The organism is Gottfriedia solisilvae (genome assembly GCF_002128405.1).
Classification (GTDB): Bacteria; Bacillota; Bacilli; order Bacillales; family Bacillaceae_G; genus Gottfriedia; species Gottfriedia solisilvae.
In genome coordinates this window covers 460,839-518,509 of the sequence record NZ_NETJ01000003.1, presented here as the reverse complement: position 1 = coordinate 518,509, position 57,671 = coordinate 460,839, and the positions used below count along the sequence as shown (strand labels likewise).

The window sequence follows — 57,671 nt, the reverse complement described above, 5'->3', positions numbered from 1 at the left end:
GATTCTTAGAAACTTTAAAATTATACGATGCAGGAAACTGTGTTTGATCTCTGAATGGAATCGTTAGACCAGCTCCATCTGATAATCCATATAAATGTAATTTAGTATTTTCATATGAAGCCACTGACAATGCAAATGGGCTCACACCCGGCGAACCAACTGTTCCAATATCAGGATCTTCTGCAAATGGCCTTAAAGATGGGACAGAAAGAGTATTCTTTGTACTGTAGGCTGAATTTCCTGCTGCTACGACAACAAGTGTTCCTTGTTCAGTTGCAACTCGGATCGCTTTTTGAATCGGATCATATTCTTCATCTACATAGCCTGCATCAACACCTAAGCTCATGTTGATAACATCCGCACCCATTGTGACAGCATGTTCGATTCCAGCAATAATATCATCTTCATAGGCTCCGCTAGCATTATCTGAAAATACCTTTTCAGCTATAAGCTGAACACCTGGTGCAATTCCGGCCACTCCACCTTTCGTTTCGTCACCATTTGCGCCAATTGTTCCAGCCACATGTGTACCATGTGAGCTACCTTTTGGTCCAGGAATGACATTCGTATCGTTGTCTGCCCAGTCATAGCCTGTTGGGACTTTATCTGTATACCAAACTTCATTAACATCCGTCTGTGCCATTTTTTGATTCATTTTATCTTGAGTCCATTTTTCTTTCGCTTTAGCTTCATCAGATAATTTCATATCTTTGTGCGTATAATCAATCCCAGAATCTATTACCCCTACTACTAATCCTTCTCCTTTATAACCATATTGCTCCCATACTTTTTGAGCTTGTACTAAATCTTTACTTGCTGCCATATTTTCCTTATAAGTTCTGGCAACAGAAACATGTGTAACCCCTGGGATCGACTGAATTTCTTTTAAATTTTGATATTCTGTTTCTACACTGAATCCGTTAAATCCCTCAAAATATCGATGTTTCAATTTCATTACAGCATTCGATTTAGAATTTTTTTCTTTTGTCATCTGCTCAATGACTTTGTCTTGCTTTTCTTTAAATAGAGTTCTTTTATTTTGTGGTGTATCCTCGTTTTCTGTTGGCTGCTCCACTTCTACAATTAAGCGAACTAGTTCATCTGGTTTATATTCTTTAGTTAGAGCATCATTTTTTACATCTTTATAAATTGAGTCTTCTTGATTGATTTCCTCATTATGTCTGGCTAATAATGGTGCTCCCTGCTCTACGACCTCATCCGTTGAATCTGTTTGGAATGATATGTCATTGTTTTCGGCAAAAACTGTTAAAGATGTAAAAATCAAAGATGTTAAAGCTGCAGTGGACATTACTTTAAACGCTTTTAATTTCCCATTTTTCATTAACAACTCTCCTAATTTAATTTTGTATTTATTTAAATCCACTTTGTATCAATATAGTTCAATAGAAAAAGCAAATAGAGATTTACTATTTTCATATTTTTGTGGTCAAATATAAATACTATTCAAATTGTATATCTCCTATTAATGAACGTGTATTGGGGGAATCACCCTTAATCTCCATTAGTTCATTCGGCATGTTTTTTATCTATTATTTAATAGAAATATAAAATGAATATAAGAAATATGTTTTTTTCTGGAAAGTTATTAATCTTTTTGTCAGATTTTGCTAAAGACTTACAAAAGAAAATTAGGAAAAATCAAACTAAATTCTTTAATAGTTAACTATTTTTTCTAAAACATTGCCGAGGAATCAGTGGAAAAGACCTAGCATATTGCGATGAAAGTATCAAAAATACTATATAAAAAACTATGAACTTAGTATAGAAGTCCAATATAAATAAAGGATCTGTTTATATGAAGATGATTACATTGGAGGATTAACGTAAAATTTACCGAGTTTTACTTTTTCATCGAATTATTTTATAGACAACAAAAAACACTTCGTACATTCTAAAATTTAGAATGTACGAAGTGTTTCGGTCAAAACTTGATTGCAACTCTCCATGCAATTTGATCTGACAAAATATTGTGCCAACGCTGTTGTGGTAAAGTATGATCCCAACTGGTCTTGAACCATCGACCCCTACCCTGTCAAAGTAGAGCGCTAGTATTTTATAGTTATTTAGTATCTCCTAAAGTACTGATATTAAAGCATTTGGTGATTTTTGGTATCTACTAATTATTTTTAAAAATTCCTGATTTGTTACTTTTTCGTTACTTTTCTTAAATGATATTTTAAACATAATATGAAAAAGCTAACAAAAAAATTAGCTTTTTCGTATTAGAAATAACTCCTTGAATATATACAAAAGGGAATGAAAACATGGCTAAAATTTCAGCAGAGGATCTACTTCAGGCAATTGGTGACCCTTCATTTGAGGAAAACGTCGCTAAGCTCATTATTAAAAATCCGGAATTAGAACAAAGTCTAGATTTAGCAATAATGAGAATAAAATCCAAAATGCCTTTATTTAAAAATCCTAAATTTGAAAAATCATTAAGCGATTCTATGGGTTCCGCTTTTAATCGCCGAAAAACATGAATTAAGGAATAAAATTGTGCTTTTAATGAATGAAAAGTCAGGATCAAAGATATTTGATATTGATGAATCATTCGAGTGTAAAGAAAGCCCAAATGACGATAGTTCTACTTGTATAAAAGATGATAAATCTTCTTATTTTTCACTTATTCATTTTCGGATTGGTAATAATGTCCCTTGCCCTCTGTGTGAAAAGTGGACAAACTACTCCAAATATGCAAAACATGCCAGAGAAAAGCACGAGGGGAAAACAACCAAAGAAATACTTGATCAAAAAGAAAACCTCAATATAATGTATGAAATGTACCAAAAAGAAAAGCAAAAAGAGTAACAAATGGTTTAGCATTAACCCTAATTCAATATTTTATGAATTACAGGATATGCTTATGAACATACTCACTCCTTATATCAGAGAAGATTTGGATAATTACTGTTATCCGCAGATTTCATATGATTTTTTTCATCTTTTGATTTTAATAAAATGCCACTTACTATTTTCGCATTTTAAATCGCACATAAAATAGCAACTGCCTATTTTTTAGTCAGTTGCTATTTAGTACGGTAATTATATTTGCGATTTATACCTATATATCAGCATAAAACCTATTAAATCGATGAAAAAGCAGAGCGAATTCATACTATAGCATGCGTTGGTTCAATTATAATTCATATCCATTCCTCATCCAAAAGCCCATATATTACATGATCTACATAATGGTCATATAACCATTATGCTTGTCTGATTATACCTTCCTGTTTAAAACCTAAGCGTTCTTTCAAGATATTAATAGCTGATGATGAACCTATAATTGCAGATCTCATGGAATAAAAAAAGCCAACATCAATAGAGGTTGACTAAAGTAGTGGTAAATAGTGTTGTAAATTTTCACAATACAAATATTAATCATTATCTTCTATATAGGAATGTTTGCTTTTAGTAAGTTTCTGTAAATCTCCTCTATAAAATGTATCTTTAAGTTCCTTCATTTTAAATGGAATAAAAGGTGACAAATAGGGAACACCTACTGATTTTAGACTCGCCATATAAATTATTAGAATTGTTGTAGCAATGATTAAACCGTTAAACCCAAAAAAATTAGCAATAATTAAAAAGATTGGTCTTAAAGTAGCATCAGCTCCAATTAGTCCTCTGTTAGCTACTATGAAACTAGAAAGAGTTGTTATCCCTATAATTATTAGACTGACTGGGTGGATTAATTTTGCAGTAACCGCCGTTTGGCCAATTACTATTGTTCCAATTAAAGATACCAAAATTACCGCACTTTTCGGAAGACGAAACGAAACATCTATTAACATTTTTATCAAAAATAACAGAATAAAAATTTCCCAAAAGGTTGGTAATAGTTCATCCTTGGAAATGATTGCTTTTGAAATTTTGTTTGGCAAATCTTCTTTATGAAAATTTGCTATCGCAACATAAACGCCAGGCAGATATACACCTAATATAAAGGCGACCAATCGCATTATTCGGTTAGTAAACCTGCCGGGTGATATGTGATATTCATCAGGTGCCTGAATAAAATCAATAAATAAAGCAGGGGCTATGATGGCGAAGGGGTACCCATCAACAATAATTGCCACTCTTGCTTCAAATAAGGAAGATACCACTCCATCAATTCGTTCTGAATGTCTTACTCGAGAAAAAAAAGACCTTGGTTTTCCTTCTAATACATCTTCCAATACTCTTTCACTAAGGACATACTTAATAGCAAGACTTTTTATCCTCTTTTTAACTTCTTTTAATATCCCTTTATCAACAATATCTTCTATATATAATATAGAAACAGATGTTGGTGAAGTAGTGCCAATTTCAAATGTTTCTACACAAAAATCGGGAGTTTTTAATGAACTTCTTATTAAATTAATATTAGTTTTCATTTTTTCCGTTAATCCAATTTGTGGACCTCTTACTGAACGTTCGCCTATTGATTCTTCAATACTTCTTTCCGCCCACTTAGGAGATGGGATAATTATGCCTATTTGATAACCATTAATCAGTAAAACTGTACTACCTTGCGTGATTGCATCGGTCAATTCTTTATACTGAGTAGTAGTTTTCACATCTGCCGAATCAATTATTCTTTCAATTATTTGATCAATTAGTGATTCCTTAAAACCAACAGTCTTGAATTCTTCCAATAAAGGCTTGACCACATATTCCTGAATATGATCTAAATCAATAATTCCGTCCAAATACACAAGATTTATTTCGACAGATCCTTTGAAGCCTACCTTTATGTTTCTTATGATAAGGTCAGATGTATCGTGAAAAGTATTCTTTATATTTATAATATTTTCTTTAAGCCATTTTTGAATTTCTATGGTAGTCATCCTTCTTCCTCCCTTAAAGTTAGTATTAGAGAATCTCAAAATACTATACTTATTTACGTAACCAGCACCTTTCGAAAAAGAAAAAGGCCGCTATTTTTGCAGCCAGTTCTTTAATGAAAGCACTCAGTTACATTAAGAAGGTTTTATCAATTATTATGCTTTATTATAATTTTTAACACAGTTTCAATTGAAAATACTGGTTCTTATTCAACCATATTGTCATTTCTTTAATAACTAAAGCTAGTAATCCAAATACTCGACTTAGATATATAACCTGTATCTAAGTTCAGTATAAGTATTAGATACAGGTTATTTTTTGCTATCTTATTTTACTCGTTCTCTTTACTGCAGTTTTCTTTATTCAAAGTGTTAAATACTTATAAATGAACCTTTTTAATTTAATGGAATTGAGGCTTTCTTGACTATTGATTGACAACTACAGGAATAATTGTATAAAATCCTTCATATTCAGCCATAACGATAGCAGCACCTTCAGATACAGCAACAACTTCATTTTCTGTTGTTGTATCTGCAACATCACGATTCGATAATCTATAAGTTGCTTCTGAAGTAATATCTTTTATTGTTCCATCACTATAGATTGCATTAATTTTTATTTTTGTTTTCTTACCTGCTGAGCTAACAATATAATCCGGAGTTGCAAAAATCCCTAAAACTTGGGTCGCATGTTTAACGACTACTTCGACATTAATTTCTCTTGTAATTCCCATGTAAGAAGCCGTTATCGTTGTTTTTCCTGGTGACTGGGCAACGATTCGTCCAGAATCTGTAATTGTTGCTACTGATTTATCAGCTACCGACCATTCTGCATTTTCTGTGACTTCAAAGACATCACGCGGACCATAAACAGCATCTAGAGACACTATCAATGACTCATTTGGTTCTAAAACCACATCTGTATTACTTAGTATCAATGCATATGGTTTAATATTTCTTACCCAAACTGCATCGTTCAATCCATTATGATATCGGAAGTATACATATGCTTCACCAGGACCAACTGGTGTAATTTTCCCATTTTCATCAACGGTTGCTACACTTTCATCAGTAGACTCCCATTTTCCATCTGTATCAACTTCAACTACATTATTGTCTGTATATTCCGCAAAGGCAATTACATCAACTGGTTCATCACCTGTCTGCATTAATAACATGCCTTCACTTAAATCAATACCCAATAAATCACCATAACCACTCTTTTCATTTACAGTAACTGGAATTTCAATATCAGGAAGACCCTCAATTTTACCAATAACAGTCGTACTTCCTTTTGACTTACCAGTTATTTTCCCTTCCTCAATCACAGCAATAGATGGTTTCTTTGAAGTCCATTGAATGTTTTTCGTGATTTCTCTTTGAGAACCGTCATTATATTGAGCTGAAATTCGTAAAGGAAATAACTTATCTTTTTGAACTACAACATCAAATTTGTTGAATAGTAATGATTCCATTTTTAAATCCTGTTCTGGTGTAGAAGTTTCAGGAAGAATCGTAACATTTAAAATTTCAATATTCGTACCGTGATTGATCAATACTTGAGTAGTTCCAGGTGCGATTGCCGTTAGCACACCATTCTCTACTGTTACAATATTAGGGTTTAAAGAGGTGCTTCTACCCTTTAACGTAACATCTTCAGTCGTTCCATCCTGATACTCTGCTTTAATTGTATACGGATGTGTACGTTCATTTAACGTAAATGAAATATCCGATTCATTCGGTTCAAGATCAACCATTCGTTTTAGACCATCTTTAGAAGGAGTTTCTGTTACTTCAATCGTAAATCTTTCCGTATACCCCGCACTCCAAACACTAACTTTCGCTGTGCCTGTCCCAACGGCTGTTAGAAGTCCATTATTATTAATCGTAACTACACTTGAATTATCTGACTTATAAATTGCATAAGGTGTGTCATCCACTACATTGCCATCTGTGTAAGTCACTTCAACTTTTAATTGCTTCTGTTCATTTACCATCATATTTTCCACATTTGGTGTGACTGAAATTGACTTAGCAATCGGAGGCTGGGCAGGACCATATTTATCTGAAACCGTTACAGGTATCTGCACCATTTTGCCATTATATATCGCAGTAAGTATGGTTTTTCCTTTCGATGCTCCGTAAATTTTATTAAGATCAACATAGGCTGGAAAAAATGGATTAGATGAAATCCATTCAACAGAATCAGTTACATCTTTTATCGATCCATCGCTGTATACTGCCTTAATTGAAACTTCCTTTTCATAACCTAATCCTAAAAAATAATGATACGATGAAGCAGTAAGACCGACTACTCTAGGTTTCGTTAATTTATTCGTAACAATCACTTCAATCTCAACTGGAGAATGAACGTCAGTTCGATAAGATGCAATCAGTTTTGTTTTACCAATCTTTCCTCTTGCATTGACTATACCTTCTTCTGTTACAGATGCAAGGCTAGTATCTTCAATTGTCCACTTCGCCTCGTTTGTCACATCTTTTGAATTCCCATCATTAAATACTTCATTCAACACAGCCCCAACTGATTCGTTAGGTAAAATCTCTAAAATCGGGGTGTCTGTAACTAGATTCGTTGGCTTAACAACATTCACTAGTATTGTACCTACCATTTTATCGTACCTAAAATAAATATAAGCTTCCCCAACCCCAACAGGAGTAATCTCCCCGCTACTATTAACAACTGCAACATTAGAATTTGATGTACTCCATTTGCCAATACTTGTTACATCTTTAGTATCAAAATTGCTTTTAGTATAAGCTTCAACCTGGACTGGTTTATCAGTTTGTTCTAATCTTAACTGACCTGGAGAAAGTACTAAACCTTTTTCTTCCATTACTTTTTCTTTTACAGAAACAAAGAACAATATCTCTGGAAAAGTCGAGTATTTTACGTATAACGCAACATCTCCTGGTGATATACCAGTAATTACACCATCTGAGACATTAGCAATTGAAGTAACTCTCGATCTCCATATTGCTGATTTCGTCACATCTTTAACTGAACCGTCACTGTACAATGCTTTCAATTGAATTGACTTTTTTTCACCTTCATCTAAATAGGTAGTATTGTAAGCTGAAAGCATTAATGAAACAATTTTCGGTGAATGCGGTTTTTCACTTTGAATTGCCCCACTTGATGAAACAGTTACATCAATGGTAGTCACAGCTGCACCAATTTTAAATTGTACATTTGTTGATCCAGTAGAAACTGCTTTTAAGACCCCATCATATACAGTTACTACTTTCTCATCTTGTGAAATCCATTGACCTTTTTTTGTTACATCTTTACTTGTACCATCCTTAAATTCTGCTTCAACTTTTACCTTCTTTTCTTCAGACAGCTTAAAAGTTACAGTTGATTCACTTGGTTTAAGTTTTACAATTTGATTATTTAGTAACTTATTCGCTGATTCACCGTTTGTTTTAATTGATGCAAATGTCAAATTGCTAAACAGTGATAAGAATAAACTAAAAATAATTGTCATTGTTGTGATACGATTAATGTCCTTTTTTTTCATTTATTTCCCTCCTTTTTTTATATTAATTCAACTGTTTAAACAGTAGATTAATATCAAATCAAAGTCCTTCATGTTAAAACACATTTTAAGAAACTTACTATCTCTTAAATTGTCTATCACTCACTTAATGATAAGAGTACACATAAACCTTATCAATACTGGATTTCCGAACATAATGATTGATGATTTTGATGAAGAAGAGAACGTTAGCAACCTGTGCATTCTCCGCGCAAAAAATCCCTAGCAATATATTAAATCAAGATTTTTTTATCATGATTCCATGATTCTATTTTGCATAAAATTCTGCCATAAATGATGGAAATATTATTAAGTCAAATGTCAAATATCATAAAAAATGAGGATAAACTAGTATAGGAACTTTTTATTTAACATTTGCTCAATTGTTCAAAAATCAGAAAAATCAATACCCCTTATAGGTATTAAATTATTGAGGAGTTGTTCAAAATTACACCAATGGAGGAATCACAATGAAAATCGCAATTATGCTTTTTGATGGAATCACGGCATTGGATGCAATTTGTCCATACGAAGTATTTTCTTCTTCACTGAAATGTGAAGTGAAGTTTGTCGCTTAAGAAAAAGGATTAATTAAACTGGACTCAAATATGGGATATTTACATGCTGATTATAGTTTTTCTGAAGTTACTTCAGCTGAGATTCTTGTTGTACCTGTATGCTGTCCACCAAATTATAAAACTCCCATGAATGATGAATAAACGTTAAATTGGATTCGCCATATGCATAAAACTACAAAATGGACTACGTCGGTTTGCAACGGTTCTCTAATATTGAGCGCAGCAGCTTTATTAAATGGAACCATAGCAACTTGCCATTGGGGATCCTTCGATCTACTTAAATCACTTGGTGCAATTCCAACTGATGTGAGAGTGGTTCATCAAGGCAAAATTGTTACTGCAGCCGGTGTCTCTTCAGGTATTGATATGGTACTTCATCTATTAGCATGGGAATTAGGTGAAGATATAAGGAAAAGCTTCCAACTGATTTTGGAAAACGATCCTCAGCCACCGTATGACGCGGGCTCACCAAAGAAAGCGCCTTCATTGTTAGTTGTACAAATTGGAGGAATGTTACAAGAGCTTGCAAAACCGGAGCCAAATGTATAGTACTTTTTCCTGTATCAGACTGTTTAATGTTGTAATTCTTTATCTGAAAGACCCAATACTTATATGTATTGGGTCTCATTCATTTAAACCCTATATACCATTATTCCTATAATTTCGCACCAATTTTAATAGATTTAAAATGCTAAATCATTCTATAAAACACACTGCAACAAAAAATACTCTATAGAAACTCTTTATTAGATTGCGATAGAACCATTTTTTTAGGTGTGCTAGAACGGTCACTATTTTCCCAACTGTAAATTTCTAAATAAGAATTCAATAAAGCTTTAAATGCTTTGGCTGCAGCACCGATATGTTTTTGTTTATGATGGACAATTGCTACTTTTCTAATGAGAGACGGTTTTATTCGAATTGTACTTAAATGACCATTATTTTCTATTCTAAATAGTCTACTTGATAAAATAGTTGCGCCTTTCCCATTTATAACAAAGTTGATAATCGCTTTAATATCGGTTGACTCAATAATGGGATTGATTAATATCCCTTGTTTAGCACATATTGCATCAAACCAATGTCTAAAACAATGGTCTTTTGGATTTAATATAAGCGGTATATTTTGTAAGTCACCAATTTCTACATCGCTTTGGTTTGCTAATTCATGATTAGCATGTACGACTAGGTAAAATTCTTCTTCATATAAAGGTATCATATTTAATTGGTCATCATCAGGCGGAATAATTGTTAATGCTAGGTCAAATGCATTTTGTTTTATTTTTTTTACGACATCATCCATTGCAAAAAATTGTAATTGTATATGTGGATAGATGGAATGAAATTCTAATAATGCCATTGAAGCAATATGACTTAAATCACCAGAAAGTGCACCAATTGTTAACCGGCCTTTATTAAGCGTTTGTAATTCCTGTAAATCATCATTAGCGATTTTGATCGTGTCTATAATTTTATGACTATGCCCTTTTAAAATTTTACCTGCCTCAGTTAAGGCTATTTTTTTACCCAATCTGTCAAAAAGTAGAATACCAAGCTCGCCTTCTAAGGCCTTGATTTGGTAACTTAGAGCAGATTGTCCAATTCTTAAATTATCTGCAGCCTTTGTAAAATGCATTTCTTCACAAATTGCTATAAAATATTCTAATTGTTTCAACTCCATGTTTTTCACCATCTTTGTCATATTCATCATCAGTTAGTGTTTAATCTACTACAACCTATTTAATAATAAGTTGATCACCATACTGTCAAACATGGCGAACACCTTTTAAGTTTTACTGAACACTATTGATATTTGAAACAATTACTATGTATATCTGTATGAAATTAGTTAATTATAATAATTTTATTCGAATTGTAAATGGACTATCTTCTTTGCTAAATCCATCTCCATTAGTCTTTACTCTTATTTTGAATGATTTCATTCTTTACTTGGTACAGCAGCATACCCTTTTACATCAATAACAGATTCTTTTGTGAATGAATTATTTAGAGGTGATTCGATTAACAGTTACAGGTAAAGAATTATTTACCACTGTTCCTGCTCATGAGTAATTGTGCCATTTTCAAATAAAAATTTTCGATTATTAAAAGTTCACCTTTATCGCAATATAAGCAAAACCTCCTTTAATGATGGAATAGTCATTTAGAACTTTTGGAAATGCACAAAGTAGTAAATTTAATTATTTAACTTAAATTTACTATTAAAGGTATGTATGTTTATTTTATAGTTTCATTTTTATTAAAGTAAAATTAATAGTAGTTAAATAAAATTAAGTACAACTTAAATATAAGTTGATAATATTTTATTCACTAAAATGGCTTCCTCATTAGGTAGTTGATTTTATTCACCTCTTAACCCACTTAATATAGCAACAATAGAATTTCATTCAAATCTTCAAATAAATTAAAAGTGTCGATCGAATAAAAAAGTTATTCAAAAAAACCTGCTCGGTTAGGATCAGGTCTTATCTTTTAACGCAATATCGTATCGGCTTCCTATATAAAATTCTTACTCATTTCTTTTTATTGTTTTTATCGTTGTTGGAATAATAGTAATGTTCTAGTTTTGATTACTAATTTTCAGAAATGAATTAATCATTACTCTTACATTATTATGAAATAATCATCATGGACTGTTACTGTAAACTTGCCTTCAAATATTTTACAAATTTATGGATCAAGTTGGATGAATGTATATCTTTTGACCAAACCATTTGAATGGAAATATTAGTAATTTTGTTATTTACATTTATTTCGAGAGGGATTAACATTCCATTTAGGATGTATGGATCATTTTTCATGTAATAATCCGGTGCTATACTTATACCTATATCTTCTGCAACAGCACTTTTAATCACATCAACATTACTCGATGTAAATACAATTTCAATATTTCCTAAATCACGGAATAACTCCTGAGTTAACCAATTATAATAGTCATCTTTATATATAATAAAAGGAAATTTCATTAGTTCTTGAGGCATTACCCTTTTGTTACAAGCTAACAAAGAATTTTTATTTACATAAACCTTAATTTTCGATTCTAATAACACTTCACTGTTTAAATCACTATCAATAATCAACTCATTTACAGCAATCAATCCTATATCAATGTTATGTTTTTTCACATCGTGAATAATATCCTCTGTACTACTTTCAGTTATTTGTAAATCAATCTGAGGATAATCAGCCTTAAGACTTGATCTTGCTTGTAGCAAGAATGGCATAACACCGGTTATAGCTGCTACCTTCATCCCCCCCTTATTCAGAGAGCTAAAAGAAGCAACCATTTCTTGAAGATTATGGAGGTTCATCATAATCTGAATGGCTTGTTTGATTATTAATTCGCCTTCATACGTTGGTACAGTATTTTGTCCCCTAGATCGACTAAATATTTTCACTCCAAATTCGTCTTCTAATTGCGATATTGACTGGCTAATTCCTGATGGAGATACATGCAGATTTTTTGAAGCGTTAATAATCGAACCTGTTTTGGCAACTTCAAGAATATATTCTAATTGTTCTAAATACATAGTTACCTCCAATTTAAGTTGAGCTTAATTCTATTTAATTAGGATTAATTTTACTTTAATATTAATGAAATTATAAAATAAATACAAATGATCATCCTGATTAGAATATTTAAGTTAGGACTTGAAAAACTAAAGAAACTACTATATTTATCAAAATCTATCTTTTAAAGGAAATTGTTTATTCTTAGTAATATAAGTGCATGATTGTTGGGGGATAATAAAAAAGGGAAGAATCACGTTAATAAAATTTAGGGGGCAATATATATGAATTATAAAAGTATTACAGTTGCTGGTGGAGGAGTGTTAGGAAGTCAAATTGCATTCCAAACAGCATTTAAGGGATTTGAAGTATGCTTATATGACATAAATGAAAAAGCGTTAGAAATGGCAGATACACGTTTAAAAAATTACATGGAACGTTACAAAGAAGATATCGGTGCTAATCAAGAAGAATTAGAAGCGGCATACAATCGTATAAAACTATATACCGATCTAGCGAAGGCAGTAGAAAATGCGGATTTAGTTATTGAAGCGATTCCTGAATTGCTTGAAATTAAAAAAGATTTCTATCAAAACTTAGCAAATGTTTCACCAGATAAAACAGTCTTTGCTTCTAACTCTTCAACATTGTTACCAAGTCAATTCGCCGAATTTACAGGTAGACCTGAAAAGTTCTTAGCATTGCATTTCGCTAATGAAATATGGAAATTTAATGTCGCAGAAATTATGAAACACTCTGGAACAAATGAAGAAATCTTTCAAGATGTCATCGAATTTGCTAAAGCAATTGGAATGGTTCCAATTCCGATTCATAAAGAACAACCAGGATATGTGATGAATTCGCTTCTTATTCCGTTTTTACTAGCAGCACAAACGTTGCTTGTAAACGGAATTTCTGATCCAGAATCAATTGACAAAACTTGGATGCTTACATCAGGTGCACCATTTGGCCCTTTTGCTTGGCTAGATATTATTGGAATTAATACAGCATATAACGTTGGTAAATCCTTAGGAGATCAAGGTAATGAAGAAGGTGCTAAAATAGCGGATTATTTGAAAAGAGAATTTATTGATAAAGGAAAACTAGGAAAACAAGCAGGTGAAGGATTCTATAAATATCCAAATCCTAGATTTTTAGCCGAAGATTTCTTAAAGTAGTAATAAAAAATCACAACCATTATCGGTTGTGATTTTTTTACTAATTCTCTAGCTGTTAGAGAATTAGACATTTTGAATTATGTATTTTTCATAGTTTATTATCACACTCAGTAAAAATTTTAACAACTTCACTGAGTTTCACAGTTGCGCCTTATCGTCTTTTGGATACACTATTCTTGATGGTTCCCTCGGCAACGCCTAATCAAACTATAGAAAAATTCCCCACTCCACCATGAAGCGGAATGGGGAAGATTTTTTTAATGTTGTTATTTATTTAATTTCATTCTATGAACACTGCCACCCTGTGTGCCTACAAACAAATATTTTTCGTCTGGAGAAAGTTCAAGTGCTGTAGCATTTTTATTCTCTAGTCCCTCGGATACATTAGTCCAAGTTTTCCCTCCATCAATACTCATTAACACACCTCGACCTCCTTTAATAAGCCCACTTTTTCTAAAAGCACCCGAGGCTGCATAAAAGATATTACCATTATTAGGGGAAACAATAATATCAGTAATAAACATGTTTAGCTCATTACTGCCTGCAACCATTGCTTTTTCGAATGATTTACCACCGTCTGTGCTTCTATATAAATAGTTTCCTCCGACTACTAAATGGTCTGGATTTTGTGAGTCAACCGCAATACTGCTCACAGGAGTGTTTTGAATTTTTTTGAAAGTCTGCCCCATATCTTCGGACAAGAATAAACCTTCATTGCCACCGGCCCAAATTCGATTAGGATTCTTTGAATTAGCAGCTACAATAGCTGTAAATGAGTGTTTTTGTTTAATCTTTTTCCAATTCTCCCCAGCATCTTTACTTATAAAGATACCCGGTCCATCAGAATTGTAATAAGAAATAATGATTTGCTTGGAGTCGGTTGGACTAATATGCATAGCTAATGGGACCCCACCATCTTCAAATTTTTGATCCCATTTTTTGCCTCCATCATTACTTCGGTAAACATACAGTCCAGTCCAAGCACTATAGCGTATCTTGTAAACAACATTAGGTTCTGATGGAGAAGTAGCAATTTCATACACACTTTCTCCTGCTCTACCTTCACCTTCTGCCGCTCCCCACTCTAATATTGAGGAATCGACCTTATTTTGATTTGGTAACGCTGTCATGTATGTGTTTGAGTCAGTCCCTGCAAGTAACTGATATCCTTTAGAATTGCGCGAAATAGCCAGGCTATACACATTCGCTCCGGGAATACCAATTCGTTTATATGTTTCACCTTTATTCTCAGTTCGATAGATCCCTGCCTGTTCAGAAGATACATAAAATGGTCGCATCCCTTTAGGAGAAGACTTTCCACCCAATGCAAAATCTATTTCTAGTGAGTTACTCCCAGGAAGTGGTTTTTCCATCTCTTTCCATGTTTTACCATTATCATTACTTTTCCAAATCCCATCATAAAATGTCCCAATATAAATTTCACCATCAATAATTTCTATTCGGGCTATACTTTTAAATGGTATATTATTATGTGTTATTTCTATCCAATCTTTACCTTTGTTGTAAGAAGCGAACACTCCATGATTCGGTCCTGTACTATCAGTGCCTGTTATTAAAATATCTTCGTTGCCATCAATCTCTCTAGTAGCTAAAAATCCAGGTGCTTCAAACAATAAATTAGATTTAGAAAACCCAGAGAATACATCTTTAAACAAGTAAATACCAAAGTTAATAAAATCTTCACTTGCTGAAACATAAAGGTCATTATTCAGAAGTTTTACTTTATTAAGAAATGACCAATTTCCAGGCATCTTCACCCAATTTATTCCTCTGTCCGTGCTGACATATACCTCGTTTCGCGAAATAGCAACTAATTTCTGTCCAGTTTTATCAATCTCTAGATCCACTATCCCTATGTTCGGAAAGGCTAAAGTCTTCCATGTTTTTCCTCCGTCTTTACTAGCCACAATCTTACCCTCATAAGTAAGATCAAGACCTCTTGAATTAATAGCTACATATAAATTTTCTTCATTTGAAGGATCAACTGCTATATCACGAGGTAATCCTCCAGCTACAGGGAAACCTCGATATTCATGCCAAGTTTCTGCCTTATCTTCAGAACGGAAAAATGATAGACTCAATGATGGTAAAACTGTCATGCTATTAGAATTTTTTAAGTCAAAATTCATCAGTCCTGTATTAGAGTAAGGGCCAATTGTTTTCCAGGTTGAAGCGTGTTCATTAACTGCAGGTAATTTTTCCAGAAAACCAGAACCTATTATTGTAGATTCAATATTTTTCGTATCTTTTATTGTGGAACTTGCATCAATCCGATATATTCCCACTTCATCAGTTTGCACGGGCACCTTCCACCAACGATCATGATCAAAAATGGCCGTCACTTCTTTTGTTTTTCCACTTGGTGTTCTAACCGTCACTTTAGGAGCTTGTGTCAGATAAACCGGGCTATAAATATAGGCTGTTGTTTCACTTACTGTCGATCCTATTGGATCAGGTGATGCAGTAATTTGGAAATGCCTCGTAATAAACTTGTATGGCACTCGAATATGTTGTGGTTCTTTTGCAGATTGGATATTTCCTTCTATCCAGCCCGAGATATCCGTATCTTGATCTGGTCGATTCATGTTAATATTTACCTCAACATTGACCTGTTTACCTGGTTCTAAATGAATATTAGATGGACTTACTGTAACGGATGCCTCAGTTTTTGTATCGTCTCTTACAGTGAAATCTATATCAACCGGTTTTTCGCCGTAATTGCTTAATGATAGTGAAGCACTTCTATGAATCTTTGAATCTTTTAGATCAGCTATTCCAAAATTTAAGCCGTTAGGTGAGGCGACCACATTGGTTTCCGCAGCAGCCTTTACATCCAATCTTCCAGCCCCTTGTGTAAGTAAATCAAATGATGATAGTGGTTTAGCCGTTTCTTTTAAAGCACTGGAAATATCACTACCATTCCAGGAAGGCTTGAGCTGTTTTAGAAGGGCAGCTGCACCGGCCACATGAGGGGCTGCCATGCTTGTTCCACTTAATCTTTCATAACCAGACTCATTATTCTGACTCTTGATGTAAGTTGAGTTTATTTCAACACCTGGTGCGACTAAATCAGGCTTTGCATTGACGTCGTAAATACCACGTGAACTAAAGTCAGCAATTTGATCTGTTGCATCTACTCCTGTAATCATTATTTTGACAGTTCCCTTGGCCAAGTTGGACTTTAATTCCTCAGCTTTTGTACCGTCAATTTTCATAGCTACCAGAGTTTCCAGCCGACCGTCCATAGATGAACCTGTCAGGAATTGATGCTGTCCTTTTAACTTTTCATAAGGATTGGATGTATAGTGAGATTGCATAGTATCTCCTGATTTAAAAACAGGTCCAGATTGCTCAGGCGCAAAAAAAATCGCAGCCTCCGCCCCTTTTTCTTGTGCTGTAATTGCCTCCCTATAGTAATGTTGAATTGGTTCTACACCTTGAGGCGATTGAATAAGTACAATCTTTCCTTTTACATCTAGACCCTCGTAATTTTCCAGTCCCCCTACTCCGACGTCTACCAGCTCGCGTGTGATGGGCGCTTCAGGAGGATTTGCTGTAAATCCAAGGCGCGTAACGGACAAATTCCCTTCAACAGGGGTAACCATCTTCGCGTCAGGAACTTTAATACCACTTATACTTGCTCCAACAGCAAGTACCCCCTCGGCAATAGCTGGAGCACCGATAGTCCCATAACTAGGGCCATCATTTCCGGCTGCCGCAACAACAACAACCCCGGCATCTACCGCATTTTGGGAGGCTATGGAGACGGGATCAGTCCCATCACCAGGACCACTCAGACTCATATTAATGACATCTGCTGGGTATGGGTTGTCCGGTGAGATAGAAGCTTCAATAGCAGCAATGATATTGGATGTAGTACCTGAACCATCTTGGTTCAAGACTTTATAAGCTGTTATCGAAGCGTCAGGTGCCACGCCCTGCATATTTCCATGTGCTCCTATGATTCCAGCCACATGAGTACCATGACCTTGATCATCCATAGGATCATTATCATTATTCACAAAATCATATCCTCCAAGAATTTTATGCCCTGGTCCGAAAGCCCCGCCAAGGTCTGGGTGATCATAGTCCACGCCTGTGTCAATTACAGCGACTGTGACTCCTTTACCAGTAACTTCTTGATTATTATTGTCATGCTTAGACCAAACATCTGGAGCACCTATTAAAGGAACACTTTTAGTTAAGTTTGCATGATATTCCTGATCAAGATAAATTGCTTTTATGCCTGGAAGGGAATGCAATTCATCCACTTTATTTTTGGGAACTTGTAATGACATCCCGTTAAATGTAAACGTATATTCGTTTGATTTGTTGAATGGAATTCTCTTTTCTTTTATTTTTTGTAATACTGTCCCATGCGAATATTTTAAACTCTCAATTTTTTCTTTCAACTTTCTTTCAGTAGATTTGGAGGTCGCGCCTAAATACTCTGAATTCGGCAAAACTTGAATGGCAGGTGCGCCTTCCATCTCGACCACTACACTTGTCATCGCTTCATCCTGATTAGTTTCTTTAGCATTACCAATTGGTAAATCAAAAGTAAGTTTAGCATTAGTGATTACTAGGGTTGAAGTAACAATGCAAATTGCGGTTCTTTCTTTTAACCACTTAGTTCTATTTTTCATTTAAGTACCACCTCTTTCAAAAATTGTATTAGCGGAAATAAAACATCAATTAAGTGGAGGAAACTTTTTACAGTCGGAATATTTTAGTTATTTTATATCCTCTTCATCCTCCACTTTCCTCAAAAATTTAATATTAAATCATCTTTTCTATCCCACCCTCACATAACATTTGGAAAACTATTCTTAATGTTATAAGTATTTAGAAAAGTTAACAATACCGGATTTTTGATGAAAATGATTGAAAAATTAAGATAAAAATAAGTTGAAAGATAGTAAATGAGTCCTGAGCATTAAATTTATTTTTAGAACTAACCAATTTAACATCTTTAACTTAAAATAAATGAGCAGCGGAACAAGTGATCTCCTTTAGCTAGTTTTCGACAGGTGATAACACTTGTAAAAGATTGATGTTAATTCGAGTTTGTTTCTGATACGAAAACTGTTTGCCATTTTCTCCTGATATCTTGTTCTTATGGACTTACTCTTGAGTCACATAAGTAAACTCCGATTATTCAGAATACAGTTGGTAAATATAAAAAATAACCTTATGTAATAAGGCTAAAAGTTATGGATATTTAATTAACTTGGTTCTAATTGCTCATCAAACAAGAATCACAACATCTAATCTATTTCAATTGTTCAAAATAAATTATTAGCTCCTATTTAAGTCGAACTTAATTTAAATTCACTATTATTAATTTTACTTTAATAATAATGAAGTTATAAAATAATAATAGATATTCATTTTGATTAGAATATTTAAGATTAATAGCATTCTTGTTAAGGTTGTGAAAATTAGGAGGACATAATGTTAAAGGATTCTATAGTTATCCAAATCCTTTATGTAAAGTTAAATTTGCTCATTGGTTCACAAAATGACAACCGATCTTTGATAGGTATGTCTATGTTTGAATGTAGGTTAGAATTTTAATATAAAGGAGTTATTCAACATGAAAATCGCAATCATGCTTTACGATGGAATCACAGCATTAGATGCAATAGGTCCGTACGAAGTATTTTCTGCTTCACTTAAATGTGAAGTTAAATTTGTTGCTAAAGAAAAAGGATTAATTAAACTAGACTCAAGTATGGGGTATTTGCACGCTGATTACAGTTTTTCTGAAGTTACTTCAGCTGATGTTCTAGTTGTACCTGGTTGCTGTCCACCAAATTACAAAACACCAATGAATGACGAAGAAACATTAAATTGGATTCGCCAGATGGATAAAACTACTAAATGGACAACGTCTGTTTGTAATGGGTCTTTGATTTTAAGCGCAGTCGGATTATTAAAAGGTAAACTAGCAACTACTCATTTGGGATCTTTTGATTTATTAAAATCCCTTGGCACCATTCCAACTAGTGAAAGAGTGGTTCGACAAGATAAAATCGTTACAGCAGCTGGAGTCTCTTCTGGTATTGATATGGCTCTTCAACTAATAGCTTGGGAAATGGGTGAAGATGTAAGTAAAGGAGTTCAACTGATTTTGGAATATGATCCTCAGCCTCCGTTTGACGCTGGTTCACCAAAGAAAGCACCTACTTTATTAGTGGAAGGCATAGGGAAAATGTTGCAAGAGCTTGCTGAAAAAGAGCCAATTGTTTAAAACATTGATTGATATACTTTAGTAAATTAAGACCTAACTATTAAAGGATAGAAATGCAGAAGTAATATCTGCTATTTCTATCCTTTTTTGATGCACTACACATGACCTCATATTTTTGCTTTCTTAGAAGTTTCCTTTACTTGACCAACTTTTCTTGTTCCCTTCTTATTTAAATTATATTATTTTACTTTAAGCTGCTGTATTTTAAAGCAATGAATCTTTAGCCTTTATTAATTACTTAATATTATTATTTAGTGCTTTAAAATTAGTTTCAGATAGCTGTGGTTCATTTTTCATTAAGAAAAACTGTAAGCCTTCTAAGTCATCAGTATTGATGTAATCAACTCCAGCATTTAGAAGCTCCTTCCATACCGCTTCTCTAGCTGGAGATTGCATGTCTGGTGTCGCCCAAAATCGCACTTTCTGGCCATTTGCATGAGCAGTTGCTACGATATAATTCAGTTTTTCTTTTTCACTTGCTGATATCTCACCATTACCCATCCAAGTAAAATATTTTGTCCAGTTATCACTTATTATTGGAATAAATTCATTGGAAGCACTTGATCCAAGATCGCTCATTCGTCCATCATAACCTGCATAACGAACTGGCTGATTTTCCATTAATATTCTCGGTCGATTACCAGAAATATAAACAGTAATGGCTCCTTGATTCACCCCTGAAGGTAAAAACTTAGTAAGCATATTTTGATATTTTTTAAGCTGTTCATGGATAACTCTATAGGTTGCTTCATCCTCAGACTTCACATCAATCCATAGTGTAAACCCTTTATCATATCCTGGATAAACAGTTCCATGTTTCTCTTTTACTCTTTCCAATAATGGGTCAAGATATAAGGATTTCAATGTTCGATCTGGTCGTATATCCTCTCTGTCATGTGCTATAAGCAGTTCTCCATCAATAAGCCAAACATCAGCTTCTACACTAGTAAATCCGTGCTCTAGAGCATCCATTAATGGACGAGAATGTTCGTAATCATTATGTGCGTGTGCTTTCTGGAGAGGAACCACAGCTTGTTGATTCGAAATAAATAAATTACCTGTACTTGCGGCAAAAGCATCTGTAAACGTAATCATGAATACAGAAGCCACTAGGGTTAAAATAGCCAACCATTTTTTCATAGTTTCTTAACCTCCCAAAATTGTAAATTACCAACTTTATACTAGAGAAAAAAACTAAAAGTTCAATCAATTGAGTGAAATCTTTACAAACCTTTTAATCTTTTTACATGACTTATTTAAATCGTAAAATATTTTACAAAATGAAAACAAATTGAGTAATGGTATAAAAACTAATTAATTTTTCTTTTTATTTGTATTAATAGACTCCATTAATTGCTATATTTTGCATTTACTATTTCAGTTAATATTAACTGTATCTCAAATGATCCTTGAACAATAATCTCGTCAACATTTCATTTTCTATGACGTATATTGGATAAGATACAATAATCATTCTGTCCTCACTTAAAGTTTTAAAATTATAAACTCTCCTATTTTAAGAAAACAGGATTCCATTAACTTAATGGAACCTTTTTTTATGTAAATCGTAAAAATTTAAAAATGGTATAAGCACACTTATTACAATAAAACATTGATTGTTTTAATCAAAAATGGAGTATTGATAGTCGTTTGTTAGCCTTGTATTATTAAGTCTGAAATAGGCTGAAAATTATTAATATTCAAAACCGAATCTAGTTTGGTATTGTTTTACTAAATCCTCTAGCTTTCGAAAAACCCGAACATCCCTCTAAATTTTGTGGCCTATTTAAAAAAAATCAAGGAGGTATATGTTGTGAAGAAGAAAAATTTTAACACCTTAGTAGTACTCAGCATGTCAGCAACACTAGCTCTTTCCGCTCTGCTACCTATGGCTTCACTTGCTGAAACAAAGATTCCTAGTAATCAGAAACAAATTTTAGATCTTTTAGTAAAGGATCGGAACTCTATAAAGAAAAATTCTAATTCTATGAATACATTTGATGATGGTGAAAAGAAATTTTCTGAAAATCAACTTGTTATCCGTTATTCCTCGCCGATTTCTGAAAATGAGCATAGCAAGTCCGGTGGTAGACTAATCAAAAGAATTTCATCATTAGGCTATGATGTGATTGAAGTAAAGAATGTTGCAGATCTTGAAAAAGTAGTCCAATCCTATGCAAAGCTACCAAAAGTTACTTCAATTTCAAAAAGTGCTCTTTTTAAAAAACTAGGAACAGTAGATCTAAAAACCTCTGAAATGTACCATCTAAATAATCTTAATGTTGACAAAGCACAAAAATTAGCAGGGAAAAACAAAATTCGTGTCGGTGTCATAGATTCTGGAATCGATACGAAACATCCTGAACTTGTTAATAAAATCATCGCTAATAAAAATGCCATGAACCCTATTAAAAAAGGAATACCTGATTCCCATGGTACTCATGTTACAGGGATAATTGCTGCTAAAAAAAATAACGGTATCGGCGGCTATGGAATCGCACCAAATTCTCAAATAGTAACGATCGACGTGTTTAACAAATCTGATTTTGGTACTGACTATGTTATAGCTGAAGGTATTTTAGAAGCGATTAGACAAAATGTTGACGTTATCAATATGAGTTTAGGTTCTTATAGTCCATCACCTATCGTAAAAGATGCTGTAAAAAAAGCAATTGATAAAGGAATTGTCATTGTTGCTGCAGCTGGTAACTCTGGGATTGAAAATATAGAATATCCAGCTGCCTATGATGGCGTTATAAGCGTTGGAGCTACAGATAAGGACAATAAATTGGCGAATTTTTCAACATACAGTCCTTCTGTCGATGTTACAGCGCCTGGAGATAACATTTACTCGACAGTCTATTCACCTGATAAAGGATCAACATTTGTACATATGAGCGGTACATCTATGGCGGCTCCTATGGTTACAGGTGCGGTTTCCCTATTACTATCTAAGTATCCGAAGCTCACACCTTATCAAGTGAACTATATTTTAACGCATACCGCAAAAGATTTAGGGGAAAAAGGATTCGATGCAAAATATGGTTACGGAATGATCGACCTTGTTAAACTTCTGTCTTTCGACCCTAAAAAGATTCCGGCTCATTCGGTTGTGAAGGATGATCAAATTTTAGAAAAAGCAAAACCCCTTACTTTATCAACGGAAACAACAGTTACTGGTGCTTTGAAAAAACTTGAACAAATGGATTATTATAAGTTAACTGTAGAAAAGGATCAGAATGTCCAGATAAGTCTTCAAGGTGAAACTCAATATGATTTGAAATATGAATTACAATTTTATCCAGAAGGAGCAAATACACCCGAGTATAGACTAGAGGTTAATGATCGTAAGGCTGGAATGGCTGAAGGTTCATACTTCAAAGCACCGAAAAAAGGTACGATTGTAATTGCTTTAAAAGACTCCTTTGGACAATACAATGAAGATGGGAAATCTAAATACTCACTTTCTGTAAGCCGTAAAGATCAACTTCATGATGATGGTAATACAATGGAAAATCCCTTTATCCTAGATTCACTTCCATATAAAACATCGCTTACTAACTACTTCACTGATGAATTATCGACTTCGTCAGTGTCTAGACAAGAAAATCCTATTCCTGGTGATTCTGATTATTATCGTTTTAAGGTGCCCGGAAATATTGGGGAACCAGAAAAAGTATTAAAATTCCATGTATCTGCTGTTGAAGGGATGGATTCATCCTTTAGGCTACATATGGTTAATAAGGTTGTAAACGAGGATGGCACAACCCATGAAAGTATTAATGTTGTTGATCAATTTAAATCTATAGGATACGGTGAATCAGAGACTGCTTCAATGACCGCTTCTCCTGGGATGGAATATATTTTAGAGGTGACGAACAAGCCTTTACTTAGTGAATACGATCAACTTATCGGGAAAGAGATTGATTTCACACGAAGCTATACTTCTCAAAAACCATATCAAGTTGATTTTGAAATCAAAGATATTACGCCGGATGAAGATAGTTTCCCGCAAGCCGGAAAAAGAAACGAAAATACCAGATCACAAGAAAATGGATTCTTTAATAAGTACAAGGAAATTTATGATAAATTCATAAAACCGGACTACCAAAATAATAAATTAACAAGTTATTTTGATTTAGTAAAAGATAAAGCGATTCCTATTGAATCAGATAAAACATATAAAGGTTCTTTTCAGTACAGTGGCGATGAAGATTGGTTTAAATTTACACCAAAAGATAACTCTGTTTTTGAAATGAAATTTAAGGATAAAGAAGGACATAATGTTCCAATTTCCCTTGTCCATAAATACAGTGATCGAATTAATGATCTCGATTCTATTTACTCAAGCTTGGATACAAACTCGGTTGATGGAACAGGATTGAAAGCGAAAAATCCATTCAATATTGGGCTAAAAAAAGGTGAAACATACTACATCCTTTTAAATGATTCATCATACAGATCAAGTTTTGATCCGTATGAATTCAAAATTTCTACTAAATATAAGAACACAAATGATAGCTTTGAGCATAACGATACATTTAATACCGCTAAGAGGATAAACACTAAACCGATAGTAGGCAACTTATCGTCCATTGGTGATATTGATACTTTCTATTTCAAGCCAGATAAAACAAGTATTTATAGTGCAATTGAACAACCAGTGTCAATTCCTATTAAATATAATAACGCTCATACAGAATTGAAAAGAGATCTTGACTCCGTGTTTTTTATTTACGAGGACACGAATGGTAATGAGAAACTTGAAGAGAAAGAGAAAGATAACGTTTCTATCGTAGACTTCTCTTATGATAATCAACCTGAAATTAGTTCCTTCCGAGCTAAAAAAGGAAGGGGATACTTCTTTAAAATACAAAACTACTTTAATAGGGAAACAAATCTAACTCCCTATACGTTTACAGTAAATGAAGTAGTAACGAAGGATGAGGATGCTGGTTCTATTGTAAAAAACAATGTACCAACCAAACCTCTTTCCTTAAAATTCCAGGCCGGCAAGTATTCTAATGAAGGTTATATCAATATGACAAACAATAAAGGAGATTCAGACTTTTACAAACTAGTACAAAATAGTGATGGCAAACGAACAATCAAGTTAGATGTCCCATTTGATCTTGACGGAATCGTTACAGTTTACAATTCAAAAGGAAAACAAGTCGCCTTTTCTGACTATTACAGCAATGGAGACTACGAAATCTTTAATGTTAACCTCAAAAAAGGAAACTACTACATTAAAGTTGAAGATTCTAACGGAAATGCAAGCGCAACACCATATAAACTAATTATTAATTAATAAAAAAAGTGGTTGGTCTTTGTACCAACCACTTTTTATTAGATTCAATTTTTGTTTTGTCGTTCACTTCTATCATAGAATTGAAGTTGGATGTAGAATCCATACCAACATTTGATTTTACAATCTTTCTTGATCTTCCTCTTTTAAAAGCTTAATTTTTGCTTCTAATAAAATTATTGTCATTTTTGAATATTCCAGACCGTACTCTATTGTTATTTTCTTATATTTATCGGTATCAGGTGAACTTTTTTGTACCTCTAATAAATTTTCTAATTCTTGTTCTAAGTGCTTTTTTTCGTTTTCCATCCATTTAATAATATTTTCTTTCTTCGTAAATTTTCCAAAAAATAATCGGATTAAAAAATCTGATCTCATAATAGTTGGATTTATTGGACTTTCCAAATACTCTATAAATTCTTCTTTTCCTTTATCTGTAATCACAAATAAATTTTTATTCGGTTTCCCTTCTTGTTGAATAATTTCCTTTTTAACAAATCCTTCTTTCTCCATTCTTTTAAGAGCTGGATAAATAGCTCCAAAAGAAGCATCAAAGAAATGTGCAACAGATACCTCCATTATCCGTTTAATATCGTATCCACTCATTGGTTCTTCGAATAAAAATCCCAGAATAACATTTTGTATGTTCATTTTTTACACCTCAAACATTTCTGAACTTCCTTTAATTTTAAAATTAACATATACCACTTTCATACTGTTAGAATTTTATCTTTCTTATTTTCCCTTTGAAGAGTTACTAGTATTAAAGTAATTACAATAATAACCATTAATATCTTGCAAAGCATAATTATTTCATAAGTAATAGACGATCCACCAGTAACCAGTTTCATAATTCCTTCAACTGCATAAGTTGCTGGTAAAAAGTTACTTATAGTCTGATAAAAACTTGATAATAACTCTCTTGGGATGGTTGTACCAGACGATAATAGTTGAATCGATAACATAGCAATATTTACCCATCCACCTGCATCACTCACAATAAAAAATGGAACTTGGGCTAAAAATAAGAAAGTTAGTACATACATTATTTGAAAAAGCCACATTGTTAAAAAACCTTGATCTGAATGCACTCCCATTAAATTAACCATTATAGTTCCAAAAGTAGAAATTAAGATGGTAGCTGTGATTATTAAAAGAACTCTACTCCCAAATTTTTGCCAACGATTGTACAAATTCTTGTAAGCTTTAAACGCTTTATTTATTTCTAAAATAAATAACATTGAACCAGTAAAAGATGCCATAACTAACATCATTGGAACCATCAATCTTGAAAAATTAGATACTTTATTAATATTGTTAACAACAGGATGCACTCGTTCTGATAGATGTTTTGACAATTCGTTTGATTGATTCAAGGGTACATTCATATTCTCAAAAGTAACTTGCAAACCCGACTTTACTAATTCCTTATTAAGCGTAGCAGTTACTTTATTCTCTACTGTTTGCATTACCCCTTTTAACATACTTGGATTTGATTCATTTAAAGAGTAAACGATTTTAGCCATTTCATTTTTTTGAAGTTTATCAGTAAAATCTTTCGGAATATTAATAACCATTTGAACTTCACGGTCATCTAGCTTTTCCATCGCACTTTTTAAAACTGTAGACTGTGTTACCTTAAATTTCAAGCTCTTATCTAAATTCTTTGCTATTTGTACTCCGATTTTGGAGTCATTATTAACAACAATAATTTTAAATTGGTCAATTCGGTCAGTAACGTGATCATATCCTGTAAGCCATATAACGCTAAATAATACCTGAAAAATAACTGCGGTAATTAAACCAATAATAACGCTAGGTGTTTTTAATATGGATAAATATAGACTTTTCATTTTAGTTATCCTCCTATATTTACTTATGATGTTAAATAGATATATTAATACTTACACTATTTATATTACTATTGTTTATATTAACATTGATAATATTAACTGATTTTGAAGCCACCGTCAATTAAAAGAATTCTTCTTCAACTAAACTACAATTAGCGCAAAAAAAATCGACTTTACAGTCGATTTTTTGTTCAACTAAAGCATGCATTAGTTGATTAAGCATATTAACAATAATCACCATTTTCATCTATTCCAATAAGGCAAACCGTTCATTAATTGGTGCATCCAAGATCTACCTAGGAGCTATGTATCGAAGAACAGCAGCACAAAAAGGTAGGAAAAGAGCAGGAATAGTAGTAGCCCATACCATGTTAAGAATCGCCTATTATCTTCTCACTAGGAAAGAAATGTACAAGGACTTAGGATGAGATTATTATGACAAACAAAAAGAAGTATCAATGGTCCGTCATTCAGTTCGAAGACTTGAAAAATTAGGGTATTCTGTATCGATCGAAGAAGTCAATTAATCCATCAACCACTAATATATTTTTTTACAAGGACGCTTTTTAAAAATAAAATAAAGACGTCTTCTTTAGTTATGCACTTTTTCACCTGAATACCGTAAGGTTTTTTCATGGTAGTTGGATAAGAACCCTTAAAATGAGGAAACTAATAATTACACCCTACCTCCATCAGAAATTGGAGGTGCTAAAATGACTATCAAAAAAGTAGGTAAGTTATGGTCATTTCGAATTGAAGCCGGTATAGATCCAAAAACAAGTAACCGTAAACAAGTATACCGTAGTGGATTTAAAACAAAGCGTGAAGCACAAGAAGAAATGACTAAGCTTAAAAATGAAATTGATGAAGGAATTTTCATTGAACCTTCGAAAGATCTATTTAAAGACTACATTACAAGTTGGGTCAATTCTACTTACAAAAGTGAAGTTCAAATAACTAGTTTTGAAAAGGCTCAAACGATAATTCGTGTCCATATAGTTCCATATTTTCAATCAACACCTTTAGCAAAAAACACAACTTACGACATTGATCAGTTTTATGCTTCAAAATTAAATGAAGGTTTATCGAATGCGTATGTAAAAATTATGCACAACATCTTATCTAAAGCATTTCAGAAGGCTTTGCAGTGGGAATTGATTAAAACAAATCCGGTAAAAGAGTCTACACCTCCGAGAATTTCTAAAACTCGAAAACAAACTTGGACTGTTGATGAAGCAAAGATTTTTTTAGAGGTGTGCGAACGAGAAAATTACTTAATCCCATTTTAGTTAGCCATTTTTACTGGAATGCGTCGTGGTGAAATTTTAGCTCTTAGATGGCGTAACGTTGATCTAGTAAAAGGGGTCATTTATGTTGAAGAAAACTTAGTACGATCAAAAAATAAATAAAGGACTTCTTGCAAAAGAGCTAAAGACCGATCATTCGCTTCGCGAAATCTTTATTTCAGAAAGCGTCATTACTTCATTACAAAAGCATAAAACTGATCAGGATCAAATGAAATCAAAAATAAAGAACTTTAAAGACCTCGATTTAGTTATTTGTGCAATGAACGGCAATTACTTAGAGCCTAGAAATTTAATTCGTAAATTTAAACAGCTCATCAAAAAAGCGAATTTGCCTGTCATTCCATTTCATAATTTGCGCCACACTCATGCGACTATTTTAATGAGAATGGGTGAGAACCCCAAAATTGTAGCCGAGAGAATGGGTCATTCAAGAGTTGAAACAACACTTGGTATTTACTCACATTCAAATGAAGAAATGCAGAAGAATACAGCTGATCGTTTTGATGAAAAATTTGGTTTAAATTAAAATGCTCGTGAAGTTTCTGTGCAGTCTTTGTGCAATGCATAATATTCATTACAAAAAATGTAAGTAACTGAAAACAAAGAAAAAGCCCAAACCCTTGATACACTTAGGTTTGAGCCTTCTCATTTTTATGATCCCAACTGGACTTGAACCAGCGACCCCTACCCTGTCAAGGTAGTGCTCTCCCAGCTGAGCTATGGAATCATGATATGAATGTAAATATATTATAAAATTTGGTAATTATGAAGTCAAACTATTTTATCTGACATGATCGCAATTTAATAGAAAGCAAGCCTATGGTTTGTGGCCACAGGCTTGCTTTTTTATATTGTCCGCTCTTCCATTACGCTTAGGTTTTCAGTTTCATTAAAGAATCGACTTAATATGATTGCTATAAGTAGAATGCTAGTTGACATGATATACAAGGTGCTAATGCTAAATTGGTCGATTAAAAATCCGCCAAGCATCATACTAATTGGTGCTGTGATGGCTGATAATGTAGAGAATATTGCCATGACTCTACCATAATATTGTTTGTTCACTACTTTTTGAACATACGTTAGCATGGGGATCATCATACATACGTTGATCATTCCACTGCCGACGAAAACAACTATTAATAGTGCGATGTATAGTGGATAAATTAATACATTTGATTTAAATAATAGGAAAAATATAAATTGACTGATAACGGCAATGAACATCAAACCAAATGACGCTTTTAGTAGTTTAAAAGGTTGATTTGATATATTTAATTTTGAGATGACAATTGTACCACATACCCCACCTAGTGCTGATGCAGAATAAAGATATGATAAATGCATTTCTGGTGCTTTAATAAACTCTTTCATTAAAAATGGCAGTAAAACGGATTGAATTGGTCCATTCGCTAGATTGATAATGTTTACCATCAATAGTAAGTATAAAATCGGTTTATTTTTTGAAACGATATAGACAATACCAGCCTTTAAATCAGTAAACACATTATTTTTACTTTCTGATTGTTCATGATTTCCAATAACTTTAATAAAAAGTGCTGCAAAGCCTGAAAGTAAATATGACACCCCATTGATGATGACTAAAATCGTAGGTCCTAATAATGCATACATTACGCCTGCTAATAAGATTCCAAAAACATCTTTTATGCTATAAGTTAATGACATTAATGAATTTGCTTTTAGAAGTTCATCCTTTTTTACAATAGATGGTACTAAGCTTTGTGATGCTGGTGCAAATAATGCACCATTTACTGCTATGATGAATGTCGTTACATATAAAATATAGAGAATCATTTGTTGATCATCTAGCATAATCATGCTAATACCACAACCTAAGACAGCTATTCCTCTAATAAATTCAGTCATATAAATAATCTTTACGCGATCCCAGCGATCAGTAAAAACTCCTCCTATTGGCGTTAAGACTAACCATGTGACTGCACCAATCATACCGTATAAAGATAATTGAAATGCTGAATGGGTTAAATGTAAGATATATAGTCCGATTGCAAAATTGAAGAGCACATCGCCAATGCTTGATGCAAATGTGCCACTAAAAAAATATAAGAAATTCTTATTTTTTAGTATTTGAATCATCTTTTCCACCCCCTCGAACTCATTATAGAGCACGATAAGGTTCTTTGATATGCGGTGTCTGTGAGAAATACTTAGCTTAGTTCTTACTTTAAAATGTATTTTTTGCGCTTAGTTTCTCACATTCTATCTTTTTTCAATTTTAAGTAGGCTTGCTTATATAGTCGATTGTTTTCAACATAAGAAATCCATAAATCATCTAGTAAACAATCACAGAATAAATTTTGATGTCCGATTTTTTCATATAAATCTTTTAGCTCCTGATATGCTTCCTTACTTACAGTATTTGTCGCAAATAATTCTTCATAAGTATGATACAAACTTTGAAAAAACGGACTCTGACTTCCAACATCCATATATTTCTCCGATTTATGCCCCTTCCAATTTGCATGCAGTAACTCCAGTAAAAATAAGTAACTTTTGAATTCGGATTGAGCTTCATCAGTCAACACAATACTAGAAATTTGCTTTAATTGCTCAGTCGCATTAGCATTTTTCTCTTTTATTAAGATGTAAGTGTAAAGAATTTGTGTTGATAATAAAATGTCATTTCTATTAATTTTCTTAGCATAGCTAATCGATTTTTCAAAAAAGCGCTCATATAAGTCTTTCGTTCCTAATTGATAGATTAATAATCCCTGAAATTGATGAGTTAAGCTCACATTAATGATATTTACTTCTTCCAAATAATAGTGTAATGCTTTTTCTGCATAGATGACCGCTCCATAATAACTGCCTAATTTATATTCAACATTTGCTAAAAAATAATACAAATGACCTGTTTCCATAGACTGCTGAGCGAGCATTAATTCATCTTTCGAACGTTTTAAGTTCTTTTCAATGATATAGAGATTAATGGCTTCATAAAAATGAAATCTATGCTTTTGAACACGATTCAGTAATCCTTCAACGTATTGGATCGTCTTCTTTGCACTCATGTATTGGTCTTGTTCTTTTCTCCCACAATAAAAAGCTAGCTTGGCCATATAGTAATCAATGATGAGGGGTGAATGTATTAATTGCTCTTCATTATGTTCTAGCTGTTTGAAAATCTCGCCTGATTTGATAAAACCATTTAAATTTAATTCCTCAAAAAATAATTCAAGCTGATTTCTAGTTTCTTGTAGAAATTCTACACCGTCTTGATAAACAATACTTAACTCACCAAACAATAACCTTATCATTTCTAGGCTAGGTACTACTTCACCGTTTTCAATTTTACTCAAATACGACGGAACACAAATACCTTCACTTAAAGCTTGTTGACTCATATTCTGATTCATTCGATTGATTTTAATAATCGAACCTAATATTGTCAGGTTTTCTTTTTGAATTAAACCATTTAGTTCCTTCATAAAATAACCCCATTTTCATCTTACATCTGTTCAAATTTGCTACCTTTCACATAGCTTAATATGTATAGAACTAACATCTGAATACCCTCAAGCTTGTTAGCTCTTTTTTTTGAATTCTGTATTTTGTATTTTCTTACTTTCTGAATGACTCGAGGTTCGCTTCTTATTCTTCTTTCGTTTCTTCTTTTTCTTATTTTCCAATTCTCTTTTTTCCGCTTCCAGCTTTGCTAGTACTCTTCGCTCGGCTACGGCTGTCATGATCGATCCAGCTGCTTGGATCCAGCTTCCACTGTATTTTAATAGTTCACTGATTTCGCCATTTATTTTTATTTGTTCATTGAGAGGATCAGTAACACTTTCTTCAGAAACTTTTACTTCAGTTTCACCATCACCGTCAATATCAAGGGCTTCTTTCTCCCTAATGATTTCAAGATCATATAAACCTCCGATTGCTTGAAGGGTATTACCAATTGACTGAAGTAAATTTCCTAAGGCATTTGTCGGATCACCGCCACCTTGTTCAATGATGTCCCCGATTTCATCGATAACTGCTAAGAAACCACCAAATGCTTGCTGCGCATTTCCGACGATGTTTAAATTTATTTTTTTCACTTCATTATCTTCTGTCAAAATACTAAATAAGACGGTTACATTTCCAGATGCTTGAATAATTTCACCAGCTACTTCTAATGTAAATTCATCAGTTCCAGCTACCTCAACAATATTCCCGATAGCCTGTAATGCATTTCCACCAAAGTCAAGTTGTTCACTAATATCGTCCCACTTTTTCTTGTCCTCGCCTTGCAAACGTCTCAAAGGTGTACTTCCTATAGCGGACGCAATTGTACCAATAGCGGTTATCCATGATCCAAGTAATTCAATCCTTTCATTCGTCACCTTCTTAACCACCAATCTGTGAATATCAAGATGAGATAGTATATTCAACTATGATGTTTAAAGGTTCCTATGGGTGATAATGGATCAAAGTTACCCGACCTTCTTTTTGAAATGTTCAATTTTCGTTTTTTCACCAACAATAAAAATGTAATCCCCACTTTCAAAACGCACATCACCAATATTTGTAACAATCGGTTCGCCATTTCGGATAATTAAAACGACAGTTATTTCATATTTTACTGAGAAACCAATTTCTCTTAATGTCTTTCCAATCAATATCTCTGGAATCACTGTTTCAACCGCAGCAATTTTTTTCGTTATTTCAATGTACTCAATAATTCCATTCATCGCTTCACGTCTAGCTGCTTTGTGACCTGCTTCTTCTTCAGGATAAATAACCAAATCCGCTCCAATACTTTCTAAAATGCCCCCAACTTCGCGGTTATTTGCTTTACAGACAATTCTTGTCACATTTCTTTCCTTTAATCTACGCGTGATTAAGATTGAAGCTAATGGATCACTTCCAATTGCGACAAACACCACATCAAAATGATTTACATTTAAATCCTCTAACAGTGCTTCTTCACGTAAGTCACCGATTACAGCGTATTCTGTATATTCCTCAAGCTCTTCAAGATTAGATTTTTCTTTATCACATACAACGACCTCATGTCCTAATCTATCTAATTCCTTTACGATTCCACGACCAAACCTACCTGCACCGATGACTAAAAATTGTTTTGCCATTGCGACTCCTCCTTATCCGATTGCCAAGTCTTTCTCAATATATTTTAAATTTTGTTTATCAACTCTTAGTACAAAATAAATCATTGTAAAAATACCGATTCTTCCAATAAACATAAGTAAAATCAAAATAAATTTAGTAGAACTATGTATGTTTGCCGTAATTCCTAATGATAGTCCTGTATTTGTAATCGCCGATACGACTTCTAATAAAATTAAATCTAATGCAAATGGCTCAATCGTTGAAATGATAATCGTTGAAAGTAAGATTAATAATAAGAAGCTCATTGCAATGACAAAGGCACGGTCAACCACACTTCGTTTGACGGTTGTTCTAAATATTGCCGTATCCTCTTGCGATTTAATAACTGCTATCATTTTTGCGACTAAAACTGATACTGTTGTTAATCTGATCCCCCCGGCAGCACTTGATGAAGCTCCGCCAATATACATAAGAACTAATATAATCAAAATTGCAGGAAGTGTAAGATTCGCTATGTCTAAAGTTGCAAATCCACCATTTCGAGTCGTGACTGATAAAAAGATTGAATTTGTTATTTTATCAAATGTACTTAAATGATTAAATGCGTGATTTCTTTCTAATAACCAAAATAAAATGGTTCCAATCACCACAAAAGAAAAATGAAGTCTCATATTTATTTTTGTAAATAAGGACTTTTTCTTTTTAAATGAAAAGATATATTCCATAATCGTGGGATAACCTAAGCCACCAATAAAAATAAGCGCAGCTGTTACATATAAAACAATTGCATTCTCTTGAAACGAATATAAACTATTACCGAATAAATCAAAACCAGTATTTGTAAAACTTGCGATTGAATGAAATGCCGTTACAAGTAAGGTTTCTTTACTAGATTGAAAATGCTCTCTAAATTGACTATAAAAAAAGAATCCACCAATTATTTGAAAAATCAATGACGTATATAATACAGACAAACTTAGTTTTCTTATTGATTTAATACTGCTTTGATTTTGATCTTTAGATAAAACAAGTAAATTTGAAATCGTAATTTTCTTCCCTAGCATCATAAATCCATAGCTAATAAATACTACAATTCCAATTGCGCCAATTTCCATTTGAATCATTAATAATAACTTTCCCCATGTGTTAAATGTTTCAACTAGATTGACTGTTGTTAATCCAGTTACACTAATTGCACTTGTAGATACAAAAATACTATCAATTAATGAGAGCTCAGCAATTCTTGTAAATGGCATTAAATATAAGCATGAAAATACGATGGTTATCAATATATATGCGATGAAAATATAATGAAGGGGATTTCTAGGTTTCTTTTTCTTTTTTTTCATTTTTTGCTTTTTCTCCTTAGATTGGGTTCAATAATGGCGATAAAAATTTATTGATATTACATATTCTACCTATTTTCTTCCAAAAAATAAAAAACTTTCCAATCAATTGGTCATATTGATTAGAAAGTTTATTTGAAATGAATATTTATTTAGATTAAGCTGATGAAGAATTATTTGCTTCCATTTTCAATGCTATGGTTTCTTTTTGTTGTTGATATAGATATAAAGCAACACTCACAATTACAATCGTACCACCTACAAGTTGAAATGATGATAGCATTTCTTGTAGTAAGAAAAAGGCTAAAATTGATGCACCAACTGGTTCGCCTAAAATACTCATTGATATTGTCGTTGCATTCACATAATTTAATAAGTAATTATTAATGATATGAGCTAATGATGGAATAATAGCAGAAGCAATAAAAATAAGCCAGTCAGTCGATTGATAGTCAAAAAAGTTATCAAATGTAATGATATTATAAATTGTTAAAAATAAAGCTGAAAATGCGAAAACAAAAAAGCTATATACCCAATGAGACGTATTTTTTACGGTTGTTTGTCCAACCATTAAATATAGTACTGCAGCAATTACACTTAAGAATGAAAGAATATCACCTTTAAATGCAGTCATACTTAAACCGATATCCCCAAAGCCAATTAGGAACACACCTATAATTGCAATGATCATACAGATTTTAGAAGTCATAGAAGTTCGTTCTTTGAACACAAAAAATCCTAATATCATGGCAACTAATGGTTGAAGTGCTAGGATAATTGTCGAGCTTGCAACAGATGTGAAGACAAGTGATCCATACCAAAGGATAAAATGAATGGCCAACATTAAACCACCTAATGCAAACGACTTATATTCTTTTTTTTCTAAAGCTTTTAATTCAGTTTTTCGCTTTAAAACAAAAGGTAACATCCAGAAACACGTAAACCAGAGGCGATACATACTTAATACTGACGGAGAAGCATTTGTCCATTTTGCTAAAATAGCAGATGTAGAAATTGCAATGATTGAAATAATTAATAATGAAATCATTGCATTTGGCTGTTTTGTGTTCATGTTTCACCTCTTTATATAAACTTTTATGAAAGCGTAACACATTTTGCTTTTCTTAATTTTTTCAATGAAGTAACATCTAATTATATCATCCTAGTGAAAAGAAGAGGAGACATTTATGATTCAAACAAATGGAACTAGAGAAGAACATACACTTTATAGTAATCATATTCAAAAGGAAGTTACATTTACTATTTATTACTCAAGTCAATATACTCCTTTAATAAAACATCACTTATTACTTGCCCAAGATGGTCAGGATTATTTTAATTTAGGCAAAGTTCATCGTGTCATCGAAGAATTAACGAAAGAAGGCACAATCCAACCTACTATTATTGTTGGCATTCCATATTCAAGCCCGAAAGAACGATTCTCACTTTATCATCCATCTCAGGAAGGTCAGAAAAGCTATATTCGTTTTTTAGCTGAAGAATTACTACCTTATTTAGATGATCACTTACCACTACTTGGCCTTGCGCATAGTAGAACATTAATAGGTGATTCACTTGGTGGCACTGTTTCATTACAAGCTGCCTTTACGTATCCAAATACATTTGGAAAAGTCATTATGCAGTCACCATTTGTAAATGATGATGTGATTCATTTTTTAGAACAGAAACCTTTAACAACAACCTTATCTATTTTACAAACTGTTGGAACGCAGGAAGACAATGTGTTTACACCTACCAAACAATGGGTGAATTTTATAAAAGATGGTTTAAAATTAAAAGAGTTTTTATCGAAATGCCCTGTTGAGTTACATTATGCAGAGTATGATGGAGATCACACTTGGACGAATTGGGAGAAGCAATTAGAAGACTTGTTAAAAATTAGTTTAGCAAAATAATTCGTCAAACTTATCGATTTTTCAAAAATTTGATATAATTAAAATTGGTATCATTAAAAGCGTTAATTTAATAAAATTAACTATAAAAGTATCGAAAACAGGAGGTAATTTTTATGAAATGTGGCGTGGTTATTTTCCCATCAAAATTTGTTCAAGATAAGGCAAATGAGTTTAGAAAACGTTTTGATCCAGCTTATACTTTAATTTCTCCTCATGTAACAATACGAAGTGGTTTTGAGCTGAACGACGATCAACTTCCAACAATCATCTCTCAACTAAATGAGATTGCTAGTAAAATTGAGCCATTTGAATTGGAAATAAATAAAGTAAGTTCTTTTGCACCTGTTAATAATGTCATTTATTTAAAAGTTACACCTGTTGATGCTCTTAAAGAGCTTCATGAGAAAATGCATACTGGTGCATTTCCGAAAACAAAAGAATATGCATTTGTACCACATATTACAATTGGTCAGCAGCTACAAGATGCTGAGTTCGGTGATATTCTAGGACAACTAAGTATGATTCAATTTTCATACAATGAAATGATTGATAGCATTAAATTAGTTTACCAATTAGAAAATGGTGCTTGGGAAGTTTATGAAACATTTAAATTGGGAGCTAAACAATGACCATTGAAACAATCGTTGCAAAAACGGATGAACAAATCCAAGATGCTTTAAAGGTTCGAACTGAAGTTTTTGTAGTTGAACAACAAATCTCAAAAGACTTAGAATTTGATGGCTTAGACAATGAATGCTTTCATTTTGTTGCATATGATGGTGAACAACCAATTGCAGCTGGACGTCTAAGAGAAATCGATTCAAATGGCAAAGTACAACGAATATGTGTAAGAAAAGATTATCGTGGAAAACAAATTGGCAATGACATCATGCACTTAATTCATAAAACTGCAAAGGAAAACGGCATCCATCAATTGGTATTACATGCTCAAGAATCCGCGATTCCTTTTTATGAGAAATTAGGATATCATATTTCATCTGAGATTTTTTATGAAGCAGGAATTCCTCATGCAGAAATGAAAATAACATTAATCTAATTTGATAAAAAGCTATGATTCTTATTTGAATCATAGCTTTTTTATGCTCATACCTTATAGATTACTGCTCAATTCTCAAATCAACACATTAATCAATCTTCCTATACCAGTCAATTCACTGATTACTTTTTGTGCAGTATCATCCTGTAAACTATTTAAAGCAACATCAGATTTCATTTTTTGATAATGATTAGAAACTTTTTTAGCATATAGCTTTTGATCCTCTTTGAATCTGTTTATTTTTTGGACTTCTGTAAACATAAAAGGTATATGTAAATATCCATTTTTTTGTGAAATATAGTGATGATAAGCCGAGTAATGTAAAGGTGGAATATATCCCATGTCATCCCTCTTCTCTTTCCCCTGTAAAATTTACTTTTTTCCAATTAAATGAATTCACTTTTCGTATACAATACTTTTTGGTAACATAGATGAGTCTGCTTTTAATTTTTAGGGGGAACAAGATGAAAACTGCAAACTATCAAAATCAAATAATCTATTTACCAGATTTCCCCAGGTCAAGATATGAGGAGATTTATCAAGCTAGTATTCGTGGAGAAGTTAAATGTGTAAACTGTCAACAAAACATATTTTTAACTTTATCAATCTATGAAACTCCTTATTTTTATCATACGAATAAAGAGCAAAACCTAGAATGTAAACAACAAAGTTTTGAATTAGAAAAAACGATTCAAACAAACTCCAACAACACTACAATGATTGATACTAATATAGAAGATAGTGTCATTAAACTTCCAAAAAAGAGAGCTATATCTTCTTTGGCAACTATTGAAAAAAGTGAAGAAAATACATTTACTGCTAGATTACCTTTTTATCATATTCCACCTTATGAGAGTGTTGATCAAAAAGCGACTAAACATATGATGAATCAAATAACATTAGATGAACAGCAATGGAATGCAGTTACTCACACTGGTTCTCCTTTACTTGTACTCGCTGGAGCTGGTAGTGGAAAGACTCGAGTTATTACGACTCGTGCAATGCATTTAATGAATTTAGGTGTCCAACCACATGAAATGATGCTAGTTACCTTTACTTCAAAAGCCTCATTAGAAATGAAAGAACGCATGAGAAATCTTGGATACTCGATTCAACAAATGGAAATTGGTACGTTTCATAGTATTTTTTACAAGATGCTATTACGCTTTGATCGTGACAAGTGGGACTCTTCAAGGCTTATTAAATCTGATTTTCAAAAGGAAATCATGTTGAAACAAGTTGGTCGTAGACTTGAAATTGATGAAAAATCATTTGCTTATGATCAAGCAATTCAACAAATTGGATTATGGAAGAATTCATGTGTTTATCCCCACGAAATTCGTCCAAACGATGCTTGGGAAGAACAAGTTGCATCACTTTATGAAGGATATGAAGAAATAAAAAAGGAAAACGGACAATTTGATTTTGACGACATGCTTCTAGGATGCTTTGAAATGCTTAATAATTATCCTGAATTACTAGCTCAATATCAAAATCGCTTTAAATGTCTGTTAGTAGATGAATTTCAAGATATTAATAATATACAATTTTCAATCTTAAAAATCCTTTTTCAGCATACACAAAATGTTACTGCTGTTGGTGATGATGATCAGTCTATTTATGCATTCCGTGGTAGCGACCCGAGCTTTATTTTAGAATTTAAAGATCATTTTCCTGGATCAAAAATTTATCATTTAAATGAAAATTATCGTTCCTCTCATGGTATTGTTTCTCTTGCAAATGAAGTGATCAAACCAAATAAAAATAGATTTGTTAAATCAATGCATGCGCAATATGATCATGACCAGGTTCCATCTTTCTTCTTCCCATTTGATGAAGAAGAAGAAGCTACGATGATTGTAAATGATATAAAGGAAAAAATTAAAAATGGTGCGAACCCATCACAATTTGCTATCTTATATCGTACGAATACTGCTTCTAGAGCACTTTTTGAACGGTTAATTGCGACGAGTTTACCGTTTACGATAGATCAAGATGGAGATTCATTTTATGATCGTCCTATTATTAGAAAGATGATTTCTTTCTTATTATTAATAGAAGATGAAGACCATCAAGCTGCATTAAAAGAAATATTACCCGTATTTTTTCTTAAGCAGCAAGCATTTCAAGAGGCAAAAATGAATAGTGTTTTACAAAACCTTTCATTCTTAGAAGCGTTTACTACAATTAATAGCGCTGCACCGTTTCAGCTTAAAAAAATTGAGAAGCTAATAAAAGTTCTCCGTCATTTAAAAACGGCTTCTCCTCTTGAAGCAATCGAAAGAATTGAGGAAAGTCCAGCGTTTACTGATTATATAAAAAAACGTGGTAATGAATCGAATAAAATTGAACGACCTTCTGATGATTTAAGGGATTTGAAAGTAGTCAGCAGAAATTTTAAAACGGTACGAGAACTAACCCAGCACGCGTTTCATATCGCGGCAAAGTTCAAGGAATATAAACAACAAAAAAATAACCAGTCAGGTAGTATATCCCTTCTTACAGCACATCGTTCCAAAGGTTTAGAATATGATTTTGTTTACATCTTAGGTGCTGTCGATGGTGGCTTCCCACATGATTATGCTTTGGAATCATTAAAAAATGGTTCGATGGATCAATTAGAAGAAGAACGTCGTTTATTATATGTAGCCTGTACGAGAGCAAGAAAATTATTATACTTATCTATTCTTCAAAAAAGAAGAGGAAAAAAAGCATATCCATCAAGATTAATTAAACGCTTTTTAGCGAAAACCATTAAATAAAATAGAAAAAAGTATAGGGTGAGCCTTCTATAGCTCACCCTTTTTTATGTTTGTTTGTGATTAACGAGGAGATCTTCGCCCACAACCACAGCCGGATTTTTTTACATAACCTGTCGGCTGACCTTGTTGTGCATACGGATTTGCATATTGTTGCTGATTCATTTGTTGCATTTGTTGTTGCCATTGCTGTTGTTGAAGTTGTTGCCATTGTTGACTTGTTAATTGTTGTCCTTGTTGACGATTGTACATAGCTTCCCTCCTAAAAAAGTTTTTTCTTGATAGTATATGAAGGAATAAGATAATCGTTCAGACAAATATCACAAACTTAATCTATTAACCAATGCTTCAATTACACCAGCCGCACCAGCAATGGATAATAAGATGATGATGACTTCTCCCACTCCTGGGAATAATACATATATTAGTAGTAACAAAGCAGTACACCAAATTCCGCTACACCATGTACAACTAAGTAGCTCTCCAATAAAATATTGAATTCCCTTTCCTTTAATCTTTGTATAAGTGACGGGAATTCCCTCTTCTTCAATCGTGATTTCATCAATAAAAGGCCTTCTAATAAACGATGTAATCTTATCATGAACAACTAATCTGGTCAGTCTAAAACTAGCTAATGTAAGGAGTACTAATAGTAACCAAGTCATACTAATCATCTTAATAGCCTCACTCTACTCGTAATCATCTATGTTTAAACCAGTTTATTCATCCTAAACCCTTACAATACTTCCACAAGATCATTTCACTAAGCCCATTTCTTTAAAAAGCAAAAATCAACAGTAACCGATTCCCACCTCCTTAATATCATATTAATGTAATATCCATCTTAAATGATAAGGAGTGAAAAAGATGAGTTGCAAAGACAACAATAATCACAAAAGAAATAATGACAACAATTGTGTTAGCGACGTAGTAAAATTCATTAATGAATTACAAGATTGCGCAACAAACACTTGCCCAACAGGTTGTGATGTTCCATTCTTAGGCGCTAATCCAAATGTACCACTTGCAAATACTCGCCCTTTCTTACTATATTTACCTAATGGTGAGTTATTTAGAGTACCTGCATTTCTAAACAACATGAGAGACAGAAACGACAATAGAAATGATGACAATAATGACAATAATGACAAAAACAGAAGAAATAATTGTCAAGATTCAGTTGTTTTCCGTGTTGAAAGTGTAGATGATGACTGTGCAGTATTAAGAGCACTAGTTGGAGCTGACAGAGACAACAACAAAAACAACAACAACAAAGATCGCCAAGATTTCTGTGACCTAGTTGACGCTGATTTCTTCGTTGCTTCTAACACATGTATCACTGTTGATTTAGATGCTTTTGTTGCAATCCAATGCTTACGTGACGTTCACGTTAACAATTTATAATTCATGTAAACTAAAAAACTATGGGTGGTAGATTACTATATCTACCACCTTTTTATGTGTCTATATACCAACCATTTGAATACTGACAATTTCTTCTAATGGAATTTCAATATTATTGATACTTGATGTGATCTTCACTGCAACTTTTCCTTCGTTATAGGCTAAGATATATCCAATATACAAATCGTTTTTTGTACGGATGCGACATTCAACCTTAGGAATATAATGTGGTTTATTAACCATGAAATACACTTTTTCTTCATTCGTCATTGCTTTAAAAGGTTTTTTTACCCAACCTTTATCTTCTTGCACTTGATTTTCTGGACTGTCTAATTCATCTTGAGCATCCTCAATTTCTTCAACTTCTTCTACATTTTCAACTTCTTCATAATGTGACTCTACATAATCGTTTTTTTTCGCTTTCTTTTCCTGCTTATTTACTTTGACTACATAGGAATGTTGTATATTTAGCTTGGCTTCTTCAAGGTCAGGTTGAGCAATATATAACAAAGGTTTTACTCCTTCTTGTGATTCTTTTCGTGCCATAGCTGTTCCTCCCTCACATGTGTGCTCTTATAAAATATATGTGAGGACAATAGTTCTCATGTTAGATTTTTTTGGTGCAAATAAGCATTCTTCTACTATTTCTAGTTTATTTTCCCATCGACAATTGACTAATTTTATACATATTTGTAGAAATTGGACAAATATCCTAGTACAAACAATTGACAGGGCACATATAAATACATTGTAACCGCACAGAAAAAACAAGGAGCGATGAAAAAGTGAATAAAGAGTTATTCTCAGTATTCGTAGGTAAAGGAGTTAGAATTGGTCGAGGAGGTCACGAATCAAAAGAAGGTTTACTACTTGGTGCATATGGAACACATATTGCTCTTTTTACAGAGGCTGAAGGCGTAATTTACTTCCCATACTCTCATTTAAAAAGCGTAACTTCATTTGCAAAAGGTAAACTTAACTATAATGAAATGTTTAATACAATTGAGCTTTTACCAAATGAAAGCTTCGTGGACTTATTAAATTCACAAGTTAGACAATGGGTAAAAATCAATCGTGGTGGCCATGACAAAGTAGAAGGTATTCTTCTTGATGCAAACAATGATTATGTTGAAATTTCTTTCAACGATGAACTAGTTTATATTGCTACTTATCATATTAAAAGTGTAAGTTTCGGAGAAAAATTCGAAGTTTATGAAAGAAGTAATACGACAAGCCAAACATTAAGAAGAAGAAAATAATGTTTAGATCGGTCGTTTTATACTTATAAAACGACCCTTTTTTTTAACATTTATTCTCTCATACCATTCTAATTATGTTAAAGCAACTACATTCATACTTAACGACGTTCTATCGATCTAAGTAAAAGTATTTGATTAGATCATTTAACTTTCATATGATATATACTATTTGTTTTACAAGATACTTAATTTTGAGTGGTACTTCCATTAATAAAAATGATGAAGATTACTTCAAAATAAACAATAGGAAATGATGATCAATCATTACTAATCTTTCATTTCAGACAGGCACTAAAATGACTAAGTCATTTAATATGTCATACTTTGTTTATTTTATGCTTAATCAATGATTCTTGTTGATATGTAATGAAAACTTTTTTAAAAATTGCTGTGTTTAGACAGGCTTAGGTGGAAAACAAGTTATTTAATGTAGAAAGTTCGAGACTCATATGGCAGTAGCGGGACACGTGATTCCCCTAAAGGCGCATCTGTGCACCAAAGGGGCTTACCGCGCGCCCTCTACGAAAACTAAGCATGAGAACATTCACTTTTCACAAAGCCATATTTTAAAGCAAACACAGTTCACTATAAAACTTGAGAAAATCAATCTTCAAATAAGAAACAAATGAATGATTCTTACGGTTTATCTTTCAAGAAAGGAGAAAATAATGGCAAGCTTTAAACATTTTCTCAACATGCAAGTTACGATTGAAGTTTCCGGTAAAAACATTGTAGAAGGCATTTTATTAGAAGTAGGAAATGACTTATTAGTCCTGTTCAATGGCGAGAATTTTCTTTATATCCCCCTTCTTCACATTCAAAATGTAAGTGAGAGTTTGAATAAGGAGTCATATGGTACGGTCCCTTCACTACAAGAGTTAGAGCATGAAAAAGACGAATTATCGCTTAGAAAAGTATTAACAGCTGCTAAAGGGATATTTGTAGAAATAAAAGTTACAAATTCTCATTCTTTTCATGGTTACATCACAACAATCATGAATAATTACTTTGTATTTTACTCACCTGTTTATAAAGTAATGTATATATCACTTCAACACCTAAAATGGCTAATTCCATACCTTACAGAGCAAACCCCGTATACGCTAAGCAATAACTTGCTTCCAGTAAACCCTTCCAATATACCTTTAGCAAGAACTTTAGATGTCCAATTAAACAAATTAAATGGTGAATTGGTTGTTATCAATAGTGGAGAACGAAATGAATATATAGGTAAATTAGATTCAATTGATTCAAACTTCATTCAGTTAATTACCTCGAAGGGTGAGATTATATTAGTCGGTCTCCGTCACTTAAAATCAATCTTCATTCCATAATAAAAAGGATCATCGAGATAAATTATATGGACAAATCAATTTTCTTCAACAAATATAAAAAGGTGCCTTTTTTGTGATAACACAATAAGGCACCTTTCTGTTTATAGTCAAAGAATAAAACCAAGAGATTCAGACATTTATCCCATGATATGATAGCCAGAGTCAACGTGAAGGTTCTCACCAGTAATACCTCTTGATAAATCACTGAATAAGAATACAGCAGAATCTCCAACTTCTTCTTGCGTTACGTTTCTACGTAACGGAGCTTTTTCTTCAATTTCTTTTAAGATTGTATTAAAGTCTCCTACACCTTTAGCTGAAAGTGTACGAATAGGACCAGCAGAAATTGAATTTACACGAATATTGTACTTACCTAAGTCATTTGCCAAATAACGAACAGAAGCTTCTAATGCAGCTTTTGAAACGCCCATTAAATTGTAATTTTGCATTACGCGCTCTCCACCTAAGTAAGTTAACGTTACAATACTTCCACCTTCAGCCATAACTGCTTTTGCTTCACGTGCAACTGCAACTAATGAATACGCACTAACATCTTGTGATAATAAATATCCAGCACGACTTGTATCAACAAATTCACCTTTTAAATCTTCTTTGTTAGCAAAAGCGATACAATGAGCCACACCGTGAATTGAACCAACTTGTTCTTTAATTGAAGCGAAACATTTAGCTAAATCTTCATCGCTTGTTACATCACACTGAACAAGAATTGTATTCGGATTTTCTAAACTATCAGCTAGTTCACGAACACCTTTTTCAAGTCTCTCATTTGCATAAGTAAAAATTAAATTTGCTCCTGCCGTATGTAGTGACTGTGCAATACCCCAAGCAATACTTCTGAAGTTTGCAACTCCCATTACAACAAATGTTTTACCTTTTAATGAAATCATAGATCCGCACTCCTTAATATTAGTTATTAGTAGTAGATACTAAAATAGTAGCATAAATACTTTCAATTGGAAATAGTAAAGTTATCTACCGGTTTTTTTGAAGATTATAGAAATAAATGATGAAATTATCATGAGTTCATAGTTTTGAATTCCTTTAATAACAAAAATAAATTATAATGATGATTGTCGGCATTTAAAAATGCTATTTAAAATGCATACTAATAAAACATATTATAGAGAGGTGAGGACATGAAGGAAGACCGTACATCTCCCTTTCAAATTGACTTTAAATTACTTTTTATCCTATTTTCTATTGCTGCGATAAGTTATCTTGCAATTACAAGTGCACAACCGAGCCTTCCTGAAAATCTTAGAAGTATAAACTTTGCCGCTCAACAAATTAAATGGTATGTCATTGGATTTGTTGGAATTGCCGTCATTATGATCATTGACTTTGATCGTTATAAAAATGTTATTTGGTATATGTATGGTGTTGGTTTACTCTTACTACTTGGATTAGAACTGAATGTTCCAGGTGCATTAACAATTAAAGGTGCAACTGCATGGTACAGTATTCCCGGTGTAGGGAATTTCCAACCATCTGAATTAATGAAAATATTTATGATCATTATTCTTGGAACAATTATCTCTAAACATAATGAAACGTACTCGGTTCGTGGTAAAAAAGAAGATATATTTTTACTATTTAAAATCATTGGGATATCATTACCACCATTATTACTAATTGCAAAAGAACCTGATTTAGGGAACACAATGGTTATGTGTGCAATTATTGCTACAATGATATTAGTTTCTGGAATTCGTTGGAGATACATTCTTGCTTTAGTTGGTTTAACGGTTGCACTAGGATCATTCATGGTTTATCTTTTCTTATTCCATTTTGAATTTTTCACAGCTCACGTACTACAGGAATACCAACTAAATCGTTTCTACGGCTGGTTAGCACCATATGAATATCCAACTCAAGGTTATCAACTGACACAAGCTCTAATGGCTGCAGGTTCAGGTATGCTAACAGGTAAAGGGTTCCATAACGGAGAAGCTTACTTCCCTGAACCACATACAGATTTCATTTTCACAGTAATATGCGAACAATATGGATTTATCGGTGCCAGCGTAGTCATCTCATTCTTCTTCCTACTGATCTACCGAATGATCCACATCGCATTAGAAAGTAATGACAAATTCGGAAGCTATATCTGCGCAGGTGTTGTTGGAATGTTCACCTTCCAAATCTTCCAAAATATCGGGATGACAATCGGACTACTACCGATTACAGGTATTACCCTACCTTTCATCAGCTACGGAGGAAGCTCACTAGCAACCAACCTCCTAGCAATCGGCTTCATCCTAAACGTAAGATCAAGAACAAATAAATATATGTTTAACTAAGAAATGTGGAGGCGACTGTTCAGCCCCGACATGCATAAGCCAAGGCCCAGTGGAGGTTGCTTTTTAACCTTTACTGGGCCTTGGCTTATGACCTCGAGGGGCTAGGAGCCGGAACTAGACATCAAGAAATGTGGAGGCGACTGTTTTGCCCCGACAAGCATAAGACAAGGACCAGTGGAGGTTGCTTTTTAACCTTTACTGGGCCTTGGCTTATGACCTCGAGGGGCTAGGAGCCGGAACTAGACATCAAGAAATGTGGAGGCGACTGTTCAGCCCCGACAAGCATAAGACAAGGACCAGTGGAGGTTGCTTTTTAACCTTTACTGGGCCTTGGCTTATGACCTCGAGGGGCTAGGAGCCAGAACTAGACATCAAGAAATGTGGACGCGACTGTTTAGCCCCGACAAGCATAAGACGAGGTTAATATGATCGTAGAAGATGACAGAAATATAATTAGATAAGTAATTAGAGGACTAAATCGCAAAATTTAGTCCTCTTTTTTCGATTAATATTTCTAAAAGAAAGAATCATAAGTTAAATTGCCAGTAAGTTGCTATCGAAATTGGTTCAGATTTTAGTGTTATTACTGTAGTTTTATTTAAAAAAATATGGAAATGAAAGAACCTAATCAATACCTATTCAAAGACTAGGAATGTTTTTTTGGATTTGACGAACACAGGCATCTTCTAATTTAATTAAAAAATCGAAATCCCTTGCTTTATAAAACACTAAAAGCAAAAAAAAAATCGCTTAGAGTCTGCTTATTATCACAAAAAGATTGAAACGGAAGGATGCGTGACTCCTATGGGAGATACGGGACAGCTGAGACCCCACAGGAGCGAACGTGACGAGGAGGCTCTGCGTCCGCCCCATGGAAAGCGAGCATCCTGAAGTGGAAACCAATGCATACTTTTTATTACCTCACTTTATCAAGTCAGATAATTTTTTCAGAATACCCAGATTTTTAATCCGTCTGTTTTTTAACAGTCTTCTAGTTGCCTTAATTCAGAATGACCGAAACATAAATGCATATACTATTTTTAAAATTACATTGCTTGGGCCATTAAACGGTTCAAGCATTTTTTAAAGGGAATGATTTAATGAGTAAATATGATGTAATTGGAGATATTCATGGCTGTTATGACGAATTTGTTGAGTTAACAAAGAAATTAGGATATCAATGGGAAAAAGATGTTCCACTTCATCCCGAGGAAAGAAAACTTGTATTCGTAGGAGACTTAACAGATAGAGGACCTAACTCTTTGGGTGTCATGAAAGTTGTATACGATCTGGTAATGAAATACAAAAAAGCACATTATTCACCAGGTAATCATTGTAATAAGCTTTACCGCTACTTTTTAGGTCGAAATGTAAAAATTCTTCATGGACTTGAAACAACAGTTGCTGAACTAGAATCACTTAAAGGAAAAGAACGTCAACACTATAAAAACTCATTTATTAAACTGTATGAATCCTCACCTTTGTATCAAGTATTAGATGATGGAAAATTAGTTGTTAGTCATGCTGGAATTCGTGAAGACATGATTGGTAAGCATTCAAATAATGTAAAAACCTTTGTGCTTTATGGAGATATAAATGGAGATGTTCTCCCCAACGGTATGCCTGTTCGAAAAGATTGGGCAAAGGACTATCGAGGGAAGGCACTAATTATATACGGTCACACTCCAATTAAGGAACCAAGAGAGATAAATAATACAATCAATATCGATACGGGTGCAGTGTTTGGAGGTAAATTAACAGCATATTCGTATCCAGAACATGTATTTACACAAGTCCCTTCTACAATGCCATTAATCGAAGAAAAATTTAGTTTTTATGAAGAATAGAAAAACAAAAAGTAGGTACCATTTCGGAACCTACTTTACTGTAAGAGCGTCGCCCGCTCTTCAGATATTTTAGTTTCTTCCATCCCCATGGTAGAAACACTACAAATATAAAGTTAATCTATTATTCTAATAATGTCAATGAAATATCCAAACATTAGACAAATTTTACTGTTGACAATCTATTATTGTCTCATTTTCTTGTTTCTGTTGATCTAGCCAATCTATTAAATCTTCAGGTAGAACTATTTCAAATGACATTTCATCTTTGTTAATAGGATGTATGAATGACAAGTAATAGCTATGAAGAGCTTGTCTTTTCAATGTGACAGTAGATCCTCCGTATAAATCATCCCCAATGAGTGGATGGTTTATAGAAGACATATGAACTCGAATTTGATGCGTTCTACCAGTTTCCAATTGTAATTCTACAATCGAAAAATCTTTAAACGTTTCTACGACTTTAAAATATGTTATCGCTTCTTGTCCTTCTTCTGACACTTCTCTTTCAATAATACTATCACGTTTCCTAGCAATCCTTGCATTTATAATGCCCGTACTTTCCTTCATTTCGCCATGAACGATTGCCTTATATTTACGATTTACATCTTTTAATTCATTTTTTGAGAATAAATAATGTACGTACCGATTTTTAGCAATCAACATTAAACCCGATGTATCCTTATCTAGACGGGTTACAATATGGATAGTTGATTGTAATCCGATTTGTTTGTAATAATGAAGGATTCCATTTGCTAATGTACCATTTTGATGTTCTCTTGATGGAATACTGGATATCCCAAAAGGTTTATTAACAACTAATATTGCTTCATCTTCATATACAATTTCAAATGGAACAGCTTGTGGAATTAGCTCTTCACTAGGTTTTTCAATTGGAAAAAAGATCGTTACGATGTCATGTTCTTTTACAATTGTACGAACTGTTTTTTCTTCATCATTAACTAAGATTTTTCCACCTTGAAATTTAATATCTGTCAATGCTCGTTTAGAGAGTTCCATTAAATGTAGAAACTCTCTAAGTAACAAGCCATTATGTTCTGTTTTTACTTCCCATTTTAATTGAAATTGTTTCATTTTCATTCACCTTTATTCTTTAACAAAAGAATCGACGACACGCTTCCAAAATGGAAATGGTCGGAATCGAGCAAAACGCACTTTTTCATGGGCAACCCTACATTGAATCGATTTAACATCTTGATGTATGATCGTTTTGTGATCTAATGTAATTTGGAAATTAGATTTACGGACAGGTTTTAATAAACATGTATGGTGTTTTGGCAAAACGAGTGGTGAACCGATTGTTCGAAATACCCGATTATTAATGGATGCCATTTCTGCAATTTGAATCGCCTCGATTGAAGGATGAATAATCGCTCCACCTAAGGCTTTATTATATGCCGTACTTCCAGATGGTGTGGAAATACAAAGTCCGTCTCCTCTGAATGTCTCAAAATGCTGACCTTTTATTTCAACATCAATTACTAAAGTACCTTCAAGTCCCTTAATAGTACATTCATTTAAAGCGAGTGTTCGCAATTCTTTCCTGCCATCATTGTATCGAATATTGACTTCCAACAAAGGATACTCTACAACTTGAAAAGGTGTTTTTGCGATCGCAATCACTAATTTTTCTACCTCGGATGGAACCCAATCCGCATAAAATCCAAGATGCCCTGTGTGAACACCAACAAACGAAACCTTATCAAGTAGATGTGTATATTGATGAAATGCATGTAGTAATGTACCATCACCACCAATTGAAATAACAATTTCTGGTTCAACCTCATCGTACTTAAAATTAAAACTTTCCAAATAATCCTTCATGCGCTTAGTATGACTATTCGATTCTTGGTCACCCTTTGACATAATTGCGAATTTCATTTTCTCGTCCTTCCCTTATTGGTCGTTTTTTTTCGAGAATACAGCTTGTGCCTCTTGTATTTCTCCCCTAATTAGCGACATCTCTTCATCAAGTAAAAATGCTGCTTCAGCTGCTCTTTGTAATCGCTCGAGAATGTTTGCAGGGTATTGCCCTTTATATTTATAATTTAATGAATGTTCAATTGTTGCCCAAAAGTTCATTGCTAGTGTACGTATTTGAATTTCTACAAGTACTTTCTTTTCACCTTCAATTGTTTGAACTGGATATTCGACAACTACATGATATGAACGATAACCGCTCTCTTTTTTATTAGTAATATAATCTCGTTCTTCAATAATTTTAAAATCTTTTCGCGTACGCAGGAGTTCTACTACAGTTTTAATATCCTCAACAAACTGACACATCATTCGCAGTCCAGCGATATCTTGTAATTCATGTTCTAGCTTTGCTAGTGGAATTCCTTTTCGAATCGACTTATTTACAATACTATGAATTGGTTTGACTCGGCCTGTCACAAATTCAATCGGTGAATGTTGATGAGACTCTTCAAATTGCTTTCGAATCCCTTTTAATTTAACTTTTAATTCACTTACTGCCTGTTCATATGGTGCTAAAAAACTTTCCCATTGACCATTCATATAATCACCACCAACTTACTTCTCTTCTAAAAATACACTTTGAATTTGCTTCACAAATTCTTCTCCATAATTAAAATTACCATCAACATTTTGAACTAAAAAAGTTAATTCGTTTTGCCAATTTTCAAGTGGGAATTTCGCTTCGCCTACTTGTAAAAATACTTCACTTTTTAGATCATAAGCTTTTTTCATTTCAGGCCAATACTCTACTGGCACAGTAACATATACAAATTCTTCATTTTCTTCTATTATATACAGTAATGAACTTTGGTCAGAATCTGCAATCATCGTACCAACCTCATGACAATTAGCCAAATTTAAAGTATGATTTTCAATTATTAACATCATCGCATTTTCATTATTAAATGTTATTTCATTAATTTGAACCATTTTTCTCATCGTAAATCCTCAACCTTTTTAATGTATGTATTTTATTCATTTTTGACATTATCTATTGTAACATATCAAATATAAATTAGACGACTGGTGAGTTCAGCAGAAAAAATTCTACATATAATAAGGAGATTATTATGGCAAAAGAGATTGAAATCGAATTTAAAAATTTATTAACAAAAGATGAATTTACAAAACTCCAAAATGTATTTCATATTACTGAGTCAATGTTCGTTGAACAAACAAACTATTATTTTGAAACACCTTCATTTACTTTAAAAAATAGCGGTGGAGCACTTAGAATCCGACAAAAGTCCCATTCCTTTGTACTGACTTTAAAAATTAGACAAGCTATCGGTCATTTAGAAATTCATCAAAAATTATCTGAAAGTGAAGCAATGAAAATACTCGAAACTAGTCAAATACCTGATGGAGAAGTAAAAGAGTATCTTATTGAAGAAAATATCAAAATTGATAATTTAGCTTTATTAGGGGATTTAACGACAAGACGAGTAGAATTACCTTATGAAAATGGTCTCTTAGTTTTAGACCATAGTACTTATTTAAATCATGAGGATTATGAATTAGAATATGAAGTAACAGATGAATTAGTTGGTAAAAAACATTTTATCAATCTTTTATGTAAATATGAGATTCCAGAACGTAAAACTTCAAATAAAATTAAACGCTTTTTTAATGCTAAACAAGGGTTTATGGGAGAGAAATAAAAATGGATATAAGTATCATCCAGAAGTTAATTCAACTTCAAGCACTTAATAATGTTAGTCAGTTATCATCATCAAAGCAGGATAGCAACAACTCATTATTTAGCTCATTATTTACAAATGAATTAAATAATGTTAGTTCAAGTTCTAGTAATTTGAATCAAATCATTAATGTACCTCAACCTACATTAAGCTATGGTGAAACTGTCGTTCAGTTATTGGGTAAAAATATATCTACAGCTGTTCAGCCTGTTATCAATCAACTTTCTACTGTAATCTCACCTACTAATAGTAAATCTGATTATACGAAGAGTCAGTTGGATGACATCATTAATGAAATGGCGAAGAAATACGATGTAGATCCAAAGTTAGTCCATTCAATAATCCAGCATGAATCAAATTATAATCCAAATGCGACAAGTCATGCAGGTGCAAAAGGATTAATGCAAATCATGCCATTAAATTTTGAAGCATATGGAATTACAAATCCATATGACCCAAGACAAAATATAGAAGCTGGCACACGAATGATAAAGGCTAATCTGCGTCAATATAATGGCAATGTGGAACTTGCTTTGGCTGCTTACAATGCTGGTAGCGGAAATGTAAAAAAATATGGTGGGATTCCACCATTTAAAGAAACACAAAACTATGTACGTAAAGTAACTGAGTCTTACTTTGCATAAATAGGATTCTACACCATATCATCGATTGATATGGTTTTTTATTTTTTTATCGATTTTTTGTTAAATCTATAAAGAATAACACATAATAGTACATCATATTTGAAATATTAACGTACCGTTGCTACAATACGATTAGAGAATATAGGTGTTATATCTTAGATAACAAATTCCAGTCCTGTTATAGAACTGATAAAAGGAATGGCAATAAGGGTGAAATATATGAATGACAAACAATATAAAACTGAATCAATCATACATCCTAAGCAGACTTGTACAAAAAAATCGATTGAATTGTATGTATTCATAGATCCACTGTGTAAGCCGTGCTGGGATTTTAGTACTCTTCTAAAAAAGTTTCATTTAGAGTATGGTCAATATTTTTCATCTACTTATGTTCCAGTAAATCGATATTATACAACAAAAAAGCTGTTGGAAAAACGCCCTTCCCATCTTTCTTTCGTCTGGGAAAAAACGGCGAGCAGATCTGATATCCTTTGTGATGATCATTTATGGATTGATAATAAAGAGCTATATCCTTATTATTCAGCGATTGCTATTAAAGCTGCTGAACTTCAAGGACGTATAGCTGGAGTTAATTATCTAAAAAAATTACAAGAGTATTACTTTTTATTGGATTATGATATTACAGATAAAGAAGTTCTTATACAATGCGCAAGAGAAATTAACATAGATATTAATGAATTTATCGAGGATTTACATAGTCCTCTCTCCATAAAGGCTTTTCAATGTGATATTAAAGTTACAAAAGAGATGAATATTACCGAAATTCCAAGTGTCGTATTCTTTAATGAAAACATTGAAGAAGAAGGTTTAAAAATTAATGGTTTTGAAAGCTATCAAACCTATGTAAAGATTTTAGAATTGATGCATAGGGAGAAGTTAATTAAAAGAGATCTTCCAGACTTACTTGAGTTTATCAAATTCCAACCATTTGTTACGATCAATGAATTAAGTACAATATATGAAAAGACGAATCAACAAATCGAATTAGAATTAAAGAAACTAATTCTACTTCGAAAGGTTAAGAAAATCGTCCAAGAAGAAAATATCTATTATCAATATTTTGATTCTCAATCTATTGTATAAACGAAAAAAGGGCCTAGCTTTCGCTAGGTCCTTTTTCTGATGTTAAGATTAACATCAAGGGGATGGGAGAAATTTTCACGTTCAACAAAGGGGTATTTGTGTTTGTGAAGTAATTCACACCCTAATAATACAATTTATTATTCCTTTTGGCAACCGTTTGAACAATATTTCACATTTTAGACACATTCTATTCCATATAGAAAAAAATGGTGCAAATACTTTGCACCATTTTCTATATACTTACTTTTGGTTAAACAATAACTCTTCCATTTCATTTAACATTTCTTCGAATACTTTTAATGCCTCTACAATCGGCTGTGAAGAAGTCATATCAACTCCTGCTTTTTTCAATACTTCAATTGGATAATCAGAGCTACCTGACTTTAAGAATCCTAAGTATCTTTCAACTGCAGGTTCGCCTTCTTCTAAGATTTGTTTTGAAAGGGCAGTAGCTGCGCTAAATCCAGTTGCATATTGATATACATAATAGTTGTAATAGAAATGTGGAATTCTGCTCCACTCTAAACCGATTAATTCATCGATTACAATTTCATCACCAAAATATTTCTTGTTTAGCTCATAATATGTCTCAGTTAATAAATCAGGTGTTAAAGCCTCACCATTTTGAGCTAATTGGTGAATAGCGTGTTCATATTCAGCAAACATTGTTTGACGGAATACAGTACCTCTAAACGTTTCTAGATAGTGATTTAGTAAATATAGTCTTTGTTTTGGGTCTTCTGTATTTTTTAACATATAATCATTTAAAATTGCTTCATTACAAGTAGATGCTACTTCTGCTACGAAAATTGAGTAGTCTCCATAGATATATGGTTGATTCTTTCTTGTGTAATAACTATGAACAGAGTGTCCAAACTCATGTGCTAAAGTAAATAAATTATTTACATTATCTTGCCAGTTCATTAGGATATATGGATTTGTTCCATATGCACCAGAAGAATAAGCACCACTACGTTTACCTTTATTTTCTACTACGTCTACCCAACGGTTTTCGTATGCTTCTTTTAATATTTCAATATACTCATCGCCAAGTGGCGTTAAAGCTTTTAATAAAATATCCTTTGCTTCATCGTACGTTACTTCCATTTTCACTTCTTCTACTAAAGGCGTAAATAGATCATACATATGGATTTCATCTAATTTTAATGCCTTTTTACGAAGTGCTACATATCGATGTAATAAATCTAAGTGCTCATTTACAGTCGATACTAATTGATCATAAACGACTTCAGGAATTGCATTGTTACTTAATGCCGCATGACGAGCATTATCATATTTTCTCACTCTCGCGTTAAAATTGTTCTTTTTAACAGAACCACCTAAAGTACTCGAGAATGTGTTTTTATAAGCATCATAAGTGTTATAAACAGCTTCAAAAGCGTCTTTACGTACTTTACGATTACTACTTTCTAAAAACTGAATATAACGGCCATGCGTAATCTCTACTTCTTCACCGTTTTCATTTTCAATTGTTGGGAATTTTAAATCAGCGTTATTTAACATTCCAAAAGTATTTGAAGATGCTGATAATACTTCTGAAGCTTGTGCCATAATGTCTTCTTCTTCAGCAGAAAGAACATGAGGCTTCTGTTTTAAAATTTCTTCCAATGAATGCTTGTACAGTTTTAATTCTTCATTTTCTTCTAAATATGAATTTAATGTCTCATTTTTAATCGTTAATAATTCCGGTACAAAGAATGACATCGCACTTGAAGCCTTTGTATATAAGTTTTTCGCACGATCATCTAATGCTTGGAAAGTTGAATTAGTAGTATCTTGGTCATAACGCATATGAGAGTATGTATACAATTTTCCTAATAGGAATGAAATCTCATCTTGTCTTTTTAAAGCATTTAAAAGTACTGATGAAGATTCACCTAACTTACCTTTAAATTCAGAAAATGTAGGAATTAATTCTAATACTTTTTTGTATTCTTCCTCCCATTTTTCATTTGTTTCATAAATATCTTCTAATTTCCATGTTAAATCTACTGGAACTTCATTTCTAGTTGGTAATTTTTTAACTGCTTTTTGTTCTAGCATGACTAATCCCCCTAAAATTATTATTAGTATTAATAACATTCCAGTGTCTGATTATCAGTTAAAGTGTGAAACAGCAATTCAAATGCAGTACTTGCTGCCAGACAGTCTTCATCCAAGGCATGCTGGAATGATTTTGGAATAATAGCATCCGCTATCTTCATTATTTTACCATTTTTTATCTGTTTTACGATTCCAATTTGCTCTAGAAAATGAATATAATTTTCTACACAGTTCTCCAAATTACTTATATCTTTATGACTAACTACATTTACTCTCCATATTCCTGTTTCTATTTGTTGAAAGAAAAAATCACTTATTTCTTTTTCAAAAACCATTTCACCAATCTTTTTAGAATGGATAAAATTGAGAAATAATATCCCCTGCCATACAATACAATGTTCATTTAATAAGTAATTGCACGCTAAAGGTACACCAATAACCGCTGGTAAATAATCTATTTGAAGGGTATATAAATGTTCCTTGAGTGGATAAAAGCTCCCCTTATAATATAAATGCTGTTTTTTGCGATAACTCTTTTTTAATGCACACCATGCGGTGACGAAATCATTTTTATCCATTTTCACTTGAGAAATTAATTGTGTGGGAGTACAATTTTCAATTTTACAACTCGATTTCATACCTACAAATATAGTTGGAGAAAAGGCTATTAGTGAGGATAGTTTCACAAATATTCTTTTAGATGGATCGTAAAAACAGAGGGTTGAATGTTGGGAGTTTCCTAAACAATAAATTGCTAACGAATTTAATGCATATGTGAATTTAGATTTTGGTAAATGCATGTTCATGCCTAGAATCCATAAAACTTTCAGAGAAATATCATGATAAGACTTAGTTCGATCAATGATTTGTGGTAATGGAATGATAGAACATTGGTATTCTATACAAATTACATAATTATTGAATTCTACTAAAATGTCTGGACGCTGTTGAATTGAATCAATATATTTTTCAATATAAACCCTTCCTCCTATCCTTTTAAAGTATTCATAAAGATCGTATTTGCCATCATAGTGCTCTTTACTTTCTTTTCGTGCATTTTTACATTCAGATACACTAATATGAGCAAAATGGGCTCTTCTTTTCATTCCTAACTTTAGTAAGACTTGTTTTTTACAGATCGGACATTTAAATGGTCCCAATTTTTTAATCTCGAATGAACTAGTACTACTTTTCATTTCAAATAAATTTATTTGATTCTCAAATTTATCAAGTGCATTGATCATTCTATCGCCCCTTTCTACTTAAATAGTTCCCCCATTAATTTCATTCCTCCTGCAAAATCACTAAAATCGAATTTTCATATGCTAAAATAAAGGACTTATTGCTGGCTTTCCGAGAGTCGTGCGATGAACTTCGTTGGA

At 32.9% G+C, this 57,671-nt stretch carries 45 protein-coding genes, 1 tRNA gene and 2 pseudogenes (1 of these 48 only partly in view); 20 read left to right on the top strand and 28 right to left on the bottom strand.

Going from position 1 to position 57,671, the window contains the following annotated elements; all coding sequences use genetic code 11:
• A protein-coding gene (locus CAB05_RS11775; RefSeq protein WP_088000026.1) for a S8 family serine peptidase crosses the window boundary here: on the bottom strand, window positions 1-1,342 show its beginning. The gene continues 2,201 nt to the left of window position 1, outside the view; only the first 1,342 of its 3,543 coding nucleotides appear in the window; it begins with the start codon at window positions 1,340-1,342; the stop codon falls past the left edge of the window.
• 943 nt (window positions 1,343-2,285) lie between these two features.
• Between CAB05_RS11775 and CAB05_RS11770 the strand changes: the two genes are divergently transcribed.
• Entirely contained in the window at window positions 2,286-2,504 is a 219-nt protein-coding gene (locus CAB05_RS11770; protein ID WP_088000025.1) for a hypothetical protein, read from the top strand.
• Between the two features lie 25 nt (window positions 2,505-2,529).
• Window positions 2,530-2,832, top strand: coding sequence for a hypothetical protein (locus tag CAB05_RS11765; RefSeq protein WP_142283090.1), 303 nt, complete (start codon window positions 2,530-2,532; stop codon window positions 2,830-2,832).
• Window positions 2,833-3,167: 335 nt separating this feature from the next.
• On the opposite strand, the pseudogene CAB05_RS22495 reads toward CAB05_RS11765, so the two are convergent.
• The 3 genes and pseudogenes from CAB05_RS22495 to CAB05_RS11750 all read right to left on the bottom strand — a co-directional run.
• Window positions 3,168-3,281: pseudogene (locus tag CAB05_RS22495) on the bottom strand (GNAT family N-acetyltransferase); the annotation flags it as partial.
• 120 nt (window positions 3,282-3,401) lie between these two features.
• The gene (locus CAB05_RS11755) at window positions 3,402-4,853 is read right to left on the bottom strand and encodes a spore germination protein (protein WP_088000023.1); all 1,452 of its coding nucleotides are present in this window, start codon (window positions 4,851-4,853) and stop codon (window positions 3,402-3,404) included.
• 422 nt (window positions 4,854-5,275) lie between these two features.
• Window positions 5,276-8,389 carry an Ig-like domain-containing protein gene (locus tag CAB05_RS11750; RefSeq protein WP_088000022.1) on the bottom strand — a complete coding sequence of 1,038 codons (3,114 nt, stop codon included), beginning with the start codon at window positions 8,387-8,389 and terminating at the stop codon, window positions 5,276-5,278.
• Window positions 8,390-8,877: 488 nt separating this feature from the next.
• On the opposite strand from CAB05_RS11750, the pseudogene CAB05_RS11745 reads away from it, so the two are divergent.
• Window positions 8,878-9,534 (top strand): annotated as a pseudogene (locus CAB05_RS11745) (DJ-1/PfpI family protein).
• Between the two features lie 181 nt (window positions 9,535-9,715).
• Here the strand turns inward: CAB05_RS11745 and CAB05_RS11740 are convergent.
• Together CAB05_RS11740 and CAB05_RS11735 are read right to left on the bottom strand one after the other, a co-directional pair.
• Window positions 9,716-10,696 (bottom strand): LysR family transcriptional regulator, encoded by a 981-nt coding sequence (locus CAB05_RS11740; RefSeq protein ID WP_088000021.1) that lies wholly within the window; start codon window positions 10,694-10,696, stop codon window positions 9,716-9,718.
• Window positions 10,697-11,642: 946 nt separating this feature from the next.
• Window positions 11,643-12,539 (bottom strand): LysR family transcriptional regulator, encoded by an 897-nt coding sequence (locus CAB05_RS11735; RefSeq protein WP_088000020.1) that lies wholly within the window; start codon window positions 12,537-12,539, stop codon window positions 11,643-11,645.
• Window positions 12,540-12,803: 264 nt separating this feature from the next.
• Here CAB05_RS11735 and CAB05_RS11730 point away from each other — a divergent pair, with 264 nt between their 5' ends.
• Window positions 12,804-13,697, top strand: coding sequence for a 3-hydroxyacyl-CoA dehydrogenase (locus CAB05_RS11730; RefSeq protein ID WP_088000019.1), 894 nt, complete (start codon window positions 12,804-12,806; stop codon window positions 13,695-13,697).
• A 266-nt stretch (window positions 13,698-13,963) separates the two neighbouring features.
• On the opposite strand, the gene CAB05_RS22690 is transcribed toward CAB05_RS11730, so the two are convergent.
• Window positions 13,964-18,208, bottom strand: coding sequence for a S8 family serine peptidase (locus CAB05_RS22690; protein ID WP_280527177.1), 4,245 nt, complete (start codon window positions 18,206-18,208; stop codon window positions 13,964-13,966).
• Between the two features lie 1,106 nt (window positions 18,209-19,314).
• Between CAB05_RS22690 and CAB05_RS11720 the strand changes: the two genes are divergently transcribed.
• Window positions 19,315-19,971 (top strand): DJ-1/PfpI family protein, encoded by a 657-nt coding sequence (locus CAB05_RS11720; RefSeq protein WP_088000017.1) that lies wholly within the window; start codon window positions 19,315-19,317, stop codon window positions 19,969-19,971.
• Between the two features lie 234 nt (window positions 19,972-20,205).
• On the opposite strand, the gene CAB05_RS11715 is transcribed toward CAB05_RS11720, so the two are convergent.
• Window positions 20,206-21,111, bottom strand: coding sequence for a phosphatidylinositol-specific phospholipase C/glycerophosphodiester phosphodiesterase family protein (locus tag CAB05_RS11715; RefSeq protein WP_088000016.1), 906 nt, complete (start codon window positions 21,109-21,111; stop codon window positions 20,206-20,208).
• A gap of 673 nt (window positions 21,112-21,784) precedes the next feature.
• On the opposite strand from CAB05_RS11715, the gene CAB05_RS11710 reads away from it, so the two are divergent.
• Window positions 21,785-25,282, top strand: a complete 3,498-nt coding sequence (locus CAB05_RS11710) for a S8 family serine peptidase (protein WP_088000015.1) — start codon at window positions 21,785-21,787, stop codon at window positions 25,280-25,282.
• Between the two features lie 117 nt (window positions 25,283-25,399).
• On the opposite strand, the gene CAB05_RS11705 is transcribed toward CAB05_RS11710, so the two are convergent.
• Together CAB05_RS11705 and CAB05_RS11700 are read right to left on the bottom strand one after the other, a co-directional pair.
• Window positions 25,400-25,930, bottom strand: coding sequence for a PadR family transcriptional regulator (locus CAB05_RS11705; RefSeq protein WP_088000014.1), 531 nt, complete (start codon window positions 25,928-25,930; stop codon window positions 25,400-25,402).
• A 59-nt stretch (window positions 25,931-25,989) separates the two neighbouring features.
• Complete coding sequence (locus CAB05_RS11700; RefSeq protein WP_235821435.1) at window positions 25,990-27,132, bottom strand: YhgE/Pip domain-containing protein; 1,143 nt, start codon at window positions 27,130-27,132, stop codon at window positions 25,990-25,992.
• A 713-nt stretch (window positions 27,133-27,845) separates the two neighbouring features.
• Between CAB05_RS11700 and CAB05_RS11690 the strand changes: the two genes are divergently transcribed.
• On the top strand, window positions 27,846-28,421 hold the full coding sequence (locus CAB05_RS11690; protein WP_088000012.1) for a site-specific integrase family protein: 576 nt from the start codon (window positions 27,846-27,848) through the stop codon (window positions 28,419-28,421).
• Between the two features lie 112 nt (window positions 28,422-28,533).
• Window positions 28,534-28,965, top strand: a complete 432-nt coding sequence (locus CAB05_RS11685) for a site-specific integrase (protein WP_088000011.1) — start codon at window positions 28,534-28,536, stop codon at window positions 28,963-28,965.
• Window positions 28,966-29,093: 128 nt separating this feature from the next.
• Here CAB05_RS11685 and CAB05_RS11680 read toward each other — a convergent pair.
• The 7 genes from CAB05_RS11680 to CAB05_RS11650 form a co-directional block, all read right to left on the bottom strand.
• Window positions 29,094-29,166, bottom strand: a tRNA-Val gene (locus CAB05_RS11680).
• 119 nt (window positions 29,167-29,285) lie between these two features.
• Window positions 29,286-30,557, bottom strand: a complete 1,272-nt coding sequence (locus tag CAB05_RS11675; protein ID WP_088000010.1) for an MFS transporter — start codon at window positions 30,555-30,557, stop codon at window positions 29,286-29,288.
• A gap of 116 nt (window positions 30,558-30,673) precedes the next feature.
• A complete protein-coding gene (locus CAB05_RS11670; RefSeq protein WP_088000009.1) occupies window positions 30,674-31,909 on the bottom strand; it encodes a helix-turn-helix domain-containing protein in 1,236 nt (411 codons plus the stop codon).
• A 96-nt stretch (window positions 31,910-32,005) separates the two neighbouring features.
• Complete coding sequence (locus CAB05_RS11665; protein ID WP_088000008.1) at window positions 32,006-32,806, bottom strand: DUF6944 family repetitive protein; 801 nt, start codon at window positions 32,804-32,806, stop codon at window positions 32,006-32,008.
• 90 nt (window positions 32,807-32,896) lie between these two features.
• Window positions 32,897-33,553, bottom strand: coding sequence for a potassium channel family protein (locus CAB05_RS11660; RefSeq protein WP_088000007.1), 657 nt, complete (start codon window positions 33,551-33,553; stop codon window positions 32,897-32,899).
• Between the two features lie 12 nt (window positions 33,554-33,565).
• Window positions 33,566-34,882 (bottom strand): potassium transporter TrkG, encoded by a 1,317-nt coding sequence (locus CAB05_RS11655; RefSeq protein WP_088000006.1) that lies wholly within the window; start codon window positions 34,880-34,882, stop codon window positions 33,566-33,568.
• A gap of 154 nt (window positions 34,883-35,036) precedes the next feature.
• A complete protein-coding gene (locus CAB05_RS11650) occupies window positions 35,037-35,951 on the bottom strand; it encodes a DMT family transporter (RefSeq protein ID WP_088000005.1) in 915 nt (304 codons plus the stop codon).
• A gap of 115 nt (window positions 35,952-36,066) precedes the next feature.
• Here CAB05_RS11650 and CAB05_RS11645 point away from each other — a divergent pair, with 115 nt between their 5' ends.
• The 3 genes from CAB05_RS11645 (at window position 36,067) to CAB05_RS11635 (ending at window position 37,852) form a co-directional block, all read left to right on the top strand.
• Entirely contained in the window at window positions 36,067-36,795 is a 729-nt protein-coding gene (locus CAB05_RS11645; protein WP_088000004.1) for an alpha/beta hydrolase, read from the top strand.
• A gap of 113 nt (window positions 36,796-36,908) precedes the next feature.
• Entirely contained in the window at window positions 36,909-37,424 is a 516-nt protein-coding gene (locus tag CAB05_RS11640) for a YjcG family protein (protein WP_088000003.1), read from the top strand.
• Entirely contained in the window at window positions 37,421-37,852 is a 432-nt protein-coding gene (locus CAB05_RS11635; protein ID WP_088000002.1) for a GNAT family N-acetyltransferase, read from the top strand. The genes CAB05_RS11640 and CAB05_RS11635 overlap by 4 nt, the downstream gene beginning before the upstream one ends.
• A 75-nt stretch (window positions 37,853-37,927) precedes the next feature.
• Here the strand turns inward: CAB05_RS11635 and CAB05_RS11630 are convergent, their stop codons facing one another.
• Window positions 37,928-38,194, bottom strand: coding sequence for a hypothetical protein (locus tag CAB05_RS11630; protein ID WP_088000001.1), 267 nt, complete (start codon window positions 38,192-38,194; stop codon window positions 37,928-37,930).
• Window positions 38,195-38,316: 122 nt separating this feature from the next.
• On the opposite strand from CAB05_RS11630, the gene CAB05_RS11625 reads away from it, so the two are divergent.
• Window positions 38,317-40,614 carry an ATP-dependent helicase gene (locus CAB05_RS11625; RefSeq protein WP_088000000.1) on the top strand — a complete coding sequence of 766 codons (2,298 nt, stop codon included), beginning with the start codon at window positions 38,317-38,319 and terminating at the stop codon, window positions 40,612-40,614.
• Between the two features lie 60 nt (window positions 40,615-40,674).
• On the opposite strand, the gene CAB05_RS11620 is transcribed toward CAB05_RS11625, so the two are convergent.
• Window positions 40,675-40,863 carry a cytochrome C oxidase subunit III gene (locus tag CAB05_RS11620; RefSeq protein WP_087999999.1) on the bottom strand — a complete coding sequence of 63 codons (189 nt, stop codon included), beginning with the start codon at window positions 40,861-40,863 and terminating at the stop codon, window positions 40,675-40,677.
• Between the two features lie 68 nt (window positions 40,864-40,931).
• Window positions 40,932-41,285, bottom strand: coding sequence for a DUF1360 domain-containing protein (locus tag CAB05_RS11615; RefSeq protein ID WP_087999998.1), 354 nt, complete (start codon window positions 41,283-41,285; stop codon window positions 40,932-40,934).
• A 193-nt stretch (window positions 41,286-41,478) separates the two neighbouring features.
• Between CAB05_RS11615 and CAB05_RS11610 the strand changes: the two genes are divergently transcribed.
• Window positions 41,479-42,015 (top strand): CotY/CotZ family spore coat protein, encoded by a 537-nt coding sequence (locus CAB05_RS11610; protein ID WP_087999997.1) that lies wholly within the window; start codon window positions 41,479-41,481, stop codon window positions 42,013-42,015.
• A gap of 60 nt (window positions 42,016-42,075) precedes the next feature.
• On the opposite strand, the gene CAB05_RS11605 is transcribed toward CAB05_RS11610, so the two are convergent.
• Entirely contained in the window at window positions 42,076-42,561 is a 486-nt protein-coding gene (locus tag CAB05_RS11605; protein ID WP_087999996.1) for a CotO family spore coat protein, read from the bottom strand.
• A 239-nt stretch (window positions 42,562-42,800) separates the two neighbouring features.
• Between CAB05_RS11605 and CAB05_RS11600 the strand changes: the two genes are divergently transcribed.
• The gene (locus tag CAB05_RS11600) at window positions 42,801-43,274 is read left to right on the top strand and encodes a DUF2642 domain-containing protein (RefSeq protein WP_087999995.1); all 474 of its coding nucleotides are present in this window, start codon (window positions 42,801-42,803) and stop codon (window positions 43,272-43,274) included.
• A gap of 668 nt (window positions 43,275-43,942) precedes the next feature.
• Window positions 43,943-44,608 (top strand): YwrJ family protein, encoded by a 666-nt coding sequence (locus tag CAB05_RS11595; RefSeq protein WP_087999994.1) that lies wholly within the window; start codon window positions 43,943-43,945, stop codon window positions 44,606-44,608.
• Between the two features lie 137 nt (window positions 44,609-44,745).
• On the opposite strand, the gene fabI is transcribed toward CAB05_RS11595, so the two are convergent.
• Window positions 44,746-45,516, bottom strand: a complete 771-nt coding sequence (gene fabI, locus CAB05_RS11590; RefSeq protein ID WP_087999993.1) for an enoyl-ACP reductase FabI — start codon at window positions 45,514-45,516, stop codon at window positions 44,746-44,748.
• Between the two features lie 249 nt (window positions 45,517-45,765).
• On the opposite strand from fabI, the gene CAB05_RS11585 reads away from it, so the two are divergent.
• The gene (locus CAB05_RS11585; RefSeq protein ID WP_087999992.1) at window positions 45,766-46,929 is read left to right on the top strand and encodes an FtsW/RodA/SpoVE family cell cycle protein; all 1,164 of its coding nucleotides are present in this window, start codon (window positions 45,766-45,768) and stop codon (window positions 46,927-46,929) included.
• A 1,100-nt stretch (window positions 46,930-48,029) separates the two neighbouring features.
• On the top strand, window positions 48,030-48,776 hold the full coding sequence (gene prpE / locus CAB05_RS11580; RefSeq protein ID WP_087999991.1) for a bis(5'-nucleosyl)-tetraphosphatase PrpE: 747 nt from the start codon (window positions 48,030-48,032) through the stop codon (window positions 48,774-48,776).
• Between the two features lie 165 nt (window positions 48,777-48,941).
• Here prpE and CAB05_RS11575 read toward each other — a convergent pair whose 3' ends face one another.
• Genes CAB05_RS11575 through CAB05_RS11560 form a run of 4 tightly spaced genes read right to left on the bottom strand, consistent with a single transcriptional unit; the run spans window position 48,942 to window position 51,713 of the window.
• Complete coding sequence (locus CAB05_RS11575; protein ID WP_087999990.1) at window positions 48,942-49,868, bottom strand: RluA family pseudouridine synthase; 927 nt, start codon at window positions 49,866-49,868, stop codon at window positions 48,942-48,944.
• A 12-nt stretch (window positions 49,869-49,880) separates the two neighbouring features.
• Window positions 49,881-50,675 (bottom strand): NAD kinase, encoded by a 795-nt coding sequence (locus CAB05_RS11570; RefSeq protein WP_087999989.1) that lies wholly within the window; start codon window positions 50,673-50,675, stop codon window positions 49,881-49,883.
• A gap of 15 nt (window positions 50,676-50,690) precedes the next feature.
• Complete coding sequence (gene yjbM / locus CAB05_RS11565; protein ID WP_087999988.1) at window positions 50,691-51,314, bottom strand: GTP diphosphokinase; 624 nt, start codon at window positions 51,312-51,314, stop codon at window positions 50,691-50,693.
• A gap of 15 nt (window positions 51,315-51,329) precedes the next feature.
• Complete coding sequence (locus CAB05_RS11560; RefSeq protein ID WP_087999987.1) at window positions 51,330-51,713, bottom strand: UPF0738 family protein; 384 nt, start codon at window positions 51,711-51,713, stop codon at window positions 51,330-51,332.
• A 131-nt stretch (window positions 51,714-51,844) separates the two neighbouring features.
• On the opposite strand from CAB05_RS11560, the gene CAB05_RS11555 reads away from it, so the two are divergent.
• The 3 genes from CAB05_RS11555 to CAB05_RS11545 all read left to right on the top strand — a co-directional run bounded on the left by CAB05_RS11555 (window position 51,845) and on the right by CAB05_RS11545 (window position 54,225).
• Complete coding sequence (locus CAB05_RS11555) at window positions 51,845-52,435, top strand: CYTH domain-containing protein (RefSeq protein WP_087999986.1); 591 nt, start codon at window positions 51,845-51,847, stop codon at window positions 52,433-52,435.
• A gap of 2 nt (window positions 52,436-52,437) precedes the next feature.
• Window positions 52,438-53,118 carry a lytic transglycosylase domain-containing protein gene (locus CAB05_RS11550; RefSeq protein ID WP_087999985.1) on the top strand — a complete coding sequence of 227 codons (681 nt, stop codon included), beginning with the start codon at window positions 52,438-52,440 and terminating at the stop codon, window positions 53,116-53,118.
• A 219-nt stretch (window positions 53,119-53,337) separates the two neighbouring features.
• On the top strand, window positions 53,338-54,225 hold the full coding sequence (locus CAB05_RS11545; RefSeq protein ID WP_158093253.1) for a DsbA family protein: 888 nt from the start codon (window positions 53,338-53,340) through the stop codon (window positions 54,223-54,225).
• Between the two features lie 240 nt (window positions 54,226-54,465).
• On the opposite strand, the gene pepF is transcribed toward CAB05_RS11545, so the two are convergent.
• The gene (pepF, locus tag CAB05_RS11540; RefSeq protein WP_087999983.1) at window positions 54,466-56,289 is read right to left on the bottom strand and encodes an oligoendopeptidase F; all 1,824 of its coding nucleotides are present in this window, start codon (window positions 56,287-56,289) and stop codon (window positions 54,466-54,468) included.
• A gap of 29 nt (window positions 56,290-56,318) precedes the next feature.
• Window positions 56,319-57,533 (bottom strand): competence protein CoiA, encoded by a 1,215-nt coding sequence (locus CAB05_RS11535; protein ID WP_087999982.1) that lies wholly within the window; start codon window positions 57,531-57,533, stop codon window positions 56,319-56,321.
• Window positions 57,534-57,671: the final 138 nt, after the last annotated feature.

Excerpts from the sequence above, each read along its gene's own strand:
- CAB05_RS11730 (WP_088000019.1), top strand. The coding sequence starts at position 12,804 with ATGAATTATAAAAGTATTACAGTTGCTGGTGGAGGAGTGTTAGGAAGT.
- CAB05_RS22690 (WP_280527177.1), bottom strand. The coding sequence starts at position 18,208 with ATGGAAGGCGCACCTGCCATTCAAGTTTTGCCGAATTCAGAGTATTTA.
- CAB05_RS11715 (WP_088000016.1), bottom strand. The coding sequence starts at position 21,111 with ATGAAAAAATGGTTGGCTATTTTAACCCTAGTGGCTTCTGTATTCATG.
- CAB05_RS11620 (WP_087999999.1), bottom strand. The coding sequence starts at position 40,863 with ATGTACAATCGTCAACAAGGACAACAATTAACAAGTCAACAATGGCAA.
- CAB05_RS11635 (WP_088000002.1), top strand. The coding sequence starts at position 37,421 with ATGACCATTGAAACAATCGTTGCAAAAACGGATGAACAAATCCAAGAT.
- CAB05_RS11640 (WP_088000003.1), top strand. The coding sequence starts at position 36,909 with ATGAAATGTGGCGTGGTTATTTTCCCATCAAAATTTGTTCAAGATAAG.
- CAB05_RS11750 (WP_088000022.1), bottom strand. The coding sequence starts at position 8,389 with ATGAAAAAAAAGGACATTAATCGTATCACAACAATGACAATTATTTTT.
- CAB05_RS11650 (WP_088000005.1), bottom strand. The coding sequence starts at position 35,951 with ATGAACACAAAACAGCCAAATGCAATGATTTCATTATTAATTATTTCA.
- CAB05_RS11655 (WP_088000006.1), bottom strand. The coding sequence starts at position 34,882 with ATGAAAAAAAAGAAAAAGAAACCTAGAAATCCCCTTCATTATATTTTC.
- CAB05_RS11645 (WP_088000004.1), top strand. The coding sequence starts at position 36,067 with ATGATTCAAACAAATGGAACTAGAGAAGAACATACACTTTATAGTAAT.
- pepF (WP_087999983.1), bottom strand. The coding sequence starts at position 56,289 with ATGCTAGAACAAAAAGCAGTTAAAAAATTACCAACTAGAAATGAAGTT.
- CAB05_RS11560 (WP_087999987.1), bottom strand. The coding sequence starts at position 51,713 with ATGAGAAAAATGGTTCAAATTAATGAAATAACATTTAATAATGAAAAT.
- yjbM (WP_087999988.1), bottom strand. The coding sequence starts at position 51,314 with ATGAATGGTCAATGGGAAAGTTTTTTAGCACCATATGAACAGGCAGTA.
- CAB05_RS11670 (WP_088000009.1), bottom strand. The coding sequence starts at position 31,909 with ATGAAGGAACTAAATGGTTTAATTCAAAAAGAAAACCTGACAATATTA.
- CAB05_RS11535 (WP_087999982.1), bottom strand. The coding sequence starts at position 57,533 with ATGATCAATGCACTTGATAAATTTGAGAATCAAATAAATTTATTTGAA.
- fabI (WP_087999993.1), bottom strand. The coding sequence starts at position 45,516 with ATGATTTCATTAAAAGGTAAAACATTTGTTGTAATGGGAGTTGCAAAC.
- CAB05_RS11660 (WP_088000007.1), bottom strand. The coding sequence starts at position 33,553 with ATGGCAAAACAATTTTTAGTCATCGGTGCAGGTAGGTTTGGTCGTGGA.
- CAB05_RS11705 (WP_088000014.1), bottom strand. The coding sequence starts at position 25,930 with ATGAACATACAAAATGTTATTCTGGGATTTTTATTCGAAGAACCAATG.
- CAB05_RS11595 (WP_087999994.1), top strand. The coding sequence starts at position 43,943 with ATGGCAAGCTTTAAACATTTTCTCAACATGCAAGTTACGATTGAAGTT.
- CAB05_RS11700 (WP_235821435.1), bottom strand. The coding sequence starts at position 27,132 with ATGAAAAGTCTATATTTATCCATATTAAAAACACCTAGCGTTATTATT.
- CAB05_RS11675 (WP_088000010.1), bottom strand. The coding sequence starts at position 30,557 with ATGATTCAAATACTAAAAAATAAGAATTTCTTATATTTTTTTAGTGGC.
- CAB05_RS11770 (WP_088000025.1), top strand. The coding sequence starts at position 2,286 with ATGGCTAAAATTTCAGCAGAGGATCTACTTCAGGCAATTGGTGACCCT.
- CAB05_RS11555 (WP_087999986.1), top strand. The coding sequence starts at position 51,845 with ATGGCAAAAGAGATTGAAATCGAATTTAAAAATTTATTAACAAAAGAT.
- CAB05_RS11605 (WP_087999996.1), bottom strand. The coding sequence starts at position 42,561 with ATGGCACGAAAAGAATCACAAGAAGGAGTAAAACCTTTGTTATATATT.
- prpE (WP_087999991.1), top strand. The coding sequence starts at position 48,030 with ATGAGTAAATATGATGTAATTGGAGATATTCATGGCTGTTATGACGAA.
- CAB05_RS11625 (WP_088000000.1), top strand. The coding sequence starts at position 38,317 with ATGAAAACTGCAAACTATCAAAATCAAATAATCTATTTACCAGATTTC.
- CAB05_RS11765 (WP_142283090.1), top strand. The coding sequence starts at position 2,530 with ATGAATGAAAAGTCAGGATCAAAGATATTTGATATTGATGAATCATTC.
- CAB05_RS11585 (WP_087999992.1), top strand. The coding sequence starts at position 45,766 with ATGAAGGAAGACCGTACATCTCCCTTTCAAATTGACTTTAAATTACTT.
- CAB05_RS11570 (WP_087999989.1), bottom strand. The coding sequence starts at position 50,675 with ATGAAATTCGCAATTATGTCAAAGGGTGACCAAGAATCGAATAGTCAT.
- CAB05_RS11720 (WP_088000017.1), top strand. The coding sequence starts at position 19,315 with ATGAAAATCGCAATCATGCTTTACGATGGAATCACAGCATTAGATGCA.
- CAB05_RS11545 (WP_158093253.1), top strand. The coding sequence starts at position 53,338 with ATGAATGACAAACAATATAAAACTGAATCAATCATACATCCTAAGCAG.
- CAB05_RS11610 (WP_087999997.1), top strand. The coding sequence starts at position 41,479 with ATGAGTTGCAAAGACAACAATAATCACAAAAGAAATAATGACAACAAT.
- CAB05_RS11755 (WP_088000023.1), bottom strand. The coding sequence starts at position 4,853 with ATGACTACCATAGAAATTCAAAAATGGCTTAAAGAAAATATTATAAAT.
- CAB05_RS11690 (WP_088000012.1), top strand. The coding sequence starts at position 27,846 with ATGACTATCAAAAAAGTAGGTAAGTTATGGTCATTTCGAATTGAAGCC.
- CAB05_RS11615 (WP_087999998.1), bottom strand. The coding sequence starts at position 41,285 with ATGATTAGTATGACTTGGTTACTATTAGTACTCCTTACATTAGCTAGT.
- CAB05_RS11575 (WP_087999990.1), bottom strand. The coding sequence starts at position 49,868 with ATGAAACAATTTCAATTAAAATGGGAAGTAAAAACAGAACATAATGGC.
- CAB05_RS11735 (WP_088000020.1), bottom strand. The coding sequence starts at position 12,539 with ATGTATTTAGAACAATTAGAATATATTCTTGAAGTTGCCAAAACAGGT.
- CAB05_RS11550 (WP_087999985.1), top strand. The coding sequence starts at position 52,438 with ATGGATATAAGTATCATCCAGAAGTTAATTCAACTTCAAGCACTTAAT.
- CAB05_RS11630 (WP_088000001.1), bottom strand. The coding sequence starts at position 38,194 with ATGGGATATATTCCACCTTTACATTACTCGGCTTATCATCACTATATT.
- CAB05_RS11740 (WP_088000021.1), bottom strand. The coding sequence starts at position 10,696 with ATGATGAATATGACAAAGATGGTGAAAAACATGGAGTTGAAACAATTA.